The 57349-nt window shown below is 62.8% G+C and carries 50 protein-coding genes and 2 pseudogenes (1 of these 52 cut by a window edge); 34 read left to right on the top strand and 18 right to left on the bottom strand.

Features of this window, described 5'->3' with window-relative positions:
• Positions 1 to 370 (bottom strand): aldehyde dehydrogenase family protein (locus NKJ12_RS25970; RefSeq protein ID WP_352705988.1); only part of this gene is annotated, 370 nt, incomplete at its 3' end.
• 315 nt (positions 371 to 685) lie between these two features.
• Entirely contained in the window at positions 686 to 1636 is a 951-nt protein-coding gene (locus NKJ12_RS25975) for an AEC family transporter (protein WP_352505778.1), read from the bottom strand.
• Positions 1637 to 1785: 149 nt separating this feature from the next.
• Here NKJ12_RS25975 and NKJ12_RS25980 point away from each other — a divergent pair, with 149 nt between their 5' ends.
• The 7 genes from NKJ12_RS25980 (at position 1786) to NKJ12_RS26010 (ending at position 10602) form a co-directional block, all read left to right on the top strand.
• A complete protein-coding gene (locus NKJ12_RS25980) occupies positions 1786 to 4797 on the top strand; it encodes a caspase family protein (protein WP_352505777.1) in 3012 nt (1003 codons plus the stop codon).
• Between the two features lie 106 nt (positions 4798 to 4903).
• Positions 4904 to 5452 (top strand): histidine phosphatase family protein, encoded by a 549-nt coding sequence (locus tag NKJ12_RS25985; protein WP_352454578.1) that lies wholly within the window; start codon positions 4904 to 4906, stop codon positions 5450 to 5452.
• A 213-nt stretch (positions 5453 to 5665) separates the two neighbouring features.
• Positions 5666 to 5950, top strand: coding sequence for an acyl carrier protein (locus tag NKJ12_RS25990; protein WP_023676462.1), 285 nt, complete (start codon positions 5666 to 5668; stop codon positions 5948 to 5950).
• Positions 5951 to 5989: 39 nt separating this feature from the next.
• Positions 5990 to 7177, top strand: coding sequence for a beta-ketoacyl-ACP synthase (locus NKJ12_RS25995; RefSeq protein WP_352505776.1), 1188 nt, complete (start codon positions 5990 to 5992; stop codon positions 7175 to 7177).
• Positions 7178 to 7252: 75 nt separating this feature from the next.
• On the top strand, positions 7253 to 8542 hold the full coding sequence (locus NKJ12_RS26000; RefSeq protein ID WP_352505775.1) for a beta-ketoacyl-ACP synthase: 1290 nt from the start codon (positions 7253 to 7255) through the stop codon (positions 8540 to 8542).
• Positions 8543 to 8578: 36 nt separating this feature from the next.
• Positions 8579 to 9607, top strand: a complete 1029-nt coding sequence (locus NKJ12_RS26005; protein WP_352505774.1) for a zinc-binding dehydrogenase — start codon at positions 8579 to 8581, stop codon at positions 9605 to 9607.
• A gap of 2 nt (positions 9608 to 9609) precedes the next feature.
• On the top strand, positions 9610 to 10602 hold the full coding sequence (locus NKJ12_RS26010; RefSeq protein ID WP_352688190.1) for a lipid A biosynthesis lauroyl acyltransferase: 993 nt from the start codon (positions 9610 to 9612) through the stop codon (positions 10600 to 10602).
• Positions 10603 to 10752: 150 nt separating this feature from the next.
• Here NKJ12_RS26010 and NKJ12_RS26015 read toward each other — a convergent pair whose 3' ends face one another.
• Complete coding sequence (locus tag NKJ12_RS26015) at positions 10753 to 11181, bottom strand: L,D-transpeptidase (protein WP_254818202.1); 429 nt, start codon at positions 11179 to 11181, stop codon at positions 10753 to 10755.
• Positions 11182 to 11404: 223 nt separating this feature from the next.
• Between NKJ12_RS26015 and NKJ12_RS26020 the strand changes: the two genes are divergently transcribed.
• The 5 genes from NKJ12_RS26020 to NKJ12_RS26040 all read left to right on the top strand — a co-directional run bounded on the left by NKJ12_RS26020 (position 11405) and on the right by NKJ12_RS26040 (position 17990).
• Positions 11405 to 12694: an acetylornithine deacetylase/succinyl-diaminopimelate desuccinylase family protein gene (locus tag NKJ12_RS26020; protein WP_352705990.1), complete on the top strand. Its 1290-nt coding sequence runs from the start codon at positions 11405 to 11407 to the stop codon at positions 12692 to 12694.
• 130 nt (positions 12695 to 12824) lie between these two features.
• Complete coding sequence (locus NKJ12_RS26025) at positions 12825 to 14303, top strand: ABC transporter substrate-binding protein (RefSeq protein WP_352705993.1); 1479 nt, start codon at positions 12825 to 12827, stop codon at positions 14301 to 14303.
• A gap of 254 nt (positions 14304 to 14557) precedes the next feature.
• Positions 14558 to 15505 (top strand): ABC transporter permease, encoded by a 948-nt coding sequence (locus NKJ12_RS26030; RefSeq protein WP_352688184.1) that lies wholly within the window; start codon positions 14558 to 14560, stop codon positions 15503 to 15505.
• Positions 15502 to 16371 (top strand): ABC transporter permease, encoded by an 870-nt coding sequence (locus tag NKJ12_RS26035; protein WP_352688182.1) that lies wholly within the window; start codon positions 15502 to 15504, stop codon positions 16369 to 16371. The genes NKJ12_RS26030 and NKJ12_RS26035 overlap by 4 nt, the downstream gene beginning before the upstream one ends.
• Positions 16368 to 17990 (top strand): ABC transporter ATP-binding protein, encoded by a 1623-nt coding sequence (locus tag NKJ12_RS26040; RefSeq protein ID WP_352705995.1) that lies wholly within the window; start codon positions 16368 to 16370, stop codon positions 17988 to 17990. Before NKJ12_RS26035 ends, NKJ12_RS26040 begins: the two co-directional genes overlap by 4 nt.
• A gap of 10 nt (positions 17991 to 18000) precedes the next feature.
• Here the strand turns inward: NKJ12_RS26040 and NKJ12_RS26045 are convergent, their stop codons facing one another.
• Positions 18001 to 18432 carry a TerB family tellurite resistance protein gene (locus NKJ12_RS26045; RefSeq protein ID WP_352646871.1) on the bottom strand — a complete coding sequence of 144 codons (432 nt, stop codon included), beginning with the start codon at positions 18430 to 18432 and terminating at the stop codon, positions 18001 to 18003.
• A gap of 189 nt (positions 18433 to 18621) precedes the next feature.
• Here NKJ12_RS26045 and NKJ12_RS26050 point away from each other — a divergent pair, with 189 nt between their 5' ends.
• From NKJ12_RS26050 to NKJ12_RS26060, 3 genes are all read left to right on the top strand, one after another.
• The gene (locus tag NKJ12_RS26050) at positions 18622 to 18792 is read left to right on the top strand and encodes a hypothetical protein (RefSeq protein WP_254818195.1); all 171 of its coding nucleotides are present in this window, start codon (positions 18622 to 18624) and stop codon (positions 18790 to 18792) included.
• A gap of 110 nt (positions 18793 to 18902) precedes the next feature.
• The gene (locus NKJ12_RS26055; protein ID WP_352705997.1) at positions 18903 to 19730 is read left to right on the top strand and encodes a helix-turn-helix domain-containing protein; all 828 of its coding nucleotides are present in this window, start codon (positions 18903 to 18905) and stop codon (positions 19728 to 19730) included.
• A 73-nt stretch (positions 19731 to 19803) separates the two neighbouring features.
• Positions 19804 to 20226, top strand: coding sequence for a VOC family protein (locus tag NKJ12_RS26060; RefSeq protein WP_352705999.1), 423 nt, complete (start codon positions 19804 to 19806; stop codon positions 20224 to 20226).
• Here the strand turns inward: NKJ12_RS26060 and NKJ12_RS26065 are convergent.
• Both NKJ12_RS26065 and NKJ12_RS26070 read right to left on the bottom strand, forming a co-directional pair.
• Entirely contained in the window at positions 20223 to 21692 is a 1470-nt protein-coding gene (locus NKJ12_RS26065) for a cobyric acid synthase (RefSeq protein WP_352706002.1), read from the bottom strand. The genes NKJ12_RS26060 and NKJ12_RS26065 overlap by 4 nt on opposite strands.
• A gap of 1 nt (position 21693) precedes the next feature.
• Positions 21694 to 22308 (bottom strand): dimethylsulfonioproprionate lyase family protein, encoded by a 615-nt coding sequence (locus NKJ12_RS26070; protein WP_352706004.1) that lies wholly within the window; start codon positions 22306 to 22308, stop codon positions 21694 to 21696.
• Positions 22309 to 22446: 138 nt separating this feature from the next.
• On the opposite strand from NKJ12_RS26070, the gene NKJ12_RS26075 reads away from it, so the two are divergent.
• From NKJ12_RS26075 to mmsB, 3 genes are all read left to right on the top strand, one after another.
• The gene (locus NKJ12_RS26075; RefSeq protein WP_352706006.1) at positions 22447 to 23613 is read left to right on the top strand and encodes an isobutyryl-CoA dehydrogenase; all 1167 of its coding nucleotides are present in this window, start codon (positions 22447 to 22449) and stop codon (positions 23611 to 23613) included.
• An 88-nt stretch (positions 23614 to 23701) separates the two neighbouring features.
• Entirely contained in the window at positions 23702 to 24019 is a 318-nt protein-coding gene (locus tag NKJ12_RS26080) for a four helix bundle protein (protein WP_352706008.1), read from the top strand.
• A gap of 58 nt (positions 24020 to 24077) precedes the next feature.
• Complete coding sequence (gene mmsB / locus NKJ12_RS26085; RefSeq protein WP_352706010.1) at positions 24078 to 24962, top strand: 3-hydroxyisobutyrate dehydrogenase; 885 nt, start codon at positions 24078 to 24080, stop codon at positions 24960 to 24962.
• A gap of 318 nt (positions 24963 to 25280) precedes the next feature.
• Here the strand turns inward: mmsB and NKJ12_RS26090 are convergent, their stop codons facing one another.
• The 3 genes from NKJ12_RS26090 to NKJ12_RS26100 all read right to left on the bottom strand — a co-directional run bounded on the left by NKJ12_RS26090 (position 25281) and on the right by NKJ12_RS26100 (position 30240).
• On the bottom strand, positions 25281 to 26660 hold the full coding sequence (locus tag NKJ12_RS26090) for an aspartate aminotransferase family protein (protein ID WP_352706012.1): 1380 nt from the start codon (positions 26658 to 26660) through the stop codon (positions 25281 to 25283).
• A gap of 254 nt (positions 26661 to 26914) precedes the next feature.
• On the bottom strand, positions 26915 to 28984 hold the full coding sequence (locus NKJ12_RS26095) for a prolyl oligopeptidase family serine peptidase (protein WP_352706015.1): 2070 nt from the start codon (positions 28982 to 28984) through the stop codon (positions 26915 to 26917).
• Positions 28985 to 29079: 95 nt separating this feature from the next.
• The gene (locus NKJ12_RS26100; RefSeq protein WP_352706017.1) at positions 29080 to 30240 is read right to left on the bottom strand and encodes an MFS transporter; all 1161 of its coding nucleotides are present in this window, start codon (positions 30238 to 30240) and stop codon (positions 29080 to 29082) included.
• A gap of 210 nt (positions 30241 to 30450) precedes the next feature.
• On the opposite strand from NKJ12_RS26100, the gene NKJ12_RS26105 reads away from it, so the two are divergent.
• From NKJ12_RS26105 to NKJ12_RS26120, 4 genes are all read left to right on the top strand, one after another.
• Positions 30451 to 32028, top strand: a complete 1578-nt coding sequence (locus tag NKJ12_RS26105) for a trimethylamine methyltransferase family protein (protein ID WP_352706019.1) — start codon at positions 30451 to 30453, stop codon at positions 32026 to 32028.
• 116 nt (positions 32029 to 32144) lie between these two features.
• Positions 32145 to 34730 carry a GcvT family protein gene (locus NKJ12_RS26110; RefSeq protein WP_352706021.1) on the top strand — a complete coding sequence of 862 codons (2586 nt, stop codon included), beginning with the start codon at positions 32145 to 32147 and terminating at the stop codon, positions 34728 to 34730.
• Positions 34731 to 34818: 88 nt separating this feature from the next.
• Entirely contained in the window at positions 34819 to 36396 is a 1578-nt protein-coding gene (locus tag NKJ12_RS26115; RefSeq protein ID WP_352706023.1) for an ArnT family glycosyltransferase, read from the top strand.
• 25 nt (positions 36397 to 36421) lie between these two features.
• Positions 36422 to 37735, top strand: a complete 1314-nt coding sequence (locus tag NKJ12_RS26120) for a M24 family metallopeptidase (RefSeq protein WP_352706060.1) — start codon at positions 36422 to 36424, stop codon at positions 37733 to 37735.
• Positions 37736 to 37866: 131 nt separating this feature from the next.
• On the opposite strand, the gene NKJ12_RS26125 is transcribed toward NKJ12_RS26120, so the two are convergent.
• Together NKJ12_RS26125 and NKJ12_RS26130 are read right to left on the bottom strand one after the other, a co-directional pair.
• Complete coding sequence (locus tag NKJ12_RS26125) at positions 37867 to 38667, bottom strand: phosphate/phosphite/phosphonate ABC transporter substrate-binding protein (RefSeq protein ID WP_352706025.1); 801 nt, start codon at positions 38665 to 38667, stop codon at positions 37867 to 37869.
• A gap of 84 nt (positions 38668 to 38751) precedes the next feature.
• Positions 38752 to 39762, bottom strand: coding sequence for a fatty acid desaturase (locus NKJ12_RS26130; RefSeq protein ID WP_352646899.1), 1011 nt, complete (start codon positions 39760 to 39762; stop codon positions 38752 to 38754).
• 229 nt (positions 39763 to 39991) lie between these two features.
• Between NKJ12_RS26130 and NKJ12_RS26135 the strand changes: the two genes are divergently transcribed.
• Together NKJ12_RS26135 and bmt are read left to right on the top strand one after the other, a co-directional pair.
• Positions 39992 to 40834 (top strand): helix-turn-helix domain-containing protein, encoded by an 843-nt coding sequence (locus tag NKJ12_RS26135; RefSeq protein WP_254818179.1) that lies wholly within the window; start codon positions 39992 to 39994, stop codon positions 40832 to 40834.
• Positions 40835 to 40922: 88 nt separating this feature from the next.
• The gene (gene bmt, locus NKJ12_RS26140) at positions 40923 to 41939 is read left to right on the top strand and encodes a betaine--homocysteine S-methyltransferase (protein ID WP_352706027.1); all 1017 of its coding nucleotides are present in this window, start codon (positions 40923 to 40925) and stop codon (positions 41937 to 41939) included.
• Between the two features lie 150 nt (positions 41940 to 42089).
• Here the strand turns inward: bmt and NKJ12_RS26145 are convergent, their stop codons facing one another.
• The 5 genes and pseudogenes from NKJ12_RS26145 to NKJ12_RS26165 form a co-directional block, all read right to left on the bottom strand.
• Entirely contained in the window at positions 42090 to 44210 is a 2121-nt protein-coding gene (locus NKJ12_RS26145) for a vWA domain-containing protein (RefSeq protein ID WP_352706029.1), read from the bottom strand.
• Positions 44211 to 44212: 2 nt separating this feature from the next.
• Positions 44213 to 44773 carry an RNA polymerase sigma factor gene (locus NKJ12_RS26150; protein ID WP_352706031.1) on the bottom strand — a complete coding sequence of 187 codons (561 nt, stop codon included), beginning with the start codon at positions 44771 to 44773 and terminating at the stop codon, positions 44213 to 44215.
• A 67-nt stretch (positions 44774 to 44840) separates the two neighbouring features.
• Positions 44841 to 45248, bottom strand: a pseudogene (locus NKJ12_RS26155) (dienelactone hydrolase family protein); the annotation flags it as partial.
• An 85-nt stretch (positions 45249 to 45333) separates the two neighbouring features.
• Entirely contained in the window at positions 45334 to 46023 is a 690-nt protein-coding gene (locus NKJ12_RS26160) for a hypothetical protein (RefSeq protein ID WP_352706034.1), read from the bottom strand.
• Between the two features lie 89 nt (positions 46024 to 46112).
• Complete coding sequence (locus tag NKJ12_RS26165; RefSeq protein ID WP_254818174.1) at positions 46113 to 47687, bottom strand: trimethylamine methyltransferase family protein; 1575 nt, start codon at positions 47685 to 47687, stop codon at positions 46113 to 46115.
• Positions 47688 to 47997: 310 nt separating this feature from the next.
• On the opposite strand from NKJ12_RS26165, the gene NKJ12_RS26170 reads away from it, so the two are divergent.
• Positions 47998 to 48696, top strand: a complete 699-nt coding sequence (locus NKJ12_RS26170) for a cobalamin B12-binding domain-containing protein (RefSeq protein ID WP_023676506.1) — start codon at positions 47998 to 48000, stop codon at positions 48694 to 48696.
• An 82-nt stretch (positions 48697 to 48778) separates the two neighbouring features.
• Here the strand turns inward: NKJ12_RS26170 and NKJ12_RS26175 are convergent, their stop codons facing one another.
• Entirely contained in the window at positions 48779 to 48919 is a 141-nt protein-coding gene (locus NKJ12_RS26175; RefSeq protein ID WP_023676507.1) for an entericidin A/B family lipoprotein, read from the bottom strand.
• A 64-nt stretch (positions 48920 to 48983) separates the two neighbouring features.
• On the opposite strand from NKJ12_RS26175, the gene NKJ12_RS26180 reads away from it, so the two are divergent.
• The gene (locus NKJ12_RS26180) at positions 48984 to 49613 is read left to right on the top strand and encodes a DUF1638 domain-containing protein (protein WP_254818173.1); all 630 of its coding nucleotides are present in this window, start codon (positions 48984 to 48986) and stop codon (positions 49611 to 49613) included.
• Between the two features lie 8 nt (positions 49614 to 49621).
• Here the strand turns inward: NKJ12_RS26180 and NKJ12_RS26185 are convergent, their stop codons facing one another.
• Positions 49622 to 50545: an NAD-dependent epimerase/dehydratase family protein gene (locus NKJ12_RS26185; RefSeq protein WP_254818172.1), complete on the bottom strand. Its 924-nt coding sequence runs from the start codon at positions 50543 to 50545 to the stop codon at positions 49622 to 49624.
• Between the two features lie 121 nt (positions 50546 to 50666).
• Here NKJ12_RS26185 and NKJ12_RS26190 point away from each other — a divergent pair, with 121 nt between their 5' ends.
• From NKJ12_RS26190 to NKJ12_RS26225, 8 genes and pseudogenes are all read left to right on the top strand, one after another.
• Positions 50667 to 51242 (top strand): DUF4893 domain-containing protein, encoded by a 576-nt coding sequence (locus NKJ12_RS26190; protein WP_352706036.1) that lies wholly within the window; start codon positions 50667 to 50669, stop codon positions 51240 to 51242.
• Positions 51243 to 51319: 77 nt separating this feature from the next.
• A pseudogene (locus NKJ12_RS26195) lies at positions 51320 to 51735 on the top strand (hypothetical protein).
• Between the two features lie 43 nt (positions 51736 to 51778).
• Complete coding sequence (locus NKJ12_RS26200; RefSeq protein ID WP_352505749.1) at positions 51779 to 52690, top strand: fatty acid desaturase; 912 nt, start codon at positions 51779 to 51781, stop codon at positions 52688 to 52690.
• A 234-nt stretch (positions 52691 to 52924) separates the two neighbouring features.
• Positions 52925 to 53227: a virulence factor gene (locus NKJ12_RS26205; protein WP_352505748.1), complete on the top strand. Its 303-nt coding sequence runs from the start codon at positions 52925 to 52927 to the stop codon at positions 53225 to 53227.
• Complete coding sequence (locus NKJ12_RS26210) at positions 53220 to 53843, top strand: methylenetetrahydrofolate reductase C-terminal domain-containing protein (protein WP_352505747.1); 624 nt, start codon at positions 53220 to 53222, stop codon at positions 53841 to 53843. The genes NKJ12_RS26205 and NKJ12_RS26210 overlap by 8 nt, the downstream gene beginning before the upstream one ends.
• A complete protein-coding gene (locus tag NKJ12_RS26215; RefSeq protein ID WP_352477600.1) occupies positions 53840 to 54931 on the top strand; it encodes a methylenetetrahydrofolate reductase in 1092 nt (363 codons plus the stop codon). The genes NKJ12_RS26210 and NKJ12_RS26215 overlap by 4 nt, the downstream gene beginning before the upstream one ends.
• Before the next feature lie 80 nt (positions 54932 to 55011).
• Positions 55012 to 55986 (top strand): methyltetrahydrofolate cobalamin methyltransferase, encoded by a 975-nt coding sequence (locus NKJ12_RS26220; protein WP_023676516.1) that lies wholly within the window; start codon positions 55012 to 55014, stop codon positions 55984 to 55986.
• 111 nt (positions 55987 to 56097) lie between these two features.
• Positions 56098 to 57349: the 5' portion of an ASKHA domain-containing protein gene (locus tag NKJ12_RS26225; RefSeq protein WP_352688163.1), read on the top strand. Its footprint extends 818 nt past the window's final position; the window shows 1252 of its 2070 coding nt (coding positions 1-1252); its start codon is at positions 56098 to 56100; the stop codon falls past the right edge of the window.

Raw genomic sequence — 57349 nt, forward strand, 5'->3', positions numbered from 1 at the left:
GGCCCTCTTCGGCGAACCACAATATGTAGGACGCGGCCGAGCCGATCTCGCCCTTCGATTCGAACAGCGACTTGCCCTGCTCGATGGTCAGCAGTTCGGCCAGCACGTCCTGATTGTCCATCATCGCGTCGTGCAGCTTGCGCAACAGCTTCGAGCGTTCGAGCGCGGTGGTCTTGCGCCATGTCTGGAAAGCAGCGTCGGCGGCTTCGATGGCGCGGCGGGTCTCGGCCTTGCCCGACTTCGGCACTGTGCCGATCTTGAGGCCGGTGGCAGGATTGTTGACGTCGATCGTCTGGCCTGAATCGGCCTGCACCCATTCGCCATTGATGAGATTGGCCTGCCGCATGAAATGGCTGGTTTTCTGAAGCATGATCTCGCCTCCGTTCGGCACCTGGCGGGCCGGTCGCTGATTTCGTGAATGGACGTGCGCGATAGCATCGCTAGAGCCACTGCTCTTAGCCCAGGGCAAGCCCCGCAAGCAATCACAAGATGGCATATAGGGTTTGGGCCAGCCAAAGCGAGAGCGATGCAGCCAAGGCTCCAGGGTATGTTGAGATTCAGGTCAGGCCGAGTCGAGAAGGGTGGGTTCCGAGAACCGGAACGGAGCGGACATTCGGGTCCGTGAGTACCGGAAGCGCAGGAAACCGCCATTCGCAGGCCGGCATCACCTGAATATCGACATACCCTACCCAAAAACATGGACGACCACCGTCAGCCAAAACGCAGTGGTCACGACAGCACAGGCGGTGGCGATGGTCATCTGGTTCGACGCCAGCGCCTGGCCGGTGTTGAACTGCACCGCGATGAGATAGGAATTGATGCCGGACGGCAACGCCGCAACCATCACCGCCACCTTGGCCGTCAATGGCGGCAGGCCGATCAGCCACACCAGGCCGAGAACCAGCGCCGGCATCAGGAACAGTTTCAGCGCCGACAGCGCCAGCGCCGGCCTTACATTGCCGGAGATGCCAAAGCGGCGCAGGCTGAGCCCCATGGCAAACAGCGCAACCGGGGCGGCCGTGCCGGCCAGCGCGTCGCTCAGCCGCGTCGCAAGCACCGGCAGCGGCGCACCGGTGAAGCGCCACGCCAGCCCGGCCAGTATGCCGATGATCAGCGGATTGATGATTACCCTCCTGAGAAAGCTCCTGACGACACGGACCGGATGCACAGGCTCGCTGCCGCCGCGGCCGAACATCTCGAACAGGATTATCGAGGCCATCATCATCACCGGCAGGTGAATGGAGACGAGCAGTGACAGCACTTCGAACCCGGCCGGCCCGAACACGCCGATGATGAAGGGCGCGCCGAGCAGGACGACGTTGGAGAAGGACGACGATACGCCGCCGACGACGCCGGCGCGGGCGTCCCGCCCGAAGATGCGCGTAACAACCAGATGGCCGGTGGCCCAGGTGAGCGCGACCGCCGCGAAATAAGCGCCCCACAGCGACCACGGCGCCACGCCGTGGAAATCGGCCTTTACCATGGTCTGGAACAGCAAAAGCGGCATTGCCACGTTGATGGCGAATTCGGATACGCCCTCGCCGCTCGCCGGCTTCAAATAGCCGGTCAACCCGGCAAGATAGCCGAGCCCGACGAGACTGAAGACGAAGAGGACGGTTTCGGTAAGCGGAGACATTTTTCCCGTGATAGGCGAGCCCTGAGCGCGGCGCAATCGCCCTTCCCCCGCGAATGTACCGGCCAACAATCCGGCCGCTCGGATCTTGCCCGAATTTGCTCATGGTTGGATGCCAGCGCTATACAGGGTTGTCGGGGGACACGCGGCGAATGGGCCTTGTCGGAAATCAGCACTTCTTCAAGCAGGCGTGGCTGACGGCTTTCGTCGGCGCCATGCTTTGCCTCGTGGTGACCTCGGCTCATGCCGCGGAGCCGGCGAGCCTCAAGGGTGTGGCGCTGATCGTCGGCCAGTCGAAATACCAGCACATAGCGGCTCTTCCCAACCCCGCCAACGACGCCCGCGACATCGCCAAGATGCTGACCGACCTCGGCTTCGACGCGCGCAGTGTAACCGACCGCGACACGGCAAAGCTGAAGCGCGACCTCGAGCGTTTCGCCGAGGATGCAGAGGACGCCGACGTCGCCTTGATCTACTATTCCGGCCACGGCATCGAGGCCGGCGGCGAAAACTATCTGGTGCCGGTCGACGCCGACGTTTCTTCATTGAAGGACGCCGATCAGGCCCTGGTGCCGATCTCCGCCGTCATGGACGAATTGAAGACGACCGTGCCGGTAACGATCATGTTGCTCGATGCCTGCCGCACCAACCCGTTTCCGGCGGATGCGGTGCTGCGCCGGGCGCCGACGGCCTCGGCCTCCCCGATCAGCGCCGGCGGATTGGAGCCGGTGCGCGGTGCCAGGGCACTGGCAAACGCGACCGCGACGGAAAATCTGGGAACGGTGATCGGCTTTGCCGCCGAGCCGGGGCGGCCGGCACTCGACGGCATCGTCGGCGAAAACAGCCCCTACGCAGCGGCACTTCTGCGCCACCTAGCGGCAATGAAGGGCACCGAGTTCGGCTCGGTCATGCGCATGGTGACCGAGGAGGTCTATCTCGACACCAAGGCAAGGCAGCGGCCATGGGTCAATGAAAGCCTGCGCCGGCTGCTCTATTTCGGCGTTGCACCGCAGGAGCCGACCGGCGACGACGACCTGATCACCGGCGAGCGGCGGCAATTGCTGCTGACGATCGCCGAGTTGCCGAACCCCAAGCGGGCACAGGTCGAACTGGCCTCGCTGCAGGACGGCGTGCCGCTCGACGCGCTTTATGGCGTGCTGAAGGCGCTCGGCACCGAAAAGATGCCGGAGGACCCCACCGACCTGCAAAAGCTGCTTGATGCGCAGGCCGAGCGCCTGAAGAAGATGATCTCCGAGCGCAACGCGCTGCGCACCGACGACCCCGAGATCAGCCGCCTCGTCGCCTCGGCCGACAAAGCGATCGGCCAGGGCGCCATCGTCACCGCGCGCAACTTCCTCGACCAGGCGGTGGGCCGGGTCGAGCAGGCCAGCGGCGTGGTCGATCGGGCAGAGGATCTGGTCAGGCAGAAGCGTCTTGCCGACGCGGCGATCTATGCCAGGCGCGCCGACGCTTCGGCGCTGGTCTTCGACTATCTGTCGGCCGCCAACGACTACGGCGAGGCCTTCTCGCTGGTCGAGAGATGGGACGACAGGCTGCGCTGGAACTACAAGAACCAGGAGGCGGAAGCGCTCAACGCGCATGGCAACGCCACCGGCGACAGGCAAGCGCTGCAGCACGCTATCGACGCCTACCGCGTCATCCTGAACTTCATCCCCAATGGCGAGCAGAACCGCGACTGGGCGATCACCCGCAACAACATGGCGGTGGTGCTGCAGACGATCGGCGAGCGCGAGCGCGAAACCGACCGGCTGGAAGAGGCAGCGAAAATCTTTCGCGATTCGCTTGCCGTGTTCGAGCGCGAGAAGGACGACATCAACTGGGCCGCGGCCCAGAACAACCTGGCCAATGTGCTGTTGAAGATCGGCGAACGCGAGAGCGACCCGAAACGCCTGAATGAGGCGGTGGTGGCGATGCGCGCCACGCTGGAGAAGCGGCCCCGCGACAAAGTCCCGCTGGACTGGGCCGCCTCGCAAAGCAACCTTGGCCTTGCGCTTTACGCGCTTTCGGAGCGCGAACCGGACGGCGAGCGCCTGACCGAGGCCGAGGCCGCCTACCGGCTGGCGCTTGAAGAATACACGCGCGAAAAGGCGCCCGTTCAGTGGGCGATGGTCCAGAACAATCTCGGCAACACGCTGGTGTCTCTCGGCACGCAACGCAACGACAAGGCAAAAATCGACGAGGCAGCCGCGGCATTCCGCGCCGCGCTCGAAATCCGCACACGCGACACCTTCCCGCTCTCCTGGGCGAGCAGCCGTCTCAATCTGGGTAACGCGCTGAGCAGTGCTGCCCGTTTCGATCTCGGCACCGGCCTGCTCGAAGAGGCGGCTGCCGCCTATGGCGACGCGCTGACCATATTCACACGCCAACGTTTTCCGACGGATTGGGCTTCGGCGGAGAACAATCTCGGCTCGATCTACCAGACGCTCGGCCAGCGCACGCGCGATCCTGCCAGGCTTGAGCAATCGGCGGCCGCATACCGGGCGGCACGGCGCGTCTACACCAAGAAGGAGTTTCCGCTCGACTGGGCGATGACCCACTACAATCTCGGCAACACGCTGCAACTGCTCGGCGGCGTGACCGACAAGCCGGTGCATTACGAGGAGGCGATCGAGGCCTATCGCGATGCACTTCGCGAATACAAGCGCGAGACGACGCCGCGGCAATGGGCACTGGCGCAGGCCGGTCTAGGCTCGGCGCTGCAATGGCTGAGCATGAGCGAGGCCGATCCCCGCAAACTGGCCGCTTCGATCGCCGCGCGCCGGGCAGCGCTGGAGGTGCTGACCTTCGAGACCTCGCCCGTCGACTGGGCGAACGCGCAGAACGGCATCGGCATGAGCCTGATCAATCTAGGCAATCTCGAACGCACCGGCAAATATCTGGACGAAGCCGAAGCCGCCTTCGAGGCAACGCTCAAGGTCTTCACCCGCGAAAGCCAGCCGATGCAATGGGCCTTCGAGCAGAACAATCTCGGCGACGTCCACTGGAACCGCGGCAGCTATGGCGGTGGCAATGCCGAATACCAAAAGGCGATCGAATTCTTCGAGAACGCCAAGCAGGGCTTTACCGATGCTGGCTATACACTCCCCATCCCGCTGACCGACCGCAAGATCGATCTGGTGAAGAAGCAGATAGCGAAGAAATAGGCGTCTCGGCCGCAGGTTGCACTCGGCTTGTCTTTCAGCCGGCTTTGCCGTCCCTATATGCCGGTCACCGGGGACCTGCCTGCCGGTCACCCGAAAAGGATGTCTGATGCTTCGATTTGTGCTGGCGCTGCTGTTGCTTGCCGTTTCCGCCACAGCCCATGCGACGGAAGCCGGCTGGGCGCTGCTGCGCGACGGCGGGCATGTGGTGCTGCTTCGCCATGCCATGGTCACCGGCACCACCGATGCGGCCAATTTCGACCTCGGCAAATGCGCCACCCAGGTCAATCTCTCTGAGCGCGGCAAGCAACAGGCGCGCAAGATCGGCGCGCTGTTTGGCGCCCGCGCGGCACCGGTCGAGCGCGTGCTGTCCAGCCGCTATTGCCGCTGCCTCGAAACCGCGCGCATAGCTTTCGAAAGCGAACCGGAGCCGTTCGCACCGCTTGACCTGCTGAAGACCGACGAAAAGGAGAAGGCCGCTCAGATCGCTGCGATCCTGGCAGAGATCCGCGGCTATTCCGGCTCCGACAATCTGGTCATGGTCACGCATCTCGAAGACATCAAGGAATTGACCGGCATCTCGCCGCGCGAAGGCGAAGCCGTGGTCGTCGAGCCGCAAGGCGACGGATTGCGCGTGCTCGGCCGCGTTACCTTCTGACCGGGCCGGTCGCTCCTCGCGTCGAGCGAGATAGGTGTTGCCGAAATGCCACTGCCACGAGAAGCCGTGGTTGGATTCCGATCTCATCTTGCTCTGCCAGAACATCAATCCCATCTGCGCCCGGCGTATCAGGCCTTTTCCTGCCCGGAAAAACCGATTAGACAGCCCAAAACACATGCGGACAGATTCCGCCCGCAATCGAAGGAAAAGCCCTTGTCCACCACGTTCGACAAAGTCGCCAAGATCATCGCCGACACCAGCGAGATCGACATCGAGACGATCACGCCCGAAAGCCACACCATCGACGATCTCGGCATCGACAGCCTCGACTTCCTCGACATCGTCTTTGCCATTGACAAGGAATTCGGCATCAAGGTGCCATTGGAAAAGTGGACGCAGGAGGTCAATGACGGCAAGGCCTCGACCGACGACTATTTCGTCATGAAGAACCTGTGCGCCAAGATCGACGCGCTCGTCGCCGCCAAGAACGCCATCTAAGCACTGCGCTTGACGCGCCCTCACCCACAACAGCCGCCCATGAACCCCCGCGACGTCGTCATATCAGGCATCGGCCTTGTCTCGTCACTGGGCGAGGGTCCGGATGCGCATTGGCAAAAGCTCGTCCAGCCGCGCCTTGAACCGGTTCTGGAGGCCTCGCGCTTCTCGCCCTATACGGTCCACCCGCTGCCGGAGATCGACTGGAACCTGCAGATCGCCAAGCGTGGCGACCAGCGGCAGATGGAGACCTGGCAGAGGCTCGGCACCTATGCGGCCGGCCTTGCGCTCGACGATGCCGGCATCAAGGGCAATGACGAACTCTGCGCGACCATGGACATGGTGGTGGCCGCCGGCGGCGGCGAGCGCGACGAGGCGGTCGACGCGGCCATTCTCGCGGCATCGGAAAGCCGCAATGACCGCGACGTGCTGCTCAACGAGAAGCTTACCACGGAATTGCGCCCGACGCTGTTTCTGGCACAGCTCTCCAACCTGCTCGCCGGCAACATCTCGATCGTCCATAAGGTGACGGGATCATCGCGCACCTTCATGGGCGAGGAAGGTGCCGGCGTTGCCGCTGTCGAGACGGCGGCCGCGCGCATCCGCTCCGGCCAGTCGACGCATATACTGGTCGGCGGCGCTTTCCAGACCGAACACTCCGACATGCTGCTCGGCTATGAACTGGCCGGCTACCTGCATCGCGGTCCGTGGACGCCGGTCTGGCAAAGGCAAGGTGCCGAGGGCGGCGGCGTGGTGACCGGATCCGGCGGCGCGTTTCTCGTTCTGGAGCAGCGCGAGCATGCGGAAAGCCGTGGCCGGAAGATCTATGCGGAACTCGGCCCGATCCTGTCCGGCCGTGCCAAGCGCCGGCGGGGCGAACTCGACGGTGAGATCGCCGCGCTGCTGAAGCAGGCCGCATTGCCGAATGGCGAGCTGCTCGCGATCTCCGGCGCTTCGGGCGCCCATGCCGCGACCGCCGCCGAGAAATCGGCGCTCGACGCCAATCCGGCGATCGCCGCACGCGGCTTTTCGACGCTGACCGGCCACATGAAGGAAGCGCAGTTCCCCTTTGCCGTTGCGCTGGCGGTACTGGCTGTCGACCGCAAGGCCGCCTACCCTGTGTTCGACGCCACAGTCGAAAAACCGTTTGCCGGTGTCCCGAAGACCGTCCTTGCAACGGCGATCGGCTATCACCAATTCGAGGGTATGGCGCTGATCAAAGCCGCCTAGAGCATCGGACCGAAAAGTGTGACGCGGTTTTCGGGCGATGCGACGCTCCAAGAGAAACAGGTTTTTGGACAACAAATGGCCAATCTGAACGACCATATGGGCAGGCCGATCGTCGCGGTCACCGGCATCGGCGTGGTGACGTCGCTCGGTGTCGGCAAGGCCGACAATTGGGCGGCGCTGACATCGGGCAAATCCGGCATCCATCCGATCACCCGCTTCCCGGTCGATCATCTCAACACCCGCATCTCCGGCATGGTCGACTTCCTGCCGTCGAGCTCCAAGGGCGCCAGTCTCCTCACCTATGAGCTTGCCGAAACCGCCGCCCAGGAAGCGATGTCGGAGGCGGGCCTCGATGCCGGCGATTTCGGCGGACCGCTGTTCCTCGCTTCGCCGCCGGTCGAGCTCGACTGGAGCGAGCGCTTTTCGCTCTACAATTCCGACAAGCCCAATAATTCAGACAGGCACGATTCCGGCGCCGAAAGGCTGCTGCGGGTAGCGCGCGGCCTCAGAGAACTCGACATCTTCGAGACCACCCAGTTCGGCTCGATTGCCGACCGGCTTGCCGACCGTTTCGGCACGCGCGGCCTGCCGATTACGCTGTCGACCGCGTGCGCTTCGGGCGCCACCTCGATCCAGCTCGGCGTCGAGGCGATCCGCCGCGGCGAATGCGACAGGGCGCTGTCGATCGGCGCCGACGGCTCGGCGACCGCCGAGGCGCTGATCCGCTTCTCGCTTCTATCGGCGCTCTCCACCCATAACGACATCCCTGAAAAGGCCTCAAAACCCTTCTCCAAGGATCGCGACGGCTTCGTGCTCGCCGAAGGCTCGGGCGCCCTTGTGCTGGAATCGCTGGAGGCAGCACTTGCCCGCGGCGCCACCGTTCTCGGCATATTGCGCGGCTGCGGCGAAAAGGCCGACGACTTCCATCGCACCCGCTCTAAGCCGGACGGTTCGCCGGCGATCGCGGCGGTGCGCGCCGCTCTTGCCGATGCCGGCTTGAGCGAGGACGGGATCGATTATGTCAACGCCCATGGCACCTCGACGCCCGAAAACGACAAGATGGAGCATTTGTCGCTGTCGACGGTGTTCGGCGAGCGGATCTCGTCAATGCCGGTCTCGTCGAACAAGTCGATGATCGGCCATACCCTATCGGCTGCCGGTGCTGTCGAGGCAGCATTTTCGCTGATGACGATGCGCGAAAGCGTCATTCCGCCGACCATCAACTACGACAATCCCGACCCGGCGATCGTCCTCGACGTGGTGCCGAACACCAAGCGCAACGCCGAGGTCGGCACGGTCCTGTCGAACTCCTTCGGCTTCGGCGGCCAGAACACCTGCCTTGTCATGGCGCGGGAACCGGTCTAAGCGACCTTTTTCAGCCAGACTGAACCGACAGGCACCATGCGCGCATTGCAACTTATCGAGGACCGCCGCCTTGAAACGGTGGACCTGCCGCCCCCGCCGCAACCTGCGCTAGGCGAGGTGACGCTGCGCATCAAGGCCGTGGCGCTGAACCACATCGACGTCTGGGGCTGGCGCGGCATGGCTTTTGCCAAGCGCAAGCTGCCGCTGGTCGTCGGCGCCGAGGCCTCGGGCGAGGTCGAGGCGGTCGGCCCCGGCGTTTCCAGCCTTGTGCCCGGGCAATTGGTCTCGATCTATGGCGCCCGCACCTGCGGGCTTTGCCGCGCCTGCCGCGAAGGCCGCGACAATCTCTGCGAGCATGTTTCGGGCGTGCACGGCTTCCATCTCGACGGCTTTGCGCAGGAAAAGATCAACCTGCCGGCGCGCCTTCTGGTCCCAGTTCCGCCCGGCGTGAGCGAAATCGGCGCGGCGGTGGCGCCTGTCACCTTCGGCACGGTCGAGCACATGCTGTTCGACAATGCCCGGCTGCAGTCCGGCGAGACGATACTGGTCCATGCCGGCGGCTCCGGCATCGGCTCCGCCGCGATTCAGCTGGCCAAGAAGATGGGCTGCACGGTCATCACCACCGTCGGCTCGAACGACAAGATCGACAAGGCCAAGGCGCTCGGCGCCGACCACGTCATCAATTACCGCGACGACCGCTTCGAAGGCGTCGTGCGCAAGCTGACCAAGAAGAAGGGCGTCGACGTGGTGTTCGAGCATGTCGGCGCCGACACCTTTGCCGCCTCGATGCTGTGCCTCAAACGCGGCGGTCGGCTGGTCACCTGCGGCTCGACCTCGGGCGTGTCGACGCAGATCAATTTGATGCAGTTGTTCCAGCAGCAGCTGAAGCTGCTAGGCTCGTTCGGCTGCCGCATGGAAAACATGGCCGACGCCATGCAGAAGATGGCGGCGGGCCTGGTCGCGCCGGTGATCGACACCGAGGTCGGCTTCGACGGCATCGATGCGGCGCTGAAACGCATGGAAGGCCGCGACGTCTTCGGCAAGATCATCCTGCGCGTCGGCTGAGAATGATCGGCAACGCCTTCAAGAAGATCCGCAGGGACCTGGGATTCCGCTATGGCAGGCGGCTTCGCCAGTTCAATTACTGGCTGGTCGCGCGGGTCGCGATGATCATCATCTCCGCGCTGCGCCTGCTGCCGCCCGACAGCGCGCTCAATTTTGCCGACCGCGCCGCCCGCCGCATCGGCCCTTGGGTGGCGCGCCATCAGGTTGCGGTCGACAATCTGCGCCAGGCCTATCCGGAAAAAAGCGATGCCGAGATCGAAGCGATCGCTTCCGACATGTGGGGCAACATGGCCCGCCTGGCCGCCGAATACATTTTTCTCGATGCTTTGTTCGACTACGATCCCACTGCGACGAAGCCAGGCCGCGTCGAGGTCAAGGGCGTGGAGCATTTCGTGCGCATCGCGGGCGAGGACAAGCCGCATATCGTCTTCACCGGGCATCTCGGCAATTTCGAACTGCTGCCGGTGGCGGCGGCGACTTTCGGCATGAATATCACGGCGCTGTTTCGCCCGCCCAACAACCCTTACCTCGCCGACTACATCCTCTCGACCCGCCGCTCGAGCATGGGATCGCTGCTGCCGTCTTCGACCGGTGCCTCGTTCGCGCTTGCGGCCGTCCTGGAGAAGGGCGGCAATATCGGCGTGCTAGTCGACCAGAAATTCACCGGCGGGCTCGAGACGACATTCTTCGGCCGCCGCTGCGAGAGCAACCGGGTCCTCGGCACCCTGGCGCGGCACTACGATTGCGATGTCTACCCGGCGCGCTGCGTGCGCTTGCCGAACAATCGTTTCCGGCTCGAGATCGAGGACAAGCTCACCTTGCCGCGCACCGCCGGCGGCAGTGTCGACGTCCCCGCCACCACCCAGCTTCTCAACGACGTCGTCGAGCGCTGGGTGCGCGAAGACCCCGGCCAGTGGATGTGGTTCCACAAGCGCTGGGAGATCAGCAAGCGCAAAAAGCGTCGGCCGGTGACAATGCGCGACAAAGCCGCTTGAGCGGAAACCATAGCAAGCGTTTTCCGCTACTGACGTATTTTGTTCTTGCTTTGTGCCGGCAGCTATGCTACAAATTTAGTTATGGTGCTATTTGGCTCCGACGAACCCGCCGCTCCGGCGGGTTTTTTGTTGCGGGCCGGGGAGCAGACCCTAATTCGTCACGAGGATCCGCGTATTGCCGAAGCCGGCTTTGCGCACCATCGAATAGAATGCGGCCGCGTTGCTGGGGTGAAGGCGCACACAGCCATGCGATGCCGGGCGCCCCAATTGCCGGATCGCGCCGGTGCCGTGGATGGCATAGCCGCCGCGGAAGAACACCGAATAGGGCATCGGCGACATGTCGTATTTGCGCGAATACCACATCCGGGCCGTCCGCTGTGGACGATAGCTGCCGCGTGGCGTGATGTAGCCTTTGCGGGCGGTGGAAACGCTCCACCGGTAATACGACAGCCCGTATCTTACCGTCATCGTCTGTGAGGAAATATCGATGTTCGCGACCAGGCTGGCCGCACGACTCTCGAACGACGAACCGAACAGCATCGCTACTAATGCCGCTGCCATGAGAACAGTGTTTTTCATGCAATCAAACCCCTTTGATGCCCCTTGCCTGCCTGCCCTCACGCTGTTCCCCAGCGTTTTGATGGCAAGCCAGCGAGCTAACACTTACTCCCTGACGATTTCACCAATCCCAAGCAGCGAATTTGAACGATTTCCCGCAATAGTTGCCGTAACGACACGCAATCGCCTGGCAATTCGGCCATCGGGCTTGCAAAACCCCCTCATCCGCTGCTCAATTCGCCGAATGAACGAACCGAACGAACGGCTCCTCAAGGCTATCGATGACCGAGCCGATGATCTGGTTGCACTGACTGCGGATCTGATCCGCTTTCCGACCATCAATCCGCCCGGCGAAGCCTATCGGCCATGTGCCGAATATATCGGCGCGCGGCTGAAGAAGCGTGGTTTTGAGATCGAATTCATCCGTGCCAAGGGCACGCCTGGCGACACTGACCGTTACCCGCGCGTCAACGTCGTCGCCCGCTTCGATGGCCGGGCGCCGGGTGCTTGCGTGCACTTCAATTCGCATATCGACGTCGTCGAGCCTGGCGACGGCTGGAGCCTCGATCCGTTCGCCGGCATCGTCAGGGACGGCAAGATCTATGGCCGCGGCGCTTGCGACATGAAAGGCGGGCTTGCCGCCTCGATCATCGCCGCTGAAGCCTTCATGGAGGTCTTTCCCGATTTTCCCGGCGCCATCGAGATTTCAGGCACGGTCGACGAGGAGTCCGGCGGCTTTGGCGGCGTCGCGCATCTGGCCAAGCTCGGCTATTTCTCCAGGCCGAAGGTCGACCACGTCATCATTCCCGAACCGCTCAACAAGGATCGCATCTGCCTTGGCCATCGCGGCGTCTGGTGGGCCGAGATCGAGACCAGGGGCGAGATCGCGCACGGCTCGATGCCGTTCCTCGGCGACAATGCGGTGCGCCATATGGGCGCCGTGCTGCGCGCCTTCGAGGACGAATTGTTTCCGGCGCTCGACCGCAAGATGACGCGCATGCCGGTCGTGCCCGAAGGCGCAAAACGCTCAACCATGAACATCAACTCGGTCCATGGCGGCCAGACGGAGGATTTCCGGCCCGGCCTGCCCTCGCCCAACGTGCCCGATTCCTGCCGGCTGACCATCGACCGCCGCTTCCTGCTCGAAGAGGATCTCGCTACGGTCAAGAGCGAGGTGACCGATATCCTCGAACGGCTGAAGCGCGAGCGCAAAAAGTTCGACTACGAAATCCGCGATCTGATGGAGGTGCTGCCGCTGATGACCGAGCGCGACGCGCCGGTGGTTAAGGCGGTCGCGCAAGGCATCATGGAGATATTCGACCGCGAACCGGATTACGTGATTTCGCCCGGCACTTACGACCAGAAGCACATCGCCCGTATCGGCCACATCTATGACTGCATCGCCTATGGCCCGGGCATCCTCGATCTCGCCCACCGGCCCGATGAATGGGTCGGCATTGCCGACATGCAGGACTCGGCAAAGGTGATGGCGATCGGCCTCGACGTTCTGCTGAGGGACGCCGGCCCGCGATGATCCGGCCATGGGCGAAAAAACATTCCTCCCGGCGACCGCCGACGGGACGAAACGCAATTTACTCGGCGGCGAATTCACGCTTCTATCCGGCCGGGTTTGAGCACGTGTTTTAGACATGGGGAGTTGCACGATGAAATTGTGGAAAACCGTTCTGGCCGCCGCGGCGCTGGCGTTGGCCGCCGGAACCTCGGCGATGGCCGCGCGCACCGACCTGGTCATCGGCATTACGCTCGAACCCCCGCATCTCGACCCGACCGCGGGTGCCGCCGCGGCAATCGACGAGGTACTCTATGCAAATGTCTTCGAGGGCCTGACCCGCATCGGCCCGAACGGCGAGGTGCTGCCCGATCTCGCCGAAAGCTGGAGCATTTCCGACGACGGCAAGGTCTACACTTTCAAGCTGCATACAGGCGTGAAATTCCATGACGGCAGCGACTTCAACGCCGACGACGTGAAATTCTCGCTCGATCGTGCCCGCGCCGACAATTCCCTCAACGCGCAAAAGAGCCTGTTCGCCGCCATCGACAAGGTCGAGGTCGTCGATCCCACGACGGTGAATGTCACGCTGAAGAACCCGCAAGGCTCGTTCCTCTACAATATGGGCTGGGGCGACGCGGTTATCGTCGCGCCTGAGACAGCCGACACCAACAAGGAAAAACCGATCGGCACCGGCCCGTTCAAATTCCAGAACTGGGCCAAGGGCTCGTCGATCACGCTGGTCAAGTCGGAAAATTACTGGGGCGCCCCGGTGTTCCTCGACAAGGCCGAGTTCCGCATCATTCCAGATGCCGCCGCCGCAGTTCCGGCGCTGCTTTCCGGCGACGTCCAGGCCTTTCCGTTCTTCGATCCTGACAGTGTCGCCCAGGTCAAGGACGACCCACGCTTCAAGGTGGTGATCGGCTCGACCGAGGGTGAAACCATCCTGTCGATCAACAACAAGAAGCCGCCCTTCGACAAGCTGCAGGTCAGGCAGGCGATTTCCTTTGCGCTCGATCGCAAGGCGATCATCGACGGCGCCTCGGCCGGCCTCGGCGTGCCGATCGGCTCGCACATGTCGCCCGCCAGCAAGGCCTATGTCGACCTCACCGGCCTCTACCCGCACAATGTGGAGAAAGCCAAGGAGTTGCTGAAGGAAGCCGGCCTGGAGAATGGCTTCAAGGCGACGCTGAAGCTGCCGCCGCCCTCCTATGCGCGGCTTGGTGGCGAGATCATCGCCTCGGAGCTTCGCGAAATCGGCATCGATCTCGAGATCATCCCGGTCGAATGGGCGCAATGGCTGGACCAGGTCTTCACCAAGAAGGATTACGACCTGACCATCGTTTCCCACACCGAGCCTAACGACATCGATATCTATTCGCGCAAGGACTATTACTTCAACTACGACAACCCGGCCTTCGACAAGATCATCGACGAGCTGAACCTTACCTCCGACGAGGCCAAGCGCATGACGCTGCTCGGCGAGGCGCAGAAGGTCCTGGCCGATGACGCCGTGGTCGGCTTCCTCTACGAATTGCCGAAGGTCGGCGTCTGGGACGCCAAACTGCAGGGCCTGTGGGAAAACGCCCCGATCCAGGCCAACGACCTGACCAAGGTGAAGTGGACGGATTGATCGCTGACAGAAAGGCGAAAGTTGCACTCCGTCACACCCCCCTCTGTCCTGCCGGACATCTCCCCCTCAAGGGGGGAGATTGAGCCCTCACCGCCGCTTTCGCTAACCACTAGCGTTGCAAGGACTGTGCCGGCGTGGAAACTGCCAATCTCCCCCCTTGAGGGGGAGATGTCCGGCAGGACAGAGGGGGGTGGGCGGGAACGCAAGCTTCGCCCGGTTTTTGCGTTCGCCAACACAGCGGTTCCTCAACGTCCATGACCGCCTACCTCCTCAAGCGGCTCGCCATCGCCGTCGTCACGCTGGTTCTGGCCTCGATGGTGGTCTTTGCCGTGCTGGAAATCATTCCCGGCGACCCGGCGCGGCTGATGCTTGGCCTGAACGCCAGCGCCGACCAGATCGAATTGCTGCGCAACCAGATGGGTCTCAACGCTCCCGTCGTGCTGCGCTATCTGCATTGGGCCGGCGGCTTGCTGAGCCTCGATTTCGGCCGTTCCTACACCTATTCGGTGCCGGTCATCGATCTGGTCCGTGAGCGCCTCGTCGTCTCGCTGCCGCTGGCACTGATGGCGCTGGCGCTGTCCACCGTCATTGCCATTCCGGTCGGACTGTTTTCCGCCAGCCGGCGCGGCCGGGCCGGCGACACGATCGCGATGGGTGCCGCCCAGCTTGGCGTCGCCGTGCCCAATTTCTGGTTTGCGCTGATGCTGATTTATCTGTTCGCTGTCTGGCTGCGGCTGGTGCCGGGCGGCGGCTTTCCCGGCTGGAGCCCCGGCGTCTGGCCGGCACTGAAATCGCTACTTCTGCCGGCGGTCGCCCTCGCTCTGCCACAGGCGGCGATCCTCGCCCGGGTCACCCGCTCGGCGCTGATCGAAGTGCTGAACGAGGACTACATCCGAACCGCCCGCGCCAAGGGCCTGCCCTATCGCCTTGTCTTGTGGCGGCATGCGCTGCGCAACGCCATGATCCCGGTGGTCACCATTCTAGGCCTGCAATTCGCTTTCCTGCTTGCCGGCACCATCATCATCGAGAACGTCTTCTACTTGCCCGGCCTCGGCCGGCTGGTGTTCCAGGCGATCAATCAGCGTGACCTGATCGTGGTCGAGAGCGTCGTCATGTTGCTGGTCGCCGCGGTCATCATCGTCAATTTCGTTGTCGATCTCTCCTATGCGGTGGTCGATCCGCGCCTGAGAGGCCGGCAATGACGCTGCACATCGACATCCCCGACGAGAACCTTGCCGGCATCCTGGCCAAGGCGTTTCGAAACCGTTCGTTCCTCGCCGGCTTCTTCATCACCGCACTGGTGGCGGCGGTCGCGATCCTGTCGTTCTTCTGGACGCCTTACGATGTCACCAATCTGGTCATTTCCGACAAGACCCAGGCGCCGTCGCTGGCGCACTGGTTCGGCACCGACCATTTCGGTCGCGACATCCTGTCGATGATCATGGTTGGCGCCCGCAACTCGATTGCCGTGGCGCTGGTGGCGGTCGGCATCGGCATGGGCGTCGGCGTACCGCTCGGCGCCTTTGCCGCGGCGCGCGGCGGCTTCGCCGACGACGTGCTGATGCGGTTGAACGATTTGGTCTTCGCCTTTCCGGCGCTGCTTTCGGCAATTATGATCACCGCCATCTTCGGGCCGGGCGCGTTCAACGCCATCATTGCCATTGGCATCTTCAACATCCCGGTGTTCGCGCGCGTCGCCCGGGCCGGCGCCCTGGCGATCTGGCCGCGCGAATTCATCCTCGCCGCCCGCGCCGCCGGCAAGAGCAGGACGCTGATCAGCATCGAACATGTGCTGCCCAACATCGCCACGCTGCTGCTGGTGCAAGGCACCATCCAGTTCGCGCTGGGCATACTGGCCGAAGCCGGGCTTTCCTATGTCGGGCTGGGCACCCAGCCGCCAATGCCGAGCTGGGGCCGCATGCTGTTCGATGCCCAGACCCGCATGGTGGTGGCGCCTTGGATGGCGATCTTTCCAGGCATGGCGATCGTCGTCACCGTGCTTGGCCTGAACCTGCTTGGCGACGGCATTGCCGACATTCTCGATCCGAAATCGCGGCGGCAGCGATGAGCCTGCTCGAAATCGAGAAGCTGTCGCTGACCATCGGCAGCACCCGTATCCTCAGAGACATCGAACTTTCCGTCGCGCCGGGCGAAGTGATGGGGCTGGTTGGCGAATCCGGCTCCGGCAAGTCGATGACGGCGCTCACGGTGATGCAGCTTCTGCCCTGGGCGGCGCACGCCAGCGGACGCATCAACTTCGACGGCGTCGACATCCTTGCCGCCAGCGAGGACCAGATGTGCGCGCTGCGCGGCGACGACATCGGCATGGTGTTCCAGGAGCCGATGACGGCGCTCAATCCGGTCAAAACCATCGGCGAGCAGGTCGCCGAGGGTATTCGCTGGCACACCAGGGCGAGCCGCGCCGACGCTGAGGAACGGGCGCGAAAAATGCTGGACCGGGTCGGCCTGCCGGCAGCACAATTCCCGCTCTCGCGTTATCCGCACGAACTCTCCGGCGGCCAGCGTCAGCGCGTCGTCATTGCCATTGCCTGTGCACTGAAACCCAAGCTGCTGATCGCCGACGAGCCGACGACCGCGCTCGACGTGGTGCTGCAGGCGCAGATCCTCGACCTGCTGCGAGATCTCGTAGCGGAAAACCGCATGGGCCTGCTGCTGATCTCGCATGACCTCGCAGTGGTGACCGAGATGGCGGACCGCATCACCATCCTGCGCCATGGCGAGGTGATGGAGGCCGGCGATACCGCGCGCACGCTGTCGGAACAACTTCATCCCTACACGCGACAGCTGGCGCAGGCCTCGATGCATGTGCCGGCGCGGGCCAAGACACACGACAGCGGATCGGCCAAACCGCTGCTTCAGGTAGAGAACGTAACGCGGGACTATCCGGGACGGCGCGTATCGCTGTTGAAACGCGCGGCTCCCATCCGCGCCGTCGACGATGTCTCCTTCGCGATGGCGCCCGGCCGGTCGGTGGCGCTGGTCGGGCGTTCCGGCTGCGGCAAGTCGACGCTTGCTCGCATGATCCTGGCACTGGACAAGCCGACGACCGGTACGATCCGCTTCCGCGGCGACACCCTCATCGGCAAGAGCGAGGTGGAGCTAAAGCCGGCACGGCGCGACATGCAGGTCGTGTTCCAGGACCCGTATGGCTCGTTCGACCCACGCCAGAAGGTCGAAAGATTGGTGGCCGAGCCGCTGCATGTGCTGGAGAAGAAGCCGGCGCCCGCCGCGCGGCGCGAGATGGTGGCGCATGCGCTGCACGAGGTCGGCCTTTCACCAGGCGACATGGACAAGTATCCGCATGAGTTTTCGGGTGGCCAGCGTCAGCGCCTTTCGATCGCCCGCGCCATCATCACGCGGCCGAAGCTGGTCGTCGCCGACGAGCCGGTCTCGGCGCTCGACGTCTCGATCCGCGCCCAGATCCTCGATTTGTTCGCGGAGCTCAACCAGAAGCTCGGTATCGCCTATCTGTTCATCACCCATGATCTGACCGTCGCCCGCGCCATCACCGACGAAGTGATGGTCATGCATGACGGCAAGATCGTCGAGCGCGGCAGGACAAGCGAAGTGCTCGACCACCCGCAATCCGCAGCGGCCAAGGCGTTGGTCGCCGCCGCTCCCGATTTGCATCGGGCGATCGCGAAACGGCTGCAGGAACAGGGGTGAGCGGCAACCGTTAGCCTTGCGGCTTGACCACATCGGCAGGGCTGATGTCGAGCAGGTCGAGCGTGCGGCGCAGCAGCTGCATCTCACTCCCGGCAAGTTGCGAATCGGCCTTGGCGATTTCCGCCATGTGGCGGGCGAGCAGCTTGCGCCGCTCGACATCGAGGTCGCGGAATTGCGCGATGGCCTGGGAGCCGTTGGTCTCGTAGCCGAATTCGTTGAGATATTCGATGACGCTGTCGACGCTGGTTTCGGGAATGCCGAAGGCGTCCCGGCAGATACGCCTGAAGGCGGTCATTTCGCTTTCGCTGACCGACCCATCGGCCAGTATCATGCGGAACAGCATCAGTAGCTCCGCCGACAGCACCGGATCGTCCGCCACCTTGCGCACCCCGGGGTCGCCGTCGAAAATCGAGCGTATCTGGTCCAGCAATCCCATCGCCATCAGCCCCTTCCGATTCGTTCGGAAGGTAGCGCGGAATCGGCCTGGCGCAAACGGGGATGCGCGTGCTGGAGCCGCATGTTTTCTCGCCGGAAAGCTGCCGGCCAATCCGGCAAGCCGCTGCGCTCATTGGTGTGTGACCGTGCGACTGATACCATGCCGCTGTACGAATCATGTTGAGGAGGGACGGACATGAATCTCAGTGCACCTACCCAGCTTATTTTTATCATATCCCTTGTCATCGCCATCATCGGCGTTCTCGCCGCGCTTGGCGTTCTTGCGTTTATCCCTTTGGCTTCCGTGTGGATTGTCGTCATCGCCTACATCGTGCTGGCCGCCGGCTGTCTGATGCGCGGCGCTTAAACACGTCCAGACAATTCGGAATCTCAGGCAACTCGGAGCGCCCGGCCAAAACCCGGGCGCTTTTGATTCTGCAGGATGGTCTGTTAGAATTCCTGGACCAGGGAAAGCGCATGCCCACCAGCGAAGACGGCAGCCGCCACGACAGCCCGGAGCTCGATCGGTTCGAGATGGTGCGGCGCGCGCCGAGCCATCGACTTCAGGGCGCCGTCACTGACATGTGCGGCTTTCGCGAAACCATGCCAGGCCATTTCCGCGCGATCGAATATGCCTCGCTGACCGTGCCGCTGGTCATCAGCTTTGCCGAACCATTTGCCATCGGGCTCGGCCAGGACCCAGGCGACAATGACCGCTTCGCCAGTTTTGCCGCCGGCCTTTATGCCGGGCCGGTGGTGATCGAATCCTTCGGCGGCGCCTGCTGTGTGCAGATCAATTTCACTCCGCTCGGCGCTCGTCGCTTCTTCGGCCGCCCGATGAGCGAACTGACCGACCGCATGGTCGGCCTGGATGACGTGCTCGGCGTCGAAGGCATCGCGCTTCGCGAAAGGCTTGGCAATGCGCCGGATTGGAGCTCGCGCTTTGCCATCGCCGAGGCCTTCGTCGGCGATCGGTTGGCAACCGCAGACCGCACTCAGGCCGAAATGGTCTGGGCCTATGAGACGATCGTCTCGACGCGTGGGCGGACCCGCATCTCGACGCTGGCCGAAAAGCTTGGCTGGAGCCGCAAGCATCTTACCGGAAAATTTTCGGACGCAGTCGGCACCGGCCCAAAAACGCTGTCGCGCATCGTCCGTTTCAACCATGCGCTTGGCCTGTCGAGACAGGCCAACAGTGATTGGGCCGACATCGCCGCCGACTGCGGCTATGCCGACCAGGCGCATCTGGTGCGCGAGTTCCGCGACCTCGCAGGCGTCACGCCGACCACTGTCGCCGCGAGGTAACATTTCTTCAAGACGCGCAACCAGCCTTCGCCCAGACTGGGTTGATCGACCAACCCGCTGAAGGAGATCAGTCATGCCGAACACCACCGAACCACCGCGGCTTTATCCGGCGCTGCGCTACAGGAATGCCGGCAGGATGATCGATTGGCTGTGCGAGGCCTTCGGCTTTAGCGTTCGCGCCCGCTATGGCGAAGGCGACGTGGTGCACCATGCCGAACTCGCTTTCGGCTCCTCGATCATCATGCTCGGCACGGCGCGCGACGATGCCTATGGCAAGATGGTCGGCGCGCCCGGTTCGGGCGGCGGCAAGTCGATCTACGTTGCGGTCGCTGACGCAGATGCGGCATACGCGCGGGCAAAGACCGCCGGCGCCGAGATTCTGGAAGAACTCACCGACCGCGACTATGGCAGCCGCGAATTCATCTGCCGCGATCCGGAAGGCAATGTCTGGTCGTTCGGCACCTACTGGCCAAAGGCTGACGAAGCTGCCAGCTAACGCGCCAGCCCAAAGATGGCGTCGCAGTCGAGGTGGGTTTCCAGCTCGGCGGCGATCTCGTCCAGTGCCCGTTCGACCTCGGCGCGGTAGTCGATGCCGCCGCCCTTGACGCCGAGGCTTTCGAGGAATTTCGCCCGGAAGGCATCGGCGGAAAACAGCCCGTGCATATAGGTGCCCAGCACCTTGCCGTCGGCCGAGATAGCGCCGTCATCGATGCCGTTGATAACGGCGGACGGCCGCAGCGTGTCCGGACCGGTGGTGCGACCGAGATGGATTTCGTAGCCCTCGAGCGGCAGATCGAACGGCACCGAGCGCGCGCTGACATTGCGCACCGTCTTTTCCGGCTCCATCACCGTTTCGACGTCGAGCAGCCCGAGGCCTTGCGTCTCGGTAACGCTGCCCTCGATACCATCGGGATCGCGCACGACATGGCCGAGCATCTGGAAGCCGCCGCAGATGCCCACGATATGGCCACCGCGTTTCCTGTGCGCGGCAAGGTCGCGGTCCCAGCCGTTCTCGCGGAATTTCAGGAGATCGCCGATCGTCGACTTCGAGCCGGGAATGACCACCAGCCCTGCATCCTGCGGCAGGCGCTGGCCAGGCGGCACGAACACCACCTCGACCTGCGGTTCGGCCTTGAGCGGGTCGAGGTCGTCGAAATTGGCGATGCGCGAGAGTACCGGCACGACGATCTTCAGCGCGCGCTTCTCACCGGACGCCAGCCGTTCGAGCACGACGGAGTCTTCCGACGGCAGCCGCGCCGCCGCTTTCAGCCACGGCACCACGCCAAAGCAGCGCCAGCCGGTGAATTTTTCGATCGCCTCGATGCCATCGTCGAACAGCGAGACATCGCCGCGGAACTTGTTGATGAGATAGCCGACGATCATGCGCCGGTCCTCGTCCGGCAGGATCAGGTGGGTGCCGGCGACCGAGGCGATGACGCCGCCGCGATCGATATCACCGACCAGGATCACCGGCACGCCGGCGCGCGTCGCAAAGCCCATATTGGCAATGTCGCGGCTCCTGAGGTTGATCTCGGCCGGCGATCCCGCGCCCTCGACAATGACCAGGTCCGCGCCCTCGCCGACCGTCGCCCAGGAGTCCAGCACCGCATCCATCAGTCGGCCCTTCAGCGCCTGATAGTCGCGCGCCCGCGCCTCGCCGAACACCTTGCCCTGCACTACGACTTGAGCGCCGACATCGGTCTGCGGCTTGAGGAGCACCGGGTTCATGTGGATGGTCGGCGGCACGCCGCAGGCGATCGCCTGCAGCCATTGGGCGCGGCCGATCTCACCGCCGCCTGAAACGCCTGGAATATCGGCGACAGCGGCGTTGTTCGACATGTTCTGCGGCTTGAACGGCCGCACTTTCAGCCCACGGTTCCTGGCCGCGCGGCACAGACCGGCAACGAGCACCGTCTTGCCGACATCCGAACCCGTGCCCTGCAGCATGATCGCCTTGGCCATATCAGTCCCTGCCCTGCGCAACGGTTACGGTGATCGTCGACTTGGCTGCCAGTGGCCCGCCGCGCCAGAGATAGAGCGCCAGCAGCGGCTCCTTGCCGGTGCGCATGGCGTGGCTGACGCCAGGGGCATGGTGGATCACCTCGCCCGGCGCTCGAAGGCGAAAACCGCCATCGCCCATGCGCCATTCGGTGCCGCCGGTCAGCGGGATGTAGATCTCCTCCGCGACATGGTGGTGATCGGGGTAGACGATGTCGGGTCCAAGGATCAGCAGGCCGGCCGCGACCTCTTCATTGACGAAATAGCCGCGCGTACCGAACACCTCCAGCCAGCCGTAATTGTCGATGAAAACCTTGCCGAAATCCGCTTCCCCATAGGTCTGGCCCCAGCGCAGATCGCCGCGACGCGCCGCAACCAGCCGCGCCAGCGGCTTGGCCGCAACGGGAGCGAGTTCGACGATACGGTCGAGCTGGACGAGACAAGGCAGTGCATGCGGTTCGAGCGGCCGGCTTGGCATGTCCCAGCCGATCCGGGCCACGGCGTCGCGCACCAGAGCATCGTCGAACGTCTGGAGATAGGCATGGAAGCATCCAAGCAGTTCGTCGAATTTTGTCGTCACACTTTGCTCCAAAGCGCATTCGCGCACAGCGGCTGCGCAGACGGGTCGGGTTGCGCGGCGGCATCATTGGTCTAGATTGAACGGCGCGCAAAGCCAAAAACGACAGGCCAGCAGGCCGGAAACGTCAGGGAGCACGCCATGGACGCCGCTGTCGATGCTGGCACCAGCCAGTTCGAACTCAACGAGGACCAGCGCGCCATCCAGGAGATGGCCGAGGCCTTCGCCGCCGACCGTGTGGCGCCGAACGCACTCGACTGGGATCGCAACAAGTATTTCCCCGCCGACGTGATCCGCGAGACGGGCCCGCTCGGCCTTGGAGGCATATATGTCCGCGAGGATGTCGGCGGCTCGGGGCTCGGCCGGCTCGACGCCGTGCTGATCTTCGAGGCGCTTTCGCGGGCCGATCCGGCGTTTTCCGCCTTCATCTCTATCCACAATATGGCGGTATCGATGATCGACCGCTTCGGCAGCGACGAACAGCGCCGGCGCTTCCTGCCGAAGCTGACCTCAATGGAATGGCTGGCAAGCTATTGCCTGACCGAGCCCGGCTCGGGCTCGGATGCGGCGGCGCTGAAGACGCGCGCGACAAAGAGCGGCGGCGACTATGTGCTGAACGGCGCCAAGCAGTTTATCTCCGGTGCCGGCGACAGCGACCTCTATGTCGTCATGGCGCGCACCGGCGCCGACGGGCCGAAAGGCATTTCCACCTTCGTCGTGCCGAACGATGCGCCGGGCCTTTCTTTCGGCGCCAACGAGCACAAGATGGGCTGGCACATGCAGTCGACGCGCCAGGTCGTCTTCGAGGACTGCAAGGTGCCGGCGGAAAACCTTCTGTCGGCAGAAGGCGCCGGCTTCGGCATCGCCATGGCCGGGCTCGACGGCGGCCGGTTGAACATCGCCGCCTGCTCGCTCGGCGGCGGGCAATCGGCACTCGACAAGGCGCTCGCTTACACGGCCGAGCGCAAGGCTTTCGGCTCGAAGATCAACCAGTTCCAGGCGCTGCAGTTCAAGCTTGCGGACATGGAAACCGAATTGCAGGCAGCGCGCATTTTCCTCTACACCGCCGCCTCGAAGCTCGACCGCAACGCGCCGGATGCCTCGAAATGGTCGGCGATGACGAAGCGCTTCGTCACCGACACCGGCTTCAATGTCGCCAACGACGCCCTGCAGCTGCACGGCGGCTATGGTTATCTGCACGATTACGGCATCGAGAAGCTGGTGCGCGACCTGCGTGTCCACCAGATCCTCGAAGGCACCAACGAGATCATGCGCGTCATCATCGCTCGCGCCCTGATCGGGCGGTAAGGCAGTAGGCAGTAGGCAGTAGGCAGTAGGCAGAAAGATGACCGGCAAGATCAATTCGTACAAGGATCTTATCGTATGACAGCAAGCGATGGATCTGGCCGTCACCACCTACTCCCTGACCAAGGCATGGCCAAAAGAGGAATTGTATGGGTTGACCAGCCAGATCCGCCGCTCAGCAACCTCTATTCCTGCAAACATCGCGGAAGGTTACGGCCGAGACAACAGAGGCTCCTATCAGCAATTTCTTAGGATTGCCCAGGGATCGCTGAAGGAGTTCGAGACACACCTCCAGATCGCTGAACGCATTGGCCTTGCTACGCATGATCAAGCTTATCACGTGCTTTTAGCGACCGAGGGCATTGGGAAAATGCTTCGCCAGCTTATTAACAAACTTGCGCCCGAATAGGTCGCTTACTGCCTACCGCCTACTGCCTACTGCCTACCCACACCACGGGAGCGCCAATATGACCACCATCGCCTTCATCGGCCTCGGCAATATGGGCAACCCGATGGCCGCCAACCTGGTCAAGGCCGGGTATGCCGTGCACGGCTTCGACCTGGCGCCAGAGAACCTCGTCATCGCCAGGGAACACGGCGTCGTCATCATGGCCAACGCCGTTGCAGCGGTGAAAGACGCCGATGCAGTCATCACCATGCTGCCAGCCGGTAAGCATGTTCTGTCGGTTTACGCAGACATAGTGTCCAAGGCAAAAAAAGGCGCGCTGTTCATCGATTCCTCGACCATCGATGTCGAGTCGGCTCGAAAGGCCCATGCCATCGCCGCCAAGCACGGATTGCTGTCGATCGACGCTCCGGTCTCCGGCGGCACGGGCGGTGCGGCGGCCGGCACGCTGACCTTCATGGCCGGCGGTTCGAAGGATGCCTTCGCCAAGGCCGAACCAATCCTCAAGCCGATGGCCGGCCGCATCGTTCATTGCGGCGACGACGGCGCCGGACAGGCGGCGAAGATCTGCAACAACATGATTTTGGGCATTTCGATGATCGGTGTTGCCGAGGCCTTCGTGCTGGCGGAAAAGCTCGGCCTGTCGCACCAGGCGCTGTTCGACGTCGCCTCGACCTCGTCCGGCCAGTGCTGGTCGCTGACCACCTATTGCCCGGTGCCCGGCCCAGTGCCGACATCGCCCGCCAACAATGGCTATAAGCCTGGCTTCGCGGCGGCACTGATGCTGAAGGACCTGAAACTGTCGCAGGAGGCCGCACAGAGCATCGGTGCAGCAACGCCGCTCGGCGCCGAGGCAGCTCAGCTCTATGCGCTGTTCAACGCACAAGGGAATGCCGGTGCCGATTTTTCCGGCATCATTAATTTCCTCCGTGGTAACCCGGCGTAAGCTCCAAGTTCACAGGTTTTCGATCTGCCCAAAGCGGAAAGTCGGCAAATTTAGGTTTGCTTAAGCTCTTGCTAACCCTGCAGTAACGATATGCGTTTAAAACGGATTGCGAGGCGGACATCCGCCCGGCGCTCCGGATCAGGTCTCGCGTACCGGAGCCCGTAAGTTTCGCCTTTAGTTTCGCAAGTGTATTGTTGGCGAAGCGCCATGCGTATCTGGCAAAGCCGCGTTCCGATGGAGCGCGGTTTTTGCGTTTCGCATCCTTCAAGGACAATGAGACGATCGCCGGACGCCCGACATGGAACGCCCGGCGGTCGTTCACCGCTTGCGCAGATCTGCTTCGGCCAGATCGAGCGCCTTTGCGATACGATCGCAGGCCATGTCGATCGTCTCGCGCGTCCAGATCAGCGGCGGCGACAGGATCATCGTGTCGCCGGTGGCGCGTAGCATCATGCCCTGGGCAATTGCGTGGTCGCGAACGGTCACCGCCGCGTTGCCGGCCGGCAGGAAGCGTTCCTTGGTTGCCTTGTCCTTGACGATCTCGATCGCTCCCATCAGCCCGAACGAGCGCACCTCGCCGACCAGATCGTGCCCGCCGAGACGTTCCTGCAAAGCCCTGGCGAAGTAAGGCCCGGTGTCGTTCCTGACGCGCTCGACCAGCCCCTCGCGCTCGATGATCTCGAGGTTCTTCAGCGCCACCGCGCAGGCCACCGGGTGCCCGGCATAGGTGTAGCCGTGATAGAATTCGCCGCCCTTTTCGACCAGCGTCGCCGCGATGCGGTCGCCGACCAGCAGCGCCGACAGCGGCTGATAGCCAGAGGTCAGCGCCTTGGCCGTGGTGATGGTGTCGGGCTCGACACCGAAGGCTTGTGCCGCGAACCACTCGCCGGTGCGGCCGTAGCCGGTGATGACCTCGTCCAGCATCAGCAGGACGTCGTATTTGCGGCAGATGCGCTGCACTTCCGGCCAATAGCTCATCGGCGGGATCTTCACCCCGCCTGCCCCCATCACCGGTTCGCCGATGAAGGCGGCCACCTTGTCGGCGCCAGCTTCGAGGATCGCGTCCTCGACTGCTTTTGCCGCGCGCAGGCCGAAATCATGGTCGCTTTCGCCGGGCAGTGCGAGCTCATAGGCATAGGGCATCATTACATGGACAATGTTGGGCACAGCGCCGCCGAGCTGCTTGTGCATCAAATCCATGCCGCCGAGCGAAGCGCCGGCGATGGTCGAGCCGTGGTAGCCCATCTTGCGCGAGATGATGCGGTTCTTCTCCGGTTTGCCTTCCAGCACCCAATAGTGACGGACCAGGCGCAGCGCCGTGTCGTTGGCCTCCGAACCGGACGAGCCGTAGAACACCTGGTTGATATGACTTGGCGCGATCTCCGCCAGCTTTTTCGACAGCAGAACCGGCGTCGGCGTCGAGCATTTGAAGAAGGAGTTGTAGTAGGGCAATTCCTTCATCTGGGCGTAGGCGGCGTCGGCCAGCTCGTCGCGGCCATAGCCGACATTGACGCACCACAGCCCTGCCATGCCGTCGAGGATTTCCGTCCCTTCGGAATCGTAGATGAACGGCCCGTTGGCGCGAGTGATGATCCGCGAGCCGGTCTCGCGCATCTCTTTGTGGTCGGTGAACGGATGAAGGTGATGCGCGGCATCGATCTGCTGAAGCTGCTTCAGCGAATAATTCTGGTAGGTCATGTCTGATCTTTCCTCTTGAACCAATCCGGCAGCTTTTGCGCCGGGGCGGATTCGTCAGAGGACAGCGGGCGGCGAATAGCCGATACGGGCGCACAGCCGCAACAGCTCGGCGCGAAGCGTGCGCGGCGACGGCGTCACCGCGACCCCAAATACGCAACCCGATTTCGCCAGCCGAGCCATGCATGTACCTTAGGCTGCCTCGAGCCCTCAGTTCAAGCCGTGCCGGTCAAGCGACGCCGGTCAATTGGTGCCAGTCAATTGGTGCCAGTCAGGGCCCGCTGCAGGAAGACGTACTTCATTGCCGCCTGTGCGGCCTGCGGCCGCCGATCGCCGCGTCCGCCATGGCCGCCCTCGGTCTCCTCGAAGAACAGCGTCTTGCCGTGGCCGGCCGCCTGCAGCCGTGCCGCCATTTTGCGCGCATGCCCGGGATGGACGCGATCGTCGGCGGTCGAGGTCGTCAGCAACACCGGCGGATAGGCTGCGTCCGTGTCTACATGCTGGTAGGGCGAATAGGCGGCGAGCCAGGCTGCCTCTTCCGGCTTCGCCGGATCGCCATACTCGGCCATCCACGACGCGCCGGGCGGCAGTTCGGTGTAGCGCAGCATATCGAGCAGCGGCACGTCGATGATCACTGCGCCGAACAATTCCGGTTGCTGGGTCAGCGAGACGCCGGTCAGCAAGCCACCATTCGATCCGCCCTGGATGCCCAGCGTGGCGGGCGTAGCGATGCCGCGTTTGACCAGATCTTGCGCCACCGCGGCGAAGTCGTCGAAGGCATTCTGGCGATTGGCCTTGAGCGCGGCCTGATGCCAGTTCGGGCCGAACTCGCCGCCGCCGCGGATGTTGGCCTGCACATAGGCATAGCCCTTCTCCAGCCACAGCCTGCCGCGCACGCCGGCATAGCCGGGCAGCAGCGGCACTTCGAAGCCGCCATAGCCGTAAAGCAATGTCGGCACGGGTCCATGCAGGTCGCGCCTCCTGACGACGAAGTACGGGATCATCGTGCCATCCTTCGAGCGCGCTTCGAACTGGTCGGAGACCAGCGACGACGCATCGAAACGCGCCGGCTGCGACTTCACCGTTGCCAGGCCCGCGGCGTTGTCGTCCGACCAGATGATCGAGCTCGGCGTCAGGAAATCGGTGAAGGAGAAGGAGACGCTGGAACCGAAATGCTCGGCATGGCTGATGCCGACATTGCCGTTTTCGGGCAAAGCCACGGGCTTGAACTCCCAGCCGCTGTCGCTGCGCTTGCCGGCGACGACCTTGCCGCGCACATTGTCCATCAAATCGATGAACAGCCGGTCCTGCGTGCGGGCAATACCGGCGATCGAGACACGGTGCGCCGGCTCGAGCACGGTATCGAGGGATCCGAATAGCCCGGTTTCGATCCAGCGCTCGAAATCGAGTGAATACAGCCCGTCGGGCTTGCACAGCGTGCCGTCCGGCGCCATCCATGGGGTACGCACGCCGAAGACAAGCTGGCCCTTGAACAGCGCTGTATCGGTGACGTCGTCCGGCAGCGGGATGCGCCTGTTTTCGCCCGATGGCAGCCGCAGGAAACTGTGCGAGGCGAAGAAGTCGATGGTCCGGGCGAGGAAGACATGACGCTTGTCGCCGTCGAATTCGACGGACCCGCCGGCGGCAAGATCCTGCTTCAGCGCCTCGAAGATCGGCGTCGCCGCTTCCAGTGGCGTGCCGCGCCGCCAAAGCTTGACCACGCGCGGATAACCGGACTGGGTCGTGTCGTCCTCCTCGAAAGCGGCGGAAACGATAACCGTGTCCTCGTCCAGCCAGCTAAAGCTCGACTTCGAGGCAGGAGCGCGAAAGCCGCCATCGACGAACGATCTGCTTTCGATATCGAATTCGCGCATCTCGCTGGCATCGCCGCCATCCGGCGACAGGTTGAGCAGGCAGCGGCTGAAGTCGGGGTAGAGCCGACTGGCGCCGCTGAACACCCATTTCACCCCCTCTTGCGCCGCCAGATTATCGAAGTCGATGATTGTCTGCCATTCCGGCTTATCGGTCTTGTAGGAGGCGACCGTGGTGCGCCGCCAGAGGCCGAGTAGGTTCGTCCGGTCCTGCCAGAAATTATAGACATAGCCGTTGATAGCGGCTCCGACGGCGATGTTATCCTCGGCCGTCATCAGGTCGAGCGCCGTCTCGAACGACGTCTGATAGGACGGATCACCCTGCAGCTCCCCGACGGTGATCGCATTTTGGCGATGCACCCAGTCGAGCGCCTGCTTGCCCCTCCTGTCCTCCAGCCAGAGAAACGGGTCTTCGGCCGCCGAACCCGGCTGGCCCTTGGTATTCGATTTGGTCATGAGGTCTCCGGTTGAGTCGGGCGGCGGCATAGCCAAGATCGACATGGGGCCGCTTATATTCAAGTCGTTCGTCAGAAACGGCGGCTTTCTGGCATTCACGCCATCCGTCTTCGAATGACCGTTACAACTGCCAGCGCCAGGCAAATGGCACCGAGCGTCATTGGCAGGCCGCCGGCGCCAACAACATCCATGGCGCTGCCCGCCAGCGGCGGTACGGCGATGCCGCCGATGCCCCACATCAAAGAGAAGGCGGCATTGCCGGCGACCAGTGCCGAGCCGGTGAACCGCTCGCCGAGCTCGATGATCGACATCGTGTAGATACCGTACGAAACCGCACCCCAGACGAAGACGCACGGCCAGATCAGCGGCGTCTCGATGAGAACCGGCAGCAGCGCGCATCCCAGCACCGTCATCGAAACACAGATGAACCGCACCAGCCGCGCTGTCAGTCGTTCCGCCAACAAGCCGAGCGGCACCTGCATAGCGATATTGCCGGCGATCATCACTGACAGCAGCGCCGACATGCGCGCTTCCGCAATGCCATAATGTGTTCCGTAGACCGGCAGCAAGGCGAGCACCGCCTGTTCGAAACCGGCGGCCACAATCACCGCCGATAACAGCAGCCACGCCTGCGGCACGAACCCCAGCACCGAAACCCGGTGCCCGCTCTCGTCGACCTTGGGCAGCCGTGCCAGCACCGAGGCGAGGCAGGCGCCGCAAAACAGGAATGCGCCGATGCCGACCAGAAACGGCGGCCATCCCACGGTGCCGACCGCAAGCAGGCACAGCGGCCCCGCCGCAAAGCCCGCCGAAATGATGGTCGAATAGATGCCCATGACGCGGCCGCGGCGTGCCGGCGGGGCCAGTGCGATCACCCAGACTTCGCTCAGCACGTAGAGCGGGTTGGTGACGGCGCCGATCAAAAAACGCAGCGGAAACCACAGATAGACATTTTGGGTCCAGCCGATCAGCGCCAGCACCAGCGCGGAAAGTGCCGCGCACGTAAGCGCGGAGCGCCCTGCCCCGAAACGCCGCGCCAGCGCCGGAACCAGCGGCGACGAGACGATGAAGCCGATCGGCGTCATTGCCGCCGACAGGCCGATTATGGCCGGCGAGACGGCCTGGCGCTGCAGGATGAAGCTCAACAGCGGATAGCTCAGCCCTTGCGCGATGGCGAACACCGAGACGGTGGCGATCACGCCGGTGATCGCCGCCCATTGCGCTATTTCGCCGCTGCTTTGTTCCGCCCGGTCCATGATGCAGGATTAGCGTTTCGGTTCCGTCGCGGTAAGCACCGGCAACGAAAACCGCTTGCGCCAGCCGGAACGCGATCAAGAGGCTGGCGATCCCGCCGGCTGCCCCCAGGGCATGTCGCTTCCCTCGCCCTAGTGGTCGCCGCCTCCGCAATGGCCGGACGGCCGGCGGTCCATTATGCCGCCGCATTGCCGCAGCGTACGAGGACTATCATGACCGCCGCCCTTCAGCCCGCCGAACCGGCACTGGCAAACGACCGCGCCCGTCGCGGCGGCCGCGCGGGGAAGCGTGCCGGCGGCTCGACGGTGTTTGAGCAGCCGCCGTTTCGGCAGTTGAAGAACCCGCTGACGCCGACCCGGCTGGTTTCCGACGACGAGCTGGAATCAATTCACCTCGCCTCTCTGCGCGTGCTGCGGGAAATCGGCGTCGACGTGCTGCATGACGAAGCCCGGCGCATCATGAAGGCGCATGGCGCCGATGTCCGCGAGGGCAGTGAGCGGGTGCGCTTCGACAGCGACATGATCCTGGAACTGGTTGCCCATTGCCCGCCGGAATTCACCATCCACGCCCGCAACCCGGCGCACAATGTGCGCTTTGGTGGCGATAATCTGATCATCTCGATGATGGCGTCGGCACCCAATTGCTCAGACGTCGACCGCGGCCGTCGGCCAGGCAACCAGCAGGACTACCGCAACTTCCTCAAGCTTGCGCAGATGCACAACATATTGAACTGCACGGGCGGGTACCCGGTCGAGCCGATCGACATCCATCCGTCCGTGCGCCACCTCGAATGCATCCGTGACCTCGCCACGCTGACCGACAAGATGTTCCACATCTATTCGCTCGGTAAGGAGCGCAACGTCGACGGCATCGAGATCACCAGGATCGCGCGCGGCATCAGCCATGAGCAGTTGCTCGCAGAGCCGTCGGTATTCACCATCATCAACACCAATTCGCCGCTCAAGCTCGACGTGCCGATGATGGAAGGTATCATCCAGATGTCGAGCAAGGGCCAGGTGGTCATCGTGACGCCCTTCACCCTGTCCGGCGCCATGGCGCCGGTGACGATTGCCGGCGCGCTGGTGCAACAGAATGCCGAGGCGCTGTCCGGCATCGCCTTTGCGCAGATGGTGCGCAAGGGCGCGCCTGTCGGCTACGGCGGCTTCACCTCGAATGTCGATATGAAGTCCGGCGCGCCGGCCTTCGGCACGCCGGAATATATGAAGGCGCAGCTGGTCGGCGGGCAGCTCGCCCGCCGCTACAACATCCCCTACCGCACCTCCAACACCTGCGCCGCTAACACGGTCGACGCGCAAGCCGCCTATGAAAGCGTGTTCTCGCTGTGGGGCGCCATTCAGGGTGGCGGCAATCTGATGATGCATGCGGCCGGCTGGCTCGAAGGCGGCCTGCGCTGTTCCTACGAAAAGACCATCCTCGATATAGACCTGTTGCAGATGGTCGCCGAGTTCCTGACGCCGCTCGATCTTTCCGAGGAAGCGCTCGGTTTCGACGCCATCCAATCGGTCGGCCCCGGCGGCCATTTCTTCGGCACCCAGCACACGCAGGACCGCTACAAGACCGCGTTTTACGCGCCAATCATTTCCGACTGGCGCAATTTCGAGAGTTGGGTTGAGGCCGGATCGCCGACCGCACTCGAAAAGGCCAATCGCGTGTGGAAGGAACGGCTGGCGTCCTATGAAGAGCCTTATATGGACCCGGCAATCCGCGAGGAGCTCAACGCTTTCGTCGACAAGCGCCGGGCCGAAGGCGGCGCGCCGACCGATTTCTGATCATCTGATGAGTAGTCGACCCCTACTCCGTCTTGATGGCAGGCTGGCCGAAAACATCCGCTTTGTTTTCGCCCCCGCTCACTCGATTCAATCTCTCCAAAAACGGAACTATCTTCATGAAATCTCATGCAAAAGCGGTTGTCATCGGCGGCGGGGTCGTTGGCTGCTCGGTGCTCTATCATCTGGCCAAGGCTGGCTGGACCGACATCCTGCTGATCGAGCGTTCGGAGCTCACCTCCGGCTCGTCCTGGCATGCGGCGGGCGGCTTCCATACGCTGAATGGCGATCCCAACGTCGCCAAGCTGCAGGCCTATACGGTGCAGCTTTACAAGGAGATCGAGGAGATTTCCGGCCAATCTTGCTCGCTGCACCTGACCGGCGGCGTGATGATGGCCGACACGCCCGAGCGCATGGACTTCTTGCGGCTCGCCCACGCCAAGGGCCGCTATCTCGGCATGGATACCGAACTGATCACGCCGTCCGAAGCCAAGGCGATGTTCCCGCTGATGGACGAGACGAATTTCGTCGGCGCCATGTGGGATCCGGTCGAGGGCCATCTCGATCCTTCCGGCACCACCCACGCCTATGCCAAGGCCGCCAGGAAGCTGGGCGCCGAGATTGTGCTCCGCAACCGCGTCGTCGAACTGACGCAGGAGGTCGACGGCACCTGGAACGTCGTCACCGAGCAAGGCACGGTCAAAGCCGAGCATGTCGTCAACTGCGGCGGCCTGTGGGCGCGCGAGATCGGTCGCATGGTCGGCGTCGAACTGCCGGTGCTGGCCATGGAGCACATGTATCTCCTGACCGAGCCGATGCCGGAGGTCGAGGAATTCAACAAGTCGACCGGCCGCGAGATGATCGGCGTGCTCGATTTCAAGGGCGAGATCTATACCCGCCAGGAGCGCAACGGTATCCTGCTCGGCACCTATGAAAAGGCTTGCAAGCCGTGGTCGCCGGTCAACACGCCGTGGGATTTCGGCCACGAGCTGCTGCAGCCCGACATCGACCGCATCGCGCCGTCGCTCGAGATCGGCTTCAAGCATTTCCCCGGCATCGAGAAGGCCGGCATCAAGCAGATCATCAATGGTCCCTTCACCTTCGCGCTGGACGGCAACCCGCTGGTCGGCCCGGTGCAGGGCCTGACCAATTTCTGGTGCGCCTGCGCCGTCATGGCCGGCTTCAGCCAGGGTGGCGGCGTCGGTCTCGCACTGTCCAACTGGATGGTCCATGGCGATCCGGGCTTCGACGTCTGGGGCATGGACGTGGCCCGCTTCGGCGAATGGGCAACGCTGCGCTACACCAACGCAAAGGTGCGCGAAAACTATTCGCGCCGTTTCTCCATCCGCTTTCCCAACGAGGAATTGCCGGCGGCAAGACCAGCGCAGACGACCCCGCTTTACGACACGATGCTCGCCAATAACGCGGTCATGGGCGATAGCTGGGGGCTCGAAACCCCGCTCTGGTTCGCGCCGAAAGGCTCTGAGCCGAAGGACATCGTGTCCTTCCACCGTTCCAACGATTTTGGCCCGATCGGCGAGGAAGTGCGAGCCACCCGCGAGAGGGTCGGCGTCACCGAGATCGCCAACTTCGCCAAATACGAAGTCTCCGGACCAGGGGCCGAGGATTTCCTCAACCGGCTGATGACCAATCGCATGCCAAAGACCGGCCGCATCGTGCTGACGCCGATGCTGAACGAGTTCGGCCGGCTGATCGGCGACTTCACCATCGCCAAGGCGGGCGAAGAACGCTTCATGATCTGGGGTTCTTCGGCAGCGCAGAAATACCACATGCGCTGGTTCGAGAAGCATCTGCCCAAGGACGGCCCAAGGGCGTCAGAGGTGCGCATCCACCGCTTCGACCAGACGCTGGTCGGCCTCTCCATCGCCGGGCCGAAATCGCGTGACCTGCTGCAGAAACTGGTCGATGTCGACATCTCGACCAAGGCCTTCCGCTTCATGGATTTCCGCGAGATGGCGGTCGGCGGCGCGCCCTGCATGGTCAACCGCATCACCTACACCGGCGACCTCGGCTATGAGATCTGGATGGCGCCCGCCTACCAGCGCCTGGTCTACAAGGCGATCAAGGAGGCTGGCGAAGAGTTTGGCCTTATCGATTTCGGCATGCGGGCTTTGCTCTCGATGCGCCTTGAGAAGAACTTCCCGACCTGGTTCCGCGAGCTACGTCCAATCTACGGACCATTCGAAGGCTCGATGGACCGCTTCATCAAGCTGGAGAAGAACGATTTCATCGGCCGGGAGGCGGCAGCCAGGGAACAGGCGGCAGGGCCGAAGCTGCGCCGCGTTTCCTTCATCGTCGATGCCGCGGATGCCGACGTCATGGGCGACGAGCCGATCTGGGCCAAAGTCGGCGGCAAGGATTACGGCACGGTGGAAAAGCCGCATGGCTACGGTGCACCGCGCTTCGACGCGGGCGGCAAGGAAGTGCGCGGCTCGAACGCCGCCGAAGGCGCGTCTGCCGTGCGCGGCATTGTCGACGGCGACTGGCGCGTGGTCGGCTGGGTCACCTCCGGCGGCTATGCGCATTATGTCGAGAAGTCGATGGCGCAAGGCTATGTACCGGCAGCGCTTGCCGAGAACGAGAGCGCCGGCCTGTTCGAGATCGAAATCCTTGGCCACCGGCGTCCCGCACGCATCAATGTCGAACCGCCGTTCGATCCGAGCGGCGAAAAGATGAGGACGTAGGCGCAGCTAGCCGGTCGCATTGTGCGGAGCATGCTCTTCATGCTAGCGCAGCCGGCAACACTCTGCTGGCAAGGGCGATGAGATTTCATTGAAGTACAATCTGAGATGGGCCGAGTGGCTGGCCGAGGGACGGATCGGCCCGTTCCCGGCGGCGATCGTCATGGTCGCGGCTTACTTCGCCTTGCAGACCATCATACTGTCCCTGTTGAGCTCTTGGGCGGGAACCGGCGTCGGCATCGATGATGCGGAGCAGCTGGTCTATATACCGTATCTCTGGGCTGGATATGGCGGCTCGCAACCACCCCTCTACACCTGGATCAACTGGCTGGCCGCGCATGTTTTCGGCACAAGTATCTTCACGCTGAAGCTCGTCAAATACTCCGTGCTGTTCCTCGCCGCCTGCAGCGTGTTCGCCGCCATGCGGCGGTTCGGCTACACCAAAGCGACAGCGGCGGCGGCCATGTTCGGCCTGTTTACGATCCCGCAAATCGTCTGGGAATCGCAGCGCGCCTTGTCGCATTCCGTCGCCGTCGTCGCCTTCTGCTCGCTGCTCCTGCTCGCCATGGCCTATCTTATCGAGCGGCGAAGCACGGTCGCCTATGCGGCGTTTGGCTTGGCCACGGCGGCCGCAATTCTTGCCAAATATAATGATGTCTTCCTCGTAGTGGCCCTTGTTGCGGCAGTGCTGTCGCTGCGCGAATGGCGCAGCGTAATCCTCGATCCGAAGTTCGCCATCAGCGTAGCGGTCGCGATATTGGTGCTGGCGCCAACCACCTATTGGAGCCTCATGCATCCCGCCGATTTATTGTCGAGAGGCGAGAAGTTCGGAATAGACTCGCAACGAGGGCGCATGGCGGCGGCCTTTGTCGGTGCCGGCAAGTTTATCATGGGAACCTTCAATTTCGCGGTCTTGCCGGTGCTCGTTTCCGCGCTGGCTTTCGGGCTGGCCGGGTTTCGTTTCTCCGAGTGGCACCCGAAAGGTCCGGCTCGGGAAATTCTGTTGCGGCGTGCCTTGGCGCTCGGCCTGGCCATGCTTGCAATACTGGTACTGGCCACCGGCGTGACGGTGGTCAAGGACCGCTGGCTGCTACCTGTCCTGTTCATGTTGCCGCTGGCCATCGTCGCCACTATGGAACGGCTGGCACCGCACGGCAGGAATGCGCAGCTCCTGGTAATCGCGGCTGGAGCGATCATCGCCGTGCTCCTCGCGCCCGCCACCTGGTACGTCCAGATAAACGGGACCAGTGGTCTGTCGCGGATGATCCGCGTGGATTACCCCGCCCTCTATCGCCAACTGACTGCGGACGGACCGGTCAAAACCGCAATATCTGATGGTGCATGGGTCGGAAACCTGCGGCTGGTCGACGAAAAACTGGTCGCACTTGACCAGGAAGTGCCTAATTTCGAAATGCTGATGCAGGAGCCGGCCGTACTCGTCTGGCTTGACCGCGACGATCCGCGTCCGGTCATTTTGGAGCAGCTCAAAGCGGCCGGCTATGAGGCGGACGGCCAGCCGCGGCAAATGATGGTTTTGCTGTTGCGTGGCACCGACAAGTCCACCCGGTCCGGCGCCTATGTAAGATTGAAGAGAATGGCGGTGGGAGGAGCCACGGCGCCAAAAGAAAGCGTTAGCGGAGGAGCCGACGGTGGACAGGAACCCGACTGACCGGCCCCGTCATCACCGCAAGATCATGCCGTTCGAGCCGGACGGCTCGAACGATGTGCTGCGCAGAAAATCGCGGCTGAAGGCCGCTGAACTCAACCAGCATGCGCTGGGCTATGGAGCGCTGGCGGAAGCCGAATGGCAGGCGGCGGGAATTGCTGCCCCTGATCTGCCCGCCATGCGCCGATACCGGCTCGAGCGCATCCGCGCCGAGCTGAAGCGCCGCGACTATGCGGGAGCCTTGCTCTACGATCCGGTCAACATCCGCTATGCGACGGATGCGACCAACATGCAGCTCTGGGTCGCACACAATCGGACCAGGCACTGTTTCGTCGCCACCGATGGCCCGGTGGTGCTGTTCGACTACTTCTCCTGCGAGCACCTTTCCGATCATTCCGGCGTCGTCGACGAGGTGCGGCCGGCGGTGTCGTGGGCTTACCTCTACAGCGGCGAGCTGACCGGTCAAAAAGTCCGCCGCTGGGCAGCCGGCATCGCCGAGCTGGTATTGGAACATGGCGGCGGCAATCGCCGCATCGCCGTCGACCACATCAATCCCGAGGGCATCGAAGAGCTCGCCCGTCTCGGCATTTCGACCGGCAATGGCGAAGGGGTGATGGAAAATGCGCGGCTGATCAAATCGCCCGACGAGATCCTTGCCATGCGCCGGGCGATCGTCGCTTGCGAGGCAGCGATGGGCGAGATGGAGCAGGCGCTGAGGCCTGGCATCTCGGAGAATGAATTGTGGGCCGAACTCCATCGTGGCAACATCGCGCGCGGCGGCGAATGGATCGAAACCCGGCTCCTGTCGTCGGGTCCGCGCACCAATCCGTGGTTCCAGGAGTGCTCGTCGCGGACGATCGAGGCCGGCGAGCTCGTCGCTTTCGATACCGACCTGATCGGTCCTTACGGCTTCTGCGCCGACCTTTCGCGCACTTGGCTTTGCGGTGACGCGCGGCCGTCGCAGGAGCAGCGCGATCTGTTCCGCATCGCCGCCGGCCAGATCGCCCACAACACGGAGCTGATGCGGCCGGGCGTATCGTTCCGCGACCTCGTCGAGCGCTCGTCAGTGCCGCCGGGGGACTGCTTCCCGGCCCGTTACGGGGTGCTCTATCACGGTGTCGGTCTTGCCGACGAATACCCGACCTTGCTGCATGCTAGCGACTGGACCGACGACACACCCGACGGCGTGCTCGAACCTGGCATGGTGCTGTGCGTCGAGAGCTATATCGGTCGACTTGGCGGCTACGAAGGCGTGAAGATCGAGGAACAGATACTGATCACCGAGTCCGGCAATGAGAAGCTTTCGACCTACCCGCTCGACAATCGGCTGCTTGGCGGCTGAGCGACGCTAATGCATGTCGCGCAAAAGCATGCCCCCGGGGCTTGACCCGAGGGTGTGCAGCGGTTCTGCGATAACGACATGCGTAAACTGGAATCTAAAGTGCTCGCATGAGGCCGCCCGACGCGACGCGTTTATATGAGCGCTGCGATCGCCTCGCGCATCGTGGTGACGATCGTTTCCGGCGTTGTCCTGGCCGTGATGAACGGCAAGCCTTTGCGACGCCTTGTCCAGCCGACGACCGTCACCTTCTGCGCCGCAGGCTCGAAACGCTGCGCCAGCGCCCAGCTCTCGCAGTCGATCGCCGCGACGTCGGCCCTGCCCTCGGCAACGGCAACGATCGAAGCACGGTGCCCACAGCTTTCGCTCAACGCGGAAAAGATGTCCAGACTCTCGCCCAATACTTGCAGGTCGCGAGTTGGCGCGATGATGCCCGACATGGAATCCAGGCTGTTAAAGGTGAAACGCTGGCCGCGCAGCAGATCGAGCGGAATGACGGCACCGCCGTCGGCCGGCGACCTTGCCTGCGGTGCCTCGCCCGCTCTCATGATGAGGGCGCTCGAATAGAGTTCGCCCTGTCCACCCTCGAAGGCATCGTAACGCGGCTGACCGACGAGTTGGACACGTTGCGACAGGCCGAGTTCCATCGGTCCCCAACAGGTTTGCGCAAGGAGCAGCGCCGGGTGCAGCCAGAGCCGGTGAAAATCCAGCTCGTCCGGCGGCAATGTCGCCGGATCTGGCGCGACGGGTTTTCCCTGATCGTCTCGGATACCGCCAGGCACCGGAGGCAAATCGCCATTGCGGCGGATGATCGTCTCCGGCGCATCGATGCCTCTTTGTCTGAAGGTATCGCGCAACCGCGCCCATTGCGCGTCGACCTCGTCCCGCGCTTCCGGCCAGTCATACATCGGCAAAGCCGCAATGAATTCGCTCATGCCGGGGATTTGACCGTTATGCGAGGAAATTGACAAGTTCAGGAAAGCGTCGTCCGCGCGGAACCGCCTGCAACAACGCAAAATTCACTCTTTCGGCGGCTCGGCGGGTACCGGTGCGCTGCCAAGCCCATTGAGGCTGCGTGCCCTGACACGCGGCTTGAATGCGCGTCCCGGTTCCGGCATGCGCCGCAGCACGGGATGGACGACCGGCTCCTTCGCCTTGAAGGCATAGGCCTTGAGCAACGCGAAATAGTTCGGATAGGCGTAGCCATTGTTCATCCGCAGCCACTCGTCGCGGCGGTCGCGAAACAGTTTCGGCAGCCTGTACCAGGCCACCGTCGGGCTCTTATGATGGACGAAATGCAGATTGTTGTTGAGGAACAGGAAGGACAGCGGCGAGCGCTCGACGATGATCGTGCGGCCCTCCGGATGTTCCGACCATTGGTGCTCGGCGTAGGTGCGGATCGAAATCAGCGATTGTCCCAACCATACAGGCACCAGAACGTAAAGCCACAACGGCATGCCGAAGCCGAACTGCACGATGGGCAGCACGATGGCGAGGCCGATAGCGTGCAGCAGCCAGGCCTTGCGGACGACCTTGTCGCCCGCGACGACCTGCCTGGCGTCGCCGATGAAAAAGCCTATGCAGGACAGCCACGGGCCCAGCACGAAACGACCGAGCATTGTATTGTTGATCTTCAGCAGGAATTTCATCGCCGACGGCAGTCCCTCGTGCTGCCAGAGCGCCTTGTAATAGCTTTCGGGATCGTCGAGCGGATCGGTCAGGCGCTCGTCTGCATGGTGGCGCAGGTGAATGGTCTTGAACCGGCGAAACGGCCAGACAAGGCCAATCGGCAGGAACACAAACGCTTCGTTGAGCCGCGCGTTCCGGGTTGGGTGGCCGTGCAGGACCTCGTGCATCAGCGAGGATTGCAGCGTCGCAATCAGGGTCAGAAAGGCGAGCGCCAGCAGCGGGTAGGATGGCCAGAGCAGAAAGCCGGCAGCGAGCCAGCCGCCGTAGCAGAGAAGTGCGAGAAATACGGTCGGCCATTCGATGGCTGCTGCGCCGTGTCGCCTATTGCCCATGCTCGTCATGCTATCGACCACTGCCTTCCAGTCGCCGGAACCCGTTTGATTCCTGACAGCATTGTGTCAGGAGTGTTGCATCGGGGCAACGCGATAAAGCGCACAAACTGTTGCGATTGCGCATTTTCAGCTGCATATGTTATGTATTGTAAACAACGAACCGGATTCATTTACGCCTGAAGCTCCGCGCTCGCAGGTTTCAGCGCAAATTTTTCCTCCTATCGAGTGGGACGGCGATTTGGACAAACGCGACCTGTCGACGATCTTTCGTGAGCGCCTGAAAATGCTCTTGACAAGGTCCGATTTGAACCAGTCAGCGTTCGCCGGTGCGGTTGGCATCGACCGTTCGGCACTGTCGCAGCTGCTCTCCGGCGGCTCGACCCGCCTTCCCCGTGCTGAAACGCTGCTTAACATCGCCGCCGAATTCAAAGTCTCGCTCGACTGGCTGCTCGGCCTCAGCCACGACGAGGGCGTCACCGGTGAAATCCGCGAGAGCCTTGAGATCGAGGAGGCGCCGGACGGCTTCGACCGCACGCTGCTGGCTCGCTGGCATGCCGAGGCGGCGGGAACGAAAATCCGCTACGTGCCGGCCGGCATTCCCGATCTTCTGCGCACCGAGGCGCTTGTCGACTATGAAGCCGTCATCGCCAACAAGAGCCGCGAGGCACAGGCCGGCGAAACGCAGTATCGCATCGACTACAACCGACGGCCCGAAACCGACATGGAAGTCTGTATGCCGCGCCACACGCTGGAGATCTTCGCGCGCGGGCTGGGCGTGTGGGACCGCTTTCCGGAGGCCGACCGCCACCAGCAACTCCTGCACATGGCGACACTGCTCGACGACCTCTATCCCACCTTCCGCCTGTTTCTCTATGACGGGCGGATGCGCTATTCGATCCCCTACACGATCTTCGGACCTTATCGCGCTGCCATTTACGTCGGCGACATGTATCTGGTGCTGAACGCCACGCAGCCGATCCGCATCCTGACCAGCCATTTCGACAATCTGATCCGTGCCGCGGACGTCAACGCGCATGAGGCGGCCAGCTTCACACGAAAGCTGGCGGAGATGCGATTTTGACCGGTTGTTTCCCACGCCGACATTGACGTCACATAAAGAATTCTTTATATCGTTATCTCAATAATTCTCCGGGAAGGCGTATTCCACAATGACCAATCCGATCGACGCGCTGCTTGCCGAAAAGGGCGTCCTGCTCGCCGATGGCGCCACCGGCACCAATCTGTTCGCCATGGGCCTTGAGGCCGGCGAGGCTCCCGAGCTCTTGAACGAGACCGCACCCGATACCATCACCAGCCTGCACCAGAACTTTGTCGATGCCGGCGCCGACATCATCCTGACCAACTCTTTTGGCGGCACCCGCCATCGGCTCAAGCTGCATCATGCGCAGGACCGGGTCTATGCACTGAACAAGCGCGCCGCCGAGATCGCAAGCGCCGTTGCAAAAAAGGCCGGCCGCAAGGTGATCGTGGCCGGCTCCGTCGGCCCGACCGGCGAGCTGCTGGTACCGCTTGGCGCCATGACCTATGACGAGGCGGTCGAGGCCTTTGCCGAGCAGATCGAGGGGCTGAAGGCGGGCGGCGCCGAAGTCGCCTGGATCGAAACCATGTCGGCGCCGGACGAGATCCGTGCGGCCGCCGAAGCCGCCATCCGCGTCGGCCTGCCGTATACCTATACCGGCTCCTTCGATACCGCCGGCCGCACCATGATGGGACTGCTGCCGAAGGACATCCACGGCGTCGTCGATGGCCTGTCGCAGACACCGCTCGGTGTCGGCGCCAATTGCGGTGTCGGCGCCTCCGACATTCTCGCCTCCCTGCTCGACATGACCGAGGCGAGGCCGGAAGCAACGGTGATCGTCAAGGGCAATTGCGGCATTCCCGAATTTCGCGGTGCCGAGATCTACTATTCCGGCACACCCGAGCTGATGGCCGATTATGTGCGCCTAGCCGTCGATGCCGGCGCCAAGATCGTCGGCGGCTGCTGCGGTACCTCGTTCCAGCACCTTGCCGCCATGCGCAAGGCGCTCGATGCGCACACCAAGTCGGATCGCCCGACCGTCGAGCAGATCGTCGAACGCATCGGCCCAATGCGCAACAAGCAGGCTACGGTCAACGTCGCCGAGACCAGCGAAGCCCGCCGCGAGCGGCGCCGCGGACGCGCCTGACGCTTTCGTCTGCGACATGGTCCGCGCGAAGCAGTGCGGCGCCGAAAAAAAGGCCGGCAAGGTTTCCCTCGCCGGCCTGCCTCACCCGCCCGTAGGCCGGCTCCCCCTATCAGAACGATTCCATCTGAAAGAAACCGGCCGTCATTGCCACTACCGGTTACCGCCGAGCGCCGAGGCAAGGCGCACAAGCGAGAGGAACTCGGACCGGTATCCAAACGGGTCGGCTCCTCTGGCGGCGGTGGCAATCTGCATGATCTTGTCGTAGCCGAACTTCGCGGTCGCATCCTCGTCGCGCAGCTTCTGGCCGAAGGCAGCAACGGCAACGGAGAAACGCTGGTCGGTGCTGGCCTGGTCGAACGACGCCACTTCGTTGGCTGACGTCACTGTCGTGGTGATCAGCTTCGAAGTGTCCTCGTTCGGCAGCTTGTAGCGGATCTTGACGAAGGCATATTCGTCGGCATTGGCAACACCGCCATTGTTCACCGAGGCCTGGCCATAGCGCAGTTGATCAATCTGTTCGCCGCCGCTGCCCTTAGGCGTGATTTCGTAGATCGCTGTGACCGAATGGCCTGAGCCGATCTCGCCGGCGTCGACCCGGTCATTGTTGAAATCCTCGCGATTCATGGCGCGGGTCTCGTAGCCGATCAGCCGGTACTCCGAAACCTTGTTCGGGTTGAACTCGACCTGGATCTTCACGTCCTTGGCGATGGTGAACAGTGTCGAGGAGGCATCCTCGACCAGTACCTTCTCGGCCTCCGCCAACGTATCGATATAGGCAGCGGTGCCATTGCCGTTCTGGGCGATGGTCTGCATCATCTGATCGTTCAGATTGTCGCGGCCGAAGCCGAACACCGACAGGAATACGCCTGTCTTGCGCTCCTTTTCGATCAGCCGCTTCAGATCGTCATCGTCGGTCTGGCCGACATTGAAATCACCGTCGGTGGCGAGCATCACCCGATTGATGCCGTCCTTGACGAAGGATTTCTGCGCCAGCCGGTAGGCTTGCCTGATGCCGGCCTCGCCTGCCGTCGAGCCGCCCGATGTCAGATTGTCGATGGCAGCGAGGATCTTGTCCTTTTCCGAAGCCTTGGTGGGCTCCAGCACGGTACCGGCATCGCCCGCATAGGTGACGATCGAGACGGTGTCGTCAGGTCTCAGCTTGTTGACCAGCAGTCGGAAGGCCGACTGCAGGAGCGGCAGCTTGTCCTGCTCGTTCATCGAGCCCGACACATCGATCAGGAAGACCAGATTGGCCTTGGGCTGCTCGGCCGGCTTCACGTCGAAGCCCTTGATGGCGACATGCATCAGCCTGGTGTGCTCGTTCCACGGGGTCGGCATGACGCTGACGGTCGAGTTGAACGGCGCCGAGGCGGAGCCCGGTCCCTTCCACTCATAGGGGAAGTAGTTGACCATCTCCTCGACGCGCACCGTATCGGCTTGCGGAATAAAACCTTCCTTCAGCGAGCGCCGCACGAAGGAATAGGAAGCGGTGTCGACATCGATAGAGAACGTCGAGACCGGATCTTCCAGCGCGGCATGCACCGGATTGGTCTTGAAATTCTCGATGCGATCGCGGTTTTCCTCTTGCGGCAGCATCTGGTCGGCCGGCGCAGCGGCAGGCTGCTGTGCCATCAGCTTGGGCTCGGCAACCGTGCCAGGCATACGTCCGACCCGCGCGCCGCCATCGACCGCCGGAGCCGCGGTGCTGGTGCCGCCATTCAGCGCAAACTCGCCACTCTGCGCCGGTTCGGGAGCATTGCGGGTGAGCACGTCCTGCTGCGTCAACCCACCGACTGCCGTCGATTCCGCTTTCGGCGGCGATGTCGGCGCCACAAGCGCCTCGCCGACGTCGCGATTTTCACTGTCAGCATCCGCCTTCTTCTGCTTGTCCGCTTCGGCCACGACCGGCGGTTTGACGGTCGCCGGCTTGTCGGCCAGCGTTTCGGTGATCTTATCGTCCCCGCCGAATTCGGGCCCGCTGAATGTGGATTCCCCAAGCATGTACATGGCAGCGTATCCGGCGATCGGCAGGGCAACGAGCCCGGCGAGGGCCGGCGTGGCGAAGAGTTTCTTTTGCATGATTTCGCTCCAGAGCCTTTGTGCTCGCTCTGTGAGACGAAGCCCGCTCACCGATCCTTGGGCGGCCGGTAAAGTTCTTTCTTCCATGTCATAGGCGCGCAGCGCGGCCTGGAGGGCACGCGCCTTTGCGTCCGCGTCCGGCGCCGGTGCCGCGATGTCGCGCAGTCTCTTGAGTTCGTTGTCGTCGACCATGGTCACACTTCCCCGGCTGAACGCATCAGCGTCTTCAGCCGTTTCTTCGCTTCATGGATGTGCCAGGAAACCGTCGTCTCCGAGATCGCCATCGCCTCGGCGGCGGCTGCATGGCTCAGCCCTTCGCCATAGACCAGCAGCACCGCGTCGCGCTGCTTGTCCGGCAGCTTGCGCACCGCCGCCCAGAGCGCCTCGGCCGGGTCTTCCGGCTCAGCCGAGATTTCCCCCAAAATCAGGACATAGGCGCCATAGGCATCGGTCTTGACCGTCTCGCGGGCGGTCTTGCGCATCATGTCGCGCGCCGCATTCAGCGTCATGGCGTAGAGCCATGTCGTGAAGGCGCCGCTGCCATGATAGTCGCGGATCGCCCGGCCAATCCGGACGCAGACTTCCTGGGCGATATCTTCTGCGTCGGCCTTTTTCCCGCACCAGCGATAGGCGGCGCGATAGACGAAACCGTAGTGCCTTTCGAGCAACTTGCCGAAAGCACCCCGATCTCCGCCCTTCGCCCGCCCGATCAGTTCAGCGTCGGAGGCTTCGCTTTCGTCCAGCATCATCGCCATCATTGCCTGTTGGACGAAGGCTAATGGCTGTTCCTTGGGGCGATGGAAAGAATTTTCTGGCGCGCCGTCACGTCGTAACGGTTGGCGTGCCCTGACCGAGCGTCTCCGCGAACAGCGTCGTCAGCCGCTTCCAGTGGCGCTCGGCGCCGGCTGCATCGAAGGCGCTGTGGTCCGGCACGCACCAGCCGTGCGCCATGCCGGCATAGTTCTCGATGACATGGTCGACCTCGGCCGCGCGCAGCGCTTCAGCCAGCCGCGCCGTTTGCGCGGGCGGAAAGCTGCGATCTGTGCCGGCCGTACCGATATAAACCCTTGCCTTGAGCGAAGCGGCCTTCCGGTGCGGACTGTTGGCAGCGTCACCAGCCAGATTGCCGCCGTGGAAACTGGCCGCCGCGACGATGCGGCCGGGATAGCTGGCCGCTGCGTTCAGCGCCCGCGCTCCACCCATGCAGTAGCCGACAATGCCGACCGGCCCGGCGTGCGATAGATACCCGCGGTGACCGTCGCGGCAAGCTGTAGTGAGGCGATCTGCTTCAAGATTTCGTGCGGCATCGGCGACGCTACAGACGCGCGAATGCTGCCATGTGAAAGGCCTGAACTTCGGCCGGATAGCGATAGTCGGTGCCGTAAGGACAGGCGTTGCGATCAAGGCAGCCGCCGGTGCGGCAGGGCGCGCCGTTTTGCCCGCGCACATGGGCCAGACAGGTTTCATGTGCAAACCCATCCGCAGAATAAGCCTTTACCGGACAGGATTTCAGGCAAGGTTTTTCCAGACATGTATCGCAAAGGTGAATTATGTCGCGGGGTTCTTGGAGCGCAATTTCGTCTTCGAACAGCAGCGCGCCGCGATAGGCATGCCAGAGCCCATATTGCGGATGCATGAGAATGCCGAGCGGTGACGGCTTCAGCCCCTCCGCACGCATCGCCCATTGCTGGAATGGCAGATAAGGCCTGTCGGACGGCGACACCGCGCGCGCCCCGAATTTTCCGGCCACCGCGCCGATCACTTCGCGCGACCATCTGTCGAGCGGATCGTCGATCGGCTGTGACTGTTTCTCCAGCCAGCGCATGAAGTGCGGCCAAGGTGCGGCACCCGCCTGCCCCACCAGCAGGATGGATTTGGCGGCAGCGCCGGAGAGATCGGAAGGCGCCTTCTCAGCGCCTGCAAAATTGAAGCCGCCGCAAAGCACGAGACCGTGTGCGGAAAGTGCCGCCGCGATGGTTTCGACCATGCTGCGCTCGAGGATCATCCCTTCTTGTCCGGGTCGGAGAAGGCGCTCCGCCAGACTTCCTTGTGGATGATGTTGGCGACTTTAGCCCCGCCTGATTCGGGCTCCTTTCAGGTGAAGGCGTCGGCCATCGACGCCTTCTTCCTGGCAATGAAGTCCTTCAGCCCGTCGTCGATACCCGGATCGAGATGCGGCGCCTCGTAGCTTTCCAGCCAGCGGCGGGCGAGCTCGTTGGCGCGCTGCGGCGCGGTTTTTTCGCCTTCGGCCAGCCATTGCTCGTAAGAATTGTTGTCGGCGATGTTGGAACGGTAGAACGCGGTCTGGAAATTCGCCTGGGTGTGGTCGCAGCCGAGATAGTGGCTGCCCGGGCCAACCTGGCGGATGGCGTCCATCGCCTGGCCGTTTTCCGACAGGTCGACGCCTTCGGAGAACTTCTGCGTCATGCCGAGCTGGTCGATATCCATCATGAACTTTTCGTAGCAGGAGGCGAGACCGCCCTCGAGCCAGCCGGCCGAATGCAGCACGAAATTGGTGCCGGCCAGGATCGTCGAGTTCAGCGTGTTGGCGCTCTCGTAGGCGGCCTGCGCATCGGGGATTTTTGAAGCACAGAGCGAACCGCCGGTGCGGAACGGCAGGCCGAGCCTGCGGGCAAGCTGTGCGGCGCCATACGAGACCAGCGACGGCTCCGGCGTGCCGAAAGTCGGCGCGCCCGACTGCATCGAGATCGACGAGGCGAAGGTGCCGAACAGAACCGGCGCACCCGGCCGGATCAGTTGTGTGAACGATGCCCCGGCCAGAACCTCGGCCAAAACCTGTGTCAGCGTGCCGGCGACCGTCACCGGGCTCATCGCACCGGCAAGGATGAACGGCGTGACGATACAGGCCTGATTGTGGCGCGAATAGACCTTCAGCGCTCCCAGCATGGTCTCGTCGAAGACCATCGGCGAGTTGGCATTGATCAGGCTGGTCAGCACCGTGTTGTTCTCGACGAAATCGTCACCAAACACGATCTTGGCCATCGCCACCGTGTCTTCAGCGCGCTCGGGCGCGGTCACCGAGCCCATGAACGGCTTGTCCGAATATTTGATATGGCTGTAGACCATGTCGAGATGCCGTTTGTTGACCGGCACGTCGACCGGCTCGCAAACCGTGCCGCCCGAATGGTGGATCGACGGCGCCATATAGGCGAGTTTCACGAAATTCCGGAAATCCTCGATCGTCGCATAGCGCCTGACGCCGTCGAGATCGCGCACGAAGGGCGGTCCATAGACTGGCGCGAACACTGTCGCGTTGCCGCCGATCTGCACCGAGCGCTCGCCGTTGCGAGCGTGCTGGGTGTAGACGGACGGAGCGGTCTTCAACAGCGAGCGGCAGAGGCCCTTGGGGAAATGCACCCGCTCGCCCTTGACGTCGGCGCCCGCCTCTTTCCAAAGCTTTAGCGCCTCGGCGTCGTCGCGGAAGATGATGCCGATCTCCTCCAGCACCGTGTCGGTGTTCTTTTCGATCAGCGCCAGCCCTTCCTCGTCCAGCACTTCATAGACGTTGATCTTGCGCTTGATATAGGTGAGCTGTGTGCCGGGGCCGCCGCCCGAACGTGCAGCCCGTCGGGCTGCGGCGCCACCGCTGGCAGCGCGTCCGCGCCGCGCGTTTGACGCTTCCTGATCGACCGGCGCGTTCTCACTCATAATCGTTCTTCCCTGGCTTTCGTTCTGGCCTTGATTTACTCCGGCCGGGCTCTTGTACCGGCCTGAAATCCGTTTGCGGCCGCATATTGCGGTCTCTGGCCGGATCGTAGCCATGCACCCTATTCGAAACGGCCCGCCAGCGCCAACGCCTGTCGCAAAATCGACAAGAATTCCAAGAGATTTACGGTCGCTTTCGTTTTGCGGGAAGTCGCAAATCAGCTATGGACAACCGGCCCATGCGGGTTAGGTATTGGCGCGATATTTTTTAAGCTGCCGCGATAGTTGTAGCCGGCAAGGAGCCTGAGAAAAAATGGCCGACGACGAGATCATCCTTTCGGAACTCTCCGACGACGAGTTGGTGCAGCAGATGCACGACGATCTTTATGACGGGTTGAAGGAAGAAATCGAGGAAGGCACCAATATCCTTCTCGAGCGCGGCTGGGCGCCTTACAAGGTGCTGACCGAGGCTCTGGTCGAAGGCATGCGCATCGTCGGTGAGGATTTCCGCGATGGCATCCTGTTCGTTCCCGAAGTGCTGCTGTCGGCCAACGCGATGAAGGCCGGCATGTTCATCCTGCGTCCGCTGCTTGTCGCCACTGGCGCGCCAAAGCAGGGCAAGATGGTGATCGGCACCGTCAAGGGCGACATCCACGATATCGGCAAGAACCTGGTCGGCATGATGATGGAAGGCGCCGGCTTCGATGTCATTGACCTCGGCATCAACAATGCGGTCGAAAAATATCTCGATGCCATCGAAAAGCACCAGCCCGACATTATCGGCATGTCAGCGCTACTGACGACGACCATGCCTTACATGAAGGTCGTCATCGATACGATGAAGGAAAAGGGCATTCGCGACGACTATGTTGTGCTGGTCGGCGGTGCGCCGCTCAACGAGGAATTCGGCAAAGCCGTCGGTGCCGACGCCTATTGCCGCGACGCCGCGGTGGCGGTCGAGACCGCCAAGGACTTCATGAAGCGCAAGCACAACGTCCGCGCTTCGGCCTGAGGTCAATAAGTCCGGCACCAACGAGAAAAGCCGCGCCTTGCAGTGCGGCTTTTTTATTCCCAAATGTTTAGAGCCGTGCGGATCAGGGTTTCTTGACGGTATCGTCAACAGCTTTAGCAGTGGATTTGATATCCTTACCGACGCCGCGCACCGTGTTGGCGCAGGCCGAAACAGCCAAGGCGCAGGCGAGAATAGCGATTGGCGCAACGCGGAACAATTTCATGAATGGTGTCTCCCTCAGCATATAAATTCGCTGGACAGCAACGAAGATGGATTAGACTGGTTCCATGACTACCGCGCGAAAACAACAATCCGATCAGGGCGACAGGCTGCTCGTCATCGCCTGCGGGATGATTGCGCGCGAGGTTTTGGCGGTCAAGGAGCAGCTTGGGCTCGACCATCTCGACCTGACCTGCCTGCCAGCGGAGTTCCACTTCTATCCGGACCGCATCGCGCCGGCCATGGACAAGGCAATCGAGAAGGCCAAGACCGACGGCTACAGACACATCTTCGTCGGCTATGCCGATTGCGGCACGGGTGGCTTGCTCGATCGGATCTGCGAGAAGCATGGCGTCGAGCGCATGGCCGGGCCGCATTGCTTTGCTTTCTACCAGGGCATGGATACCTATGCGAAGGTCGCCGATGATGACATGATGTCGTTCTACATGACCGATTTCCTCTGCCGGCAATTCGATGCCTTCTTCATGAAGCCGCTCGGCCTGGACAAGCACCCGGAGCTGATCAAGGACTATTTCGGCAACTACGAGAAGCTGATCTATATCGCTCAGACTGACGACCCGGAACTCGACAAGGTCGCCGAAAAGGCGGCGAAAATGCTCGGTCTCGCCTATGAGCGGCGCTCGACCGGCTATGGTGACCTGACGAAGGAACTGGCCAGCGCTGCAATCCTGGCTTGACGGTACTTCTAGGCAAGGCCTTCTTCAGCTTCGAGCCCGGCGAGCACATCGGCAAAGCTCGTCTTGCAGACGAAACCCAGCCGGTCCCTCGCTCGCGACGCATCGTAGACCCGGTCGATCGACGAAAAAATCGTCCAGCCTTTCTTCGCGTAGAGTGCCGGATAATCCGGAAAATAGCGTGCGACGACCGAGGGTGCATCGGCGATCAATGCCGCGCAATCCTCGGGCTGGAACGGTGTCGGTGCCGAAATGATGAAGATGTCGAAGCCCAATTGCGGTGCTTTCTCCAAGGCAGCGATATGGGCATCGGCAGCATCCTCCACCGTCAGCCGGCGAAACAAAAGCTCATTGGCTTTGGTGTTGGCGTCCGACTGTTCGATCACGTGCGCCATATCGTCTGCTTCGGGAAAGAACCGAGCGGTGCGCAGTACGATCGACGGAAGGCCGAACTGGAGCTGGTAAAGGCGACAAAGATGTTCCGCGGCAAGCTTGGTGACGCCATAGATGTTGCGTGGCTCCGGCGACATGTCTTCCGTCAGCCATGCCGCCTTGCGCGCGCCTCCCGTGAAACCGGCGCGTATGGCCTCGGAAATCATCAGCGATGTCGTCGACGTAAACACGAAGCGCTGAACCGCGAATGCAGCGGCCGCATCGAGCAGGTTGAGCGTGCCGCGCACATTCGTCTCGACGAAATCCTCGTTGCGATAACGTTCGATGTCGGGCTTGTGCAGCGCGCCGCTGTGGATGATGGCCTCGATGCGGTTCTCCTCGACCGCCTGCATGACCAGGTCGCGATCGGCGACTGAGCCGACGATTGGAGTTTCCGAAGACGGAACGGGATCGAGGCCGGTGACGTCATGGCCGAGGGCCCGCAGGCGCGGTGCCAAGGCGCTGCCCAGCCAGCCCGACGATCCCGTCAGCAAGATCCGCATTCTTTCCACCTCGTTTCCGCTGTCGATGCCCAAGCACGGATGACAGAACGTGGCGAAACATTAAGGTATGCGCCAGACAAGAAAACGGGCTGCTCTAGCCATCAACAGGGAAACGCCACCGATGATCGCTCGCCTCATGTTTGCCGCAGCAACTGTCCTCTGCTTGACCATGCCCGCGTTCGCCGACGGCGAGGTGCAGAAGTTGATAACGGCTGCCGACAAGGCGCGGCTCGACAAATATGGCGAGACGCGCAAGGCAGCGCTTGACGAGGCGAAGGCCGGCGATCCAGCCGAGGTCAAGCAGCTCGACGCCTTGCTGGCAAAGCCGCTGGTTTCCTTCTCCGACAACGACCTGACCGGCAACTGGCAATGCCGCACCATCAAGGCCGGCGGATTGAGCCCGCTCGTCATCTATGGCTGGTTCAAATGCAAGGTGAGCGACGATGGTTCCGGCTGGAGACTGGAAAAGATCACCGGCTCGCAGCGCACCAAGGGCCGCTTCTTCGACGATGGCGAGAAACGCGCCATCTATCTTGGTTCCTTCTACGTCAACGACGATCCGGCAAAGCCCTACGGCAGCGGCCCGGAAAGCGATCAGGTCGGCTATGCCTTCCGCAACAGCGCCAGCGAATGGCGCATCGAGTTCCCGGCGCCCTATTACGAATCGAAGCTCGACATCCTCGAACTCAAGCGCTGAGCCCCGATCACCAAGGGTTAACCCGGTCAGCCTAGCATTCGCGCGCAAAGAACAGGTCTTTGCGGAGGTCGCGAACCATGGCACGGTCGAAACCAAACCAACGACCGATCGTCGTCGTCACCGAAGGCGGCTCGCATATCTGGGCGATCGTCAACGCGGTCGCCGATCAACTCGGGCCGGTCAGTGTTATCCTCGAAGCACCTGAATCCAAAAAGCAATTGCTTCTCGGACGGGCGCGACGGCAAGGCTGGGCCTCGGCCATCGGTCAACTCGGCACGATGATGCTGACCCGGCAAAACCGCAGCCGGGCGACACAATTTCAAGCTACGCGTTGCGGCAGGCGGCGTTCTCGCGCGACATCTGCGTCGAGGCGGTCAGAGATGCGCTGGCCGGCAAGCTCGGCACGGTCGAGCCCGGCCTGCCTTCGAAACAATGGTATCACCCGACGGTCTGGTCCTATCTCTGGACCGGGATAACGAACGGCGTCTGGTGACGCGCCGATTTACCGGATGCCCACCCGCCGCTAACATTGCATCATGAGCGACATCGATCACCGCACCATCATTGCCGGCCTTTCGGTCGAGGACCGTCGCGACCTCACCGCCAGGCTTGACCGGCCAGGCATTTTCCGGCTGGCCGCCCATGGCGGGCTGGTTATCCTGCTGGGCGCGTTGATCGCCGCCCGCATCCCGTTCTGGCCGCTTCTCGTCTTGCCGCAGGGAATCCTGATCGTCTTCTTCTTCACGCCGCTGCACGAGACCATCCATGAAACGGCGTTCAGGACGGCGTGGCTCAATCGCGCTGTTGCCGCCGTGGCCGGCTTCCTGATCCTGCTGCCGCCGGCATGGTTCCGCTATTTCCATTTCGCCCATCACCGCCATACGCACGACCCCGAAAACGACCCCGAACTGAGGGCGCCGAAGCCGGAGACCGTCAGCCAATATCTGCGCTATCTGTCGGGCGGCCCCTATTGGATCGCCATGGGCCGCGTGGTCGCAACCAATGCGGCTGGCCGCAATCGCGACGGCTTCGTACCGGAAAAGAGTCGCGGCAAGGTGGTTGCCGAAGCACGGCTGTTCCTTATCGGTTATGCGGTGTTGCTGGCCGCATCTCTCACCATACAGTCGGCGCTGCTGTTGTGGGTCTGGATCGTGCCGGTGCTGGTAGGACAGCCGTTTTTGCGGGCCTACCTGCTGGCCGAGCACGCGTTGTGCCCGCATGTCGCCAACATGCTCGAGAACACCCGCACCACCTTCACCAACAGGCTGGTGCGCTTCGTGGCCTGGAACATGCCATACCATTCGGAGCACCATTCCTATCCGGCCGTTCCCTTCCACCGCCTGCCGCGCTTCCATGAGATCGTCGCGGAGCATCTAGGCACGACCGAACGAGGTTACGTGCGTTTCCACAGGAAGCTGGTCGGCAGCTTCGATGGCCGCGCCGGCTGACCTGTGCTGAAAGACTCCGCTTTCAACCGCGGCCGTCGATTGCGTCGCTTTTGAAGGCCCCCGCGTCGTCCCATAACAAGCAGCCCAACAGCGCTTCCGGCAATGCTCGAAACCACTGCATTGGCCCAAAACATCGGAATCGATCTTTGGAGGGCACGATGCAGCGGAGTTAGATGGTAGAGCATCGTTTGTGCGTTCGATTGGACGCGCGGCGCTCTGCAGGAGCAGGAATTCATGGCCGATCTGATCGTCGTCTACTGGCGCGACATCCCCGCCCAGGTCATCGTCAAAAAGGGCCGGCAGAACGCCAAGCGCGAACTGCCGCTGCGCTTCACCGAGGCGATCGACATGTGCGCCATGCGCACCGGCGCCGGCGGCACCGACGACTATCTTGCCGAATGGCGCAAGGCAGAACCCATCCTAGTCGGTGACGATCTTGAAGCCGAGGCGGAGAAGGCTCTTCAGGAAATCGATGCGAAATACGACCGCGAGCGGCTGATAGCTCTGGTCAAGGCGGGCGGCAAAGAAAATGTCTGATCCCCAATCAATGCCGGCGACGACGGCTCAGACCGGCCTGACGCAGGCGACCATCGTCAGGAAGGCGGCGCCGAAATCCGACTACAAGCCGGCCGACGTGTCGCCGCAGCGGCGCGTGCAGCGTTCGTTTGCAGTGCGGCTTTGGTCGGTCCGGCATTCGCGGTTGCTCGAATGGTTTTACGCCAAATTCGCCGACATGTTTCTGCTCCTCCACCCGCTTTGGAAGGGCATCGGCTACAGCCGCGTCGAAGGACCGGTGAAATTCGTCGAAAAGCGCGTCAAGGGTTTCATGTTCGACTGCCGCATGTGCGGCCAGTGCATCCTTTCCTCGACCGGCATGTCGTGCCCGATGAACTGCCCTAAGCAATTGCGCAACGGCCCTTGTGGCGGTGTCCGCGCCAACGGCAATTGCGAGGTCGAGCCTGATATGCCCTGCGTCTGGGTTAAGGCCTGGGAAGGCTCGCGGAACATGGTGCATGGCGACAGGATTTTGGAGGTGCAGAAACCGGTCGACCAATCCTTGCGCGAGACCTCCGCGTGGCTGCGCGTCACCGCGCAGGCGGCGGCCGCCCGCGATGCGGCCCGGAACATTACCAACACTGGAGCGTCGGCATGATTGGCCGCCAGCCCGACGAGAATCCGGCCGGCATCCATTTGCCGCTCGATCCCCTGCCCGGCCACACCTCGCGTGGTCGCCTGGAGCGCGTATTGAGACGCGGCGAATTCGCAGTGACGACCGAGCTCAATCCGCCCGACAGCGCCGATCCGGAAGACGTCTACAACCGCGCCAGGATTTTCGACGGCTGGGTCGACGCCATCAATGCCGTCGACGCTTCCGGCGCCAACTGCCACATGTCGTCGGTCGGCATCTGCGCCCTCCTGACCCGCATGGGCTATGCCCCGATCATGCAGATCGCCTGCCGCGACCGGAACCGCATCGCCATCCAGGGCGACGTGCTTGGGGGTGCTGCGATGGGCGTCGCCAATATGCTCTGCCTGACCGGCGACGGCGTGCAGGCCGGCGACCAGCCCGGCGCCAAGCCGGTGTTCGATCTCGACTGCATGTCGCTGCTCGAAACCTGCCGTATCATGCGCGACAACGGAAAATTCCTGTCCGGCCGCAAATTGACGACCCCGCCGCAGCTTTTCCTTGGCGCGGCCATCAACCCGTTCGCGCCGCCGATCGATTTCCGGCCCTATCGGCTTGGCAAGAAGATCGCTGCCGGCGCGCAGTTCGTGCAGAGCCAGTATTGCTTCGACGTGCCGATGTTCCGTACCTACATGCAGAAGGTCCGCGATCTCGGCTATACCGAGAAATGCTTCATCCTGTGCGGCGTCGGGCCGCTGGCCTCGGCCAAGACGGCCAAATGGATCCGCTCCAACGTGCCGGGCATTCACATTCCCGATCAGATCGTCAAGCGCCTGGAAGGCGCTCAGGATCAGAAGAAGGAAGGTAAGCAGCTCTGCATCGACATCATCAATGAGGTGAAGGAAATTCCCGGTGTGTCCGGCGTTCATGTGATGGCCTATCGCCAGGAAGAATACGTCGCCGAGATCGTCGACGAATCCGGCGTGCTGAAGGGTCGCCGGCCATGGAAGCGCGAAATCCGCCGCGACGACCAGCTCGTTGCCGACCGGCTCGACCACATACTGCATGACGACCTCACCGAAACCCAGGTCGACATGGTCAAAACCGCGCATTGACAGCGCGAATCGTCAGCATTCGCTTGATCACAAACAGATAACGATATAAAGAACTCTTTATATCACGATGGAGAGATTTCATGACCCGCACCATCGTCGCCTCGGCGACACGAGAAATCATCATCGGCTTCGATCAGCCCTTCTGCGTGATCGGCGAGCGCATTAATCCGACCGGCCGCAAAAAGCTCGCCGCCGAAATGATCGCCGGCAATTTTGAGACCGTCATCAAGGATGCGCTGGAGCAGGCCGCCTGCGGCGCGACCATGCTCGACGTCAACGCCGGCGTCACCGCAGTCGACCCCAACGCCACCGAGCCGGCGCTGCTGGTGCAGACGCTGGAGATCGTGCAGGGCCTGGTCGATCTGCCGCTGTCGATCGACTCCTCGGTGACCGCCGCGATCGAAGCGGCGCTGAAGGTCGCCAAGGGCCGGCCGCTGGTCAATTCCGTCACCGGCGAGGAGGAAAAGCTCGAAGCCATCCTGCCGCTGATCAAGAAATACAACGTTCCGGTCGTCGCCATTTCCAACGACGAGACCGGTATTTCGATGGACCCCGATGTGCGCTTTGCCGTCGCCAAGAAGATCGTTCAGCGCTGCGCCGACTTCGGCATTCCGGCGCATGACGTGGTCGTCGACCCGCTGGTCATGCCGATCGGCGCGCTGGGCGATGCCGGCCGCCAGGTATTTGCCCTGCTACGCCGGCTGCGCGAGGAGCTCAAGGTCAACACCACCTGTGGCCTCTCCAACATCTCATTCGGCCTGCCGCACCGTCATGGCATCAACGCCGCCTTCATCCCGATGGTGATCGGCGCCGGCATGACCTCGGCGATCATGAACCCGGTGCGGCCGCAGGAAATGGAAGCGGTGCGCGGCGCCAACGTGCTGAACGGCACCGACGAGAACTGCACCAACTGGATCAGGACATACAAGGACTACAAGCCTGCTGAAGGCGGCCAGGCCGTTGCCGCCCGGACGCAGGTCAACGCGCCGGGCGATGGCAATGGCAATGGCGGACGCAGGCGCGGCGGCCGCGAAGCGCGGATGGCCCGGGGTTGAGCCATGGCTTGGCCGACACGATATGGGTTTACGACTGGGAGGAACCGAAACACAGCGGCATCGCTGCCGTGGCCAAGACCCGAGCAGCGTAGAAAGTAAAGTCTGGAACGAATGAACTCTCCCGTCAACATCACTGATCCGCTCGTGCTGTTCATGCCGTCGGGCAAGCGCGGGCGGTTTCCGGTCGGCACACCGGTTCTGGATGCCGCGCGCCAGCTTGGTGTCTACGTCGAGAGCGTGTGCGGCGGGCGTGCCACTTGCGGGCGTTGCCAGATCGAGGTGCAGGAAGGCAATTTCGCCAAGCACAAGATCGTCTCCTCCAACGATCACCTCTCGCCCAAGGGCGCCAAGGAAGAGCGCTACGAGCGCGTTCGCGGGCTCCCCGAGCGGCGCCGCTTGTCCTGCTCGGCACAGATCCTCGGCGATCTCGTCGTCGACGTGCCGCAGGACACCGTTATTAACGCGCAGACTATCCGCAAGGACGCCGATACCAGGGTCATCGCCCGCGATGCGGCTATCCGCATGTGCTATGTCGAGATCGAAGAACCCGACATGCACAAGCCGCTCGGCGACCTCGACCGCCTGAAGATCGCGCTGATGAAGGACTGGGGCCTCAAGAGCCTAGATTTCGATTTCCATCTGTTGCCGCAGGTGCAAGGCATTTTGCGCAAAGGCAACTGGACCGCGACGGCCGCCATCCACAAGGACACCGACAGCGAGACCGCGCGGGTCATCGCTCTGTGGCCTGGCCTGAAGAACGAGGCATACGGGCTTGCCTGCGATATCGGCTCGACCACGATCGCCATGCATCTGGTGTCGTTGCTGTCGGGTCGGGTCGCCGCCTCGTCGGGCACCTCCAATCCGCAGATCCGCTTCGGCGAGGATCTGATGAGCCGCGTCTCTTACGTGATGATGAACCCGGACGGCCGCGAAGGCATGACGGTCGCCGTGCGCGAGGCCATTTCGGGCCTCGTCGACAAGGTCTGCGCCGAAGGCAACGTCCAGCGTAACGATATCCTGGATTCCGTTTTCGTCGGTAATCCGATCATGCATCATCTGTTCCTCGGCATCGATCCGACCGAACTCGGCGGCGCTCCCTTCGCGCTAGCCGTCTCCGGCGCCGTGCACATCAAGGCATCGGATATCGGCTTGAAACTCAACCAGGGCGCCAGGCTTTACATGCTGCCTTGCATTGCCGGCCATGTCGGCGCTGATGCGGCTGCAGTGACGCTGTCGGAAGGCCCGCATCGGCAGGACGAGATGATGCTGATCGTCGATGTCGGTACCAATGCCGAGATCGTGCTCGGCAATCGCCAGCGGGTCGTGGCGGCCTCCTCGCCAACCGGCCCGGCCTTCGAGGGTG

Origin of the sequence: Mesorhizobium sp. M0195, from assembly GCF_040322115.1 — a bacterium.
Classification (GTDB): domain Bacteria; phylum Pseudomonadota; class Alphaproteobacteria; order Rhizobiales; family Rhizobiaceae; genus Mesorhizobium.

Excerpts from the sequence above, each read along its gene's own strand:
- NKJ12_RS25975 (WP_352505778.1), bottom strand. The coding sequence starts at position 1,636 with ATGTCTCCGCTTACCGAAACCGTCCTCTTCGTCTTCAGTCTCGTCGGG.
- bmt (WP_352706027.1), top strand. The coding sequence starts at position 40,923 with ATGACCAATCCGATCGACGCGCTGCTTGCCGAAAAGGGCGTCCTGCTC.
- NKJ12_RS26175 (WP_023676507.1), bottom strand. The coding sequence starts at position 48,919 with ATGAAATTGTTCCGCGTTGCGCCAATCGCTATTCTCGCCTGCGCCTTG.
- NKJ12_RS26205 (WP_352505748.1), top strand. The coding sequence starts at position 52,925 with ATGGCCGATCTGATCGTCGTCTACTGGCGCGACATCCCCGCCCAGGTC.
- NKJ12_RS26080 (WP_352706008.1), top strand. The coding sequence starts at position 23,702 with ATGGATCTGGCCGTCACCACCTACTCCCTGACCAAGGCATGGCCAAAA.
- NKJ12_RS26220 (WP_023676516.1), top strand. The coding sequence starts at position 55,012 with ATGACCCGCACCATCGTCGCCTCGGCGACACGAGAAATCATCATCGGC.
- NKJ12_RS26035 (WP_352688182.1), top strand. The coding sequence starts at position 15,502 with ATGACGCTGCACATCGACATCCCCGACGAGAACCTTGCCGGCATCCTG.
- NKJ12_RS26005 (WP_352505774.1), top strand. The coding sequence starts at position 8,579 with ATGCGCGCATTGCAACTTATCGAGGACCGCCGCCTTGAAACGGTGGAC.
- NKJ12_RS26190 (WP_352706036.1), top strand. The coding sequence starts at position 50,667 with ATGATCGCTCGCCTCATGTTTGCCGCAGCAACTGTCCTCTGCTTGACC.
- NKJ12_RS26150 (WP_352706031.1), bottom strand. The coding sequence starts at position 44,773 with ATGGCGATGATGCTGGACGAAAGCGAAGCCTCCGACGCTGAACTGATC.
- NKJ12_RS26020 (WP_352705990.1), top strand. The coding sequence starts at position 11,405 with ATGAACGAACCGAACGAACGGCTCCTCAAGGCTATCGATGACCGAGCC.
- NKJ12_RS26120 (WP_352706060.1), top strand. The coding sequence starts at position 36,422 with ATGCCGTTCGAGCCGGACGGCTCGAACGATGTGCTGCGCAGAAAATCG.
- NKJ12_RS26050 (WP_254818195.1), top strand. The coding sequence starts at position 18,622 with ATGAATCTCAGTGCACCTACCCAGCTTATTTTTATCATATCCCTTGTC.
- NKJ12_RS26000 (WP_352505775.1), top strand. The coding sequence starts at position 7,253 with ATGGCCAATCTGAACGACCATATGGGCAGGCCGATCGTCGCGGTCACC.
- NKJ12_RS26075 (WP_352706006.1), top strand. The coding sequence starts at position 22,447 with ATGGACGCCGCTGTCGATGCTGGCACCAGCCAGTTCGAACTCAACGAG.
- NKJ12_RS26055 (WP_352705997.1), top strand. The coding sequence starts at position 18,903 with ATGCCCACCAGCGAAGACGGCAGCCGCCACGACAGCCCGGAGCTCGAT.
- NKJ12_RS26090 (WP_352706012.1), bottom strand. The coding sequence starts at position 26,660 with ATGACCTACCAGAATTATTCGCTGAAGCAGCTTCAGCAGATCGATGCC.
- NKJ12_RS26110 (WP_352706021.1), top strand. The coding sequence starts at position 32,145 with ATGAAATCTCATGCAAAAGCGGTTGTCATCGGCGGCGGGGTCGTTGGC.
- NKJ12_RS26160 (WP_352706034.1), bottom strand. The coding sequence starts at position 46,023 with ATGATCCTCGAGCGCAGCATGGTCGAAACCATCGCGGCGGCACTTTCC.
- NKJ12_RS26215 (WP_352477600.1), top strand. The coding sequence starts at position 53,840 with ATGATTGGCCGCCAGCCCGACGAGAATCCGGCCGGCATCCATTTGCCG.
- mmsB (WP_352706010.1), top strand. The coding sequence starts at position 24,078 with ATGACCACCATCGCCTTCATCGGCCTCGGCAATATGGGCAACCCGATG.
- NKJ12_RS26130 (WP_352646899.1), bottom strand. The coding sequence starts at position 39,762 with ATGACGAGCATGGGCAATAGGCGACACGGCGCAGCAGCCATCGAATGG.
- NKJ12_RS26025 (WP_352705993.1), top strand. The coding sequence starts at position 12,825 with ATGAAATTGTGGAAAACCGTTCTGGCCGCCGCGGCGCTGGCGTTGGCC.
- NKJ12_RS26185 (WP_254818172.1), bottom strand. The coding sequence starts at position 50,545 with ATGCGGATCTTGCTGACGGGATCGTCGGGCTGGCTGGGCAGCGCCTTG.
- NKJ12_RS26065 (WP_352706002.1), bottom strand. The coding sequence starts at position 21,692 with ATGGCCAAGGCGATCATGCTGCAGGGCACGGGTTCGGATGTCGGCAAG.
- NKJ12_RS26030 (WP_352688184.1), top strand. The coding sequence starts at position 14,558 with ATGACCGCCTACCTCCTCAAGCGGCTCGCCATCGCCGTCGTCACGCTG.
- NKJ12_RS25980 (WP_352505777.1), top strand. The coding sequence starts at position 1,786 with ATGGGCCTTGTCGGAAATCAGCACTTCTTCAAGCAGGCGTGGCTGACG.
- NKJ12_RS26010 (WP_352688190.1), top strand. The coding sequence starts at position 9,610 with ATGATCGGCAACGCCTTCAAGAAGATCCGCAGGGACCTGGGATTCCGC.
- NKJ12_RS26180 (WP_254818173.1), top strand. The coding sequence starts at position 48,984 with ATGACTACCGCGCGAAAACAACAATCCGATCAGGGCGACAGGCTGCTC.
- NKJ12_RS26170 (WP_023676506.1), top strand. The coding sequence starts at position 47,998 with ATGGCCGACGACGAGATCATCCTTTCGGAACTCTCCGACGACGAGTTG.
- NKJ12_RS26200 (WP_352505749.1), top strand. The coding sequence starts at position 51,779 with ATGAGCGACATCGATCACCGCACCATCATTGCCGGCCTTTCGGTCGAG.
- NKJ12_RS26040 (WP_352705995.1), top strand. The coding sequence starts at position 16,368 with ATGAGCCTGCTCGAAATCGAGAAGCTGTCGCTGACCATCGGCAGCACC.
- NKJ12_RS26100 (WP_352706017.1), bottom strand. The coding sequence starts at position 30,240 with ATGGACCGGGCGGAACAAAGCAGCGGCGAAATAGCGCAATGGGCGGCG.
- NKJ12_RS26045 (WP_352646871.1), bottom strand. The coding sequence starts at position 18,432 with ATGGCGATGGGATTGCTGGACCAGATACGCTCGATTTTCGACGGCGAC.
- NKJ12_RS26165 (WP_254818174.1), bottom strand. The coding sequence starts at position 47,687 with ATGAGTGAGAACGCGCCGGTCGATCAGGAAGCGTCAAACGCGCGGCGC.
- NKJ12_RS26210 (WP_352505747.1), top strand. The coding sequence starts at position 53,220 with ATGTCTGATCCCCAATCAATGCCGGCGACGACGGCTCAGACCGGCCTG.
- NKJ12_RS26060 (WP_352705999.1), top strand. The coding sequence starts at position 19,804 with ATGCCGAACACCACCGAACCACCGCGGCTTTATCCGGCGCTGCGCTAC.
- NKJ12_RS26105 (WP_352706019.1), top strand. The coding sequence starts at position 30,451 with ATGACCGCCGCCCTTCAGCCCGCCGAACCGGCACTGGCAAACGACCGC.
- NKJ12_RS25995 (WP_352505776.1), top strand. The coding sequence starts at position 5,990 with ATGAACCCCCGCGACGTCGTCATATCAGGCATCGGCCTTGTCTCGTCA.
- NKJ12_RS26095 (WP_352706015.1), bottom strand. The coding sequence starts at position 28,984 with ATGACCAAATCGAATACCAAGGGCCAGCCGGGTTCGGCGGCCGAAGAC.
- NKJ12_RS26125 (WP_352706025.1), bottom strand. The coding sequence starts at position 38,667 with ATGAGCGAATTCATTGCGGCTTTGCCGATGTATGACTGGCCGGAAGCG.
- NKJ12_RS26145 (WP_352706029.1), bottom strand. The coding sequence starts at position 44,210 with ATGGTCGACGACAACGAACTCAAGAGACTGCGCGACATCGCGGCACCG.
- NKJ12_RS25985 (WP_352454578.1), top strand. The coding sequence starts at position 4,904 with ATGCTTCGATTTGTGCTGGCGCTGCTGTTGCTTGCCGTTTCCGCCACA.
- NKJ12_RS26015 (WP_254818202.1), bottom strand. The coding sequence starts at position 11,181 with ATGAAAAACACTGTTCTCATGGCAGCGGCATTAGTAGCGATGCTGTTC.